This is a genomic window from Diaphorobacter caeni, from assembly GCF_015354245.1.
GTDB classification, from domain to species: domain Bacteria; phylum Pseudomonadota; class Gammaproteobacteria; order Burkholderiales; family Burkholderiaceae_C; genus Diaphorobacter_A; species Diaphorobacter_A caeni.
Genome location: NZ_JADKYZ010000001.1, coordinates 742,589 through 799,093 on the forward strand (window position 1 = coordinate 742,589; position 56,505 = coordinate 799,093).

Annotated in this window: 52 protein-coding genes (2 of these 52 only partly in view); 26 read left to right on the forward strand and 26 right to left on the reverse strand. The window is 63.8% G+C overall.

From position 1 onward, the window contains the following. The 13 genes from ISG32_RS03235 to ISG32_RS03295 all read left to right on the forward strand — a co-directional run. A protein-coding gene (locus tag ISG32_RS03235) for a MucB/RseB C-terminal domain-containing protein (protein WP_228529545.1) crosses the window boundary here: on the forward strand, positions 1-923 show its 3' portion. It extends 76 nt beyond the left edge of the window; only the last 923 of its 999 coding nucleotides appear in the window; its start codon lies off the left edge, out of view; it ends in the stop codon at positions 921-923. A gap of 165 nt (positions 924-1,088) precedes the next feature. Beyond that, entirely contained in the window at positions 1,089-2,570 is a 1,482-nt protein-coding gene (locus ISG32_RS03240; protein WP_194769550.1) for a DegQ family serine endoprotease, read from the forward strand. 510 nt (positions 2,571-3,080) lie between these two features. Continuing rightward, on the forward strand, positions 3,081-4,889 hold the full coding sequence (lepA, locus tag ISG32_RS03245) for a translation elongation factor 4 (protein WP_194769551.1): 1,809 nt from the start codon (positions 3,081-3,083) through the stop codon (positions 4,887-4,889). Between the two features lie 34 nt (positions 4,890-4,923). Beyond that, positions 4,924-5,892 carry a signal peptidase I gene (lepB, locus tag ISG32_RS03250; RefSeq protein WP_194769552.1) on the forward strand — a complete coding sequence of 323 codons (969 nt, stop codon included), beginning with the start codon at positions 4,924-4,926 and terminating at the stop codon, positions 5,890-5,892. A gap of 48 nt (positions 5,893-5,940) precedes the next feature. After that, positions 5,941-6,306, forward strand: coding sequence for a DUF4845 domain-containing protein (locus ISG32_RS03255; RefSeq protein WP_194769553.1), 366 nt, complete (start codon positions 5,941-5,943; stop codon positions 6,304-6,306). After that, a complete protein-coding gene (rnc, locus tag ISG32_RS03260) occupies positions 6,306-6,992 on the forward strand; it encodes a ribonuclease III (protein ID WP_194769554.1) in 687 nt (228 codons plus the stop codon). Before ISG32_RS03255 ends, rnc begins: the two co-directional genes overlap by 1 nt. Continuing rightward, the gene (gene era, locus ISG32_RS03265; protein WP_194769555.1) at positions 6,989-8,032 is read left to right on the forward strand and encodes a GTPase Era; all 1,044 of its coding nucleotides are present in this window, start codon (positions 6,989-6,991) and stop codon (positions 8,030-8,032) included. The genes rnc and era overlap by 4 nt, the downstream gene beginning before the upstream one ends. Positions 8,033-8,071: 39 nt before the next feature. Further along, complete coding sequence (gene recO / locus ISG32_RS03270; protein WP_194769556.1) at positions 8,072-8,842, forward strand: DNA repair protein RecO; 771 nt, start codon at positions 8,072-8,074, stop codon at positions 8,840-8,842. After that, a complete protein-coding gene (locus tag ISG32_RS03275) occupies positions 8,839-9,609 on the forward strand; it encodes a pyridoxine 5'-phosphate synthase (protein ID WP_194769557.1) in 771 nt (256 codons plus the stop codon). The genes recO and ISG32_RS03275 overlap by 4 nt, the downstream gene beginning before the upstream one ends. Continuing rightward, positions 9,606-10,010, forward strand: a complete 405-nt coding sequence (gene acpS / locus ISG32_RS03280; protein ID WP_194769558.1) for a holo-ACP synthase — start codon at positions 9,606-9,608, stop codon at positions 10,008-10,010. Before ISG32_RS03275 ends, acpS begins: the two co-directional genes overlap by 4 nt. 36 nt (positions 10,011-10,046) lie before the next feature. Then, positions 10,047-11,159 carry a beta-N-acetylhexosaminidase gene (gene nagZ / locus ISG32_RS03285; RefSeq protein ID WP_194769559.1) on the forward strand — a complete coding sequence of 371 codons (1,113 nt, stop codon included), beginning with the start codon at positions 10,047-10,049 and terminating at the stop codon, positions 11,157-11,159. Between the two features lie 163 nt (positions 11,160-11,322). Next, entirely contained in the window at positions 11,323-13,095 is a 1,773-nt protein-coding gene (locus tag ISG32_RS03290) for an ABC transporter ATP-binding protein/permease (RefSeq protein ID WP_194769560.1), read from the forward strand. Positions 13,096-13,143: 48 nt separating this feature from the next. After that, positions 13,144-14,196, forward strand: a complete 1,053-nt coding sequence (locus ISG32_RS03295) for a 6-phosphofructokinase (protein WP_194769561.1) — start codon at positions 13,144-13,146, stop codon at positions 14,194-14,196. A 30-nt stretch (positions 14,197-14,226) separates the two neighbouring features. Here the strand turns inward: ISG32_RS03295 and ISG32_RS03300 are convergent, their stop codons facing one another. From ISG32_RS03300 to lysS, 3 genes are all read right to left on the reverse strand, one after another. After that, a complete protein-coding gene (locus tag ISG32_RS03300) occupies positions 14,227-14,889 on the reverse strand; it encodes a mechanosensitive ion channel family protein (RefSeq protein ID WP_194769562.1) in 663 nt (220 codons plus the stop codon). Between the two features lie 484 nt (positions 14,890-15,373). After that, positions 15,374-16,411 carry a diguanylate cyclase domain-containing protein gene (locus ISG32_RS03305; protein ID WP_194769563.1) on the reverse strand — a complete coding sequence of 346 codons (1,038 nt, stop codon included), beginning with the start codon at positions 16,409-16,411 and terminating at the stop codon, positions 15,374-15,376. Between the two features lie 110 nt (positions 16,412-16,521). After that, positions 16,522-18,060 (reverse strand): lysine--tRNA ligase, encoded by a 1,539-nt coding sequence (lysS, locus tag ISG32_RS03310; RefSeq protein ID WP_194769564.1) that lies wholly within the window; start codon positions 18,058-18,060, stop codon positions 16,522-16,524. Positions 18,061-18,214: 154 nt separating this feature from the next. Between lysS and ISG32_RS03315 the strand changes: the two genes are divergently transcribed. Genes ISG32_RS03315 through ISG32_RS03350 form a run of 8 tightly spaced genes read left to right on the forward strand, consistent with a single transcriptional unit; the run spans position 18,215 to position 26,915 of the window. Next, on the forward strand, positions 18,215-19,582 hold the full coding sequence (locus tag ISG32_RS03315) for a UDP-glucose dehydrogenase family protein (RefSeq protein WP_194769565.1): 1,368 nt from the start codon (positions 18,215-18,217) through the stop codon (positions 19,580-19,582). A gap of 5 nt (positions 19,583-19,587) precedes the next feature. Next, on the forward strand, positions 19,588-20,844 hold the full coding sequence (locus ISG32_RS03320) for a hypothetical protein (protein WP_194769566.1): 1,257 nt from the start codon (positions 19,588-19,590) through the stop codon (positions 20,842-20,844). 22 nt (positions 20,845-20,866) lie between these two features. Beyond that, a complete protein-coding gene (locus tag ISG32_RS03325) occupies positions 20,867-21,529 on the forward strand; it encodes a class I SAM-dependent methyltransferase (RefSeq protein ID WP_194769567.1) in 663 nt (220 codons plus the stop codon). Then, positions 21,526-22,557, forward strand: coding sequence for a glycosyltransferase family 2 protein (locus ISG32_RS03330; protein ID WP_194769568.1), 1,032 nt, complete (start codon positions 21,526-21,528; stop codon positions 22,555-22,557). The genes ISG32_RS03325 and ISG32_RS03330 overlap by 4 nt, the downstream gene beginning before the upstream one ends. Continuing rightward, positions 22,554-23,282: a class I SAM-dependent methyltransferase gene (locus tag ISG32_RS03335; protein ID WP_194769569.1), complete on the forward strand. Its 729-nt coding sequence runs from the start codon at positions 22,554-22,556 to the stop codon at positions 23,280-23,282. The genes ISG32_RS03330 and ISG32_RS03335 overlap by 4 nt, the downstream gene beginning before the upstream one ends. Positions 23,283-23,293: 11 nt before the next feature. Beyond that, on the forward strand, positions 23,294-24,469 hold the full coding sequence (locus ISG32_RS03340) for a DegT/DnrJ/EryC1/StrS family aminotransferase (RefSeq protein ID WP_194769570.1): 1,176 nt from the start codon (positions 23,294-23,296) through the stop codon (positions 24,467-24,469). Continuing rightward, the gene (locus ISG32_RS03345; protein WP_323745886.1) at positions 24,466-25,077 is read left to right on the forward strand and encodes a sugar transferase; all 612 of its coding nucleotides are present in this window, start codon (positions 24,466-24,468) and stop codon (positions 25,075-25,077) included. The genes ISG32_RS03340 and ISG32_RS03345 overlap by 4 nt, the downstream gene beginning before the upstream one ends. Continuing rightward, positions 25,074-26,915: a polysaccharide biosynthesis protein gene (locus ISG32_RS03350; protein WP_194769571.1), complete on the forward strand. Its 1,842-nt coding sequence runs from the start codon at positions 25,074-25,076 to the stop codon at positions 26,913-26,915. Before ISG32_RS03345 ends, ISG32_RS03350 begins: the two co-directional genes overlap by 4 nt. Before the next feature lie 38 nt (positions 26,916-26,953). On the opposite strand, the gene ISG32_RS03355 is transcribed toward ISG32_RS03350, so the two are convergent. After that, a complete protein-coding gene (locus tag ISG32_RS03355) occupies positions 26,954-27,595 on the reverse strand; it encodes an LON peptidase substrate-binding domain-containing protein (RefSeq protein WP_194769572.1) in 642 nt (213 codons plus the stop codon). An 85-nt stretch (positions 27,596-27,680) separates the two neighbouring features. Between ISG32_RS03355 and ISG32_RS03360 the strand changes: the two genes are divergently transcribed. After that, the gene (locus tag ISG32_RS03360) at positions 27,681-28,241 is read left to right on the forward strand and encodes a YggT family protein (protein ID WP_194769573.1); all 561 of its coding nucleotides are present in this window, start codon (positions 27,681-27,683) and stop codon (positions 28,239-28,241) included. Positions 28,242-28,315: 74 nt separating this feature from the next. Here ISG32_RS03360 and accD read toward each other — a convergent pair whose 3' ends face one another. From accD to asd, 7 genes are all read right to left on the reverse strand, one after another. Beyond that, the gene (accD, locus tag ISG32_RS03365; RefSeq protein ID WP_194769574.1) at positions 28,316-29,188 is read right to left on the reverse strand and encodes an acetyl-CoA carboxylase, carboxyltransferase subunit beta; all 873 of its coding nucleotides are present in this window, start codon (positions 29,186-29,188) and stop codon (positions 28,316-28,318) included. A 75-nt stretch (positions 29,189-29,263) separates the two neighbouring features. Continuing rightward, positions 29,264-30,073 carry a tryptophan synthase subunit alpha gene (gene trpA / locus ISG32_RS03370; RefSeq protein WP_194769575.1) on the reverse strand — a complete coding sequence of 270 codons (810 nt, stop codon included), beginning with the start codon at positions 30,071-30,073 and terminating at the stop codon, positions 29,264-29,266. Continuing rightward, positions 30,070-31,338, reverse strand: coding sequence for a tryptophan synthase subunit beta (trpB, locus tag ISG32_RS03375; protein ID WP_194769576.1), 1,269 nt, complete (start codon positions 31,336-31,338; stop codon positions 30,070-30,072). Before trpB ends, trpA begins: the two co-directional genes overlap by 4 nt. A 14-nt stretch (positions 31,339-31,352) precedes the next feature. Then, the gene (locus ISG32_RS03380) at positions 31,353-32,096 is read right to left on the reverse strand and encodes a phosphoribosylanthranilate isomerase (RefSeq protein WP_194769577.1); all 744 of its coding nucleotides are present in this window, start codon (positions 32,094-32,096) and stop codon (positions 31,353-31,355) included. Positions 32,097-32,143: 47 nt separating this feature from the next. Next, the gene (truA, locus tag ISG32_RS03385) at positions 32,144-32,980 is read right to left on the reverse strand and encodes a tRNA pseudouridine(38-40) synthase TruA (protein ID WP_194769578.1); all 837 of its coding nucleotides are present in this window, start codon (positions 32,978-32,980) and stop codon (positions 32,144-32,146) included. A 64-nt stretch (positions 32,981-33,044) separates the two neighbouring features. Beyond that, the gene (locus ISG32_RS03390; RefSeq protein ID WP_194769579.1) at positions 33,045-35,726 is read right to left on the reverse strand and encodes a FimV/HubP family polar landmark protein; all 2,682 of its coding nucleotides are present in this window, start codon (positions 35,724-35,726) and stop codon (positions 33,045-33,047) included. A gap of 440 nt (positions 35,727-36,166) precedes the next feature. Then, complete coding sequence (gene asd, locus ISG32_RS03395; RefSeq protein WP_194769580.1) at positions 36,167-37,297, reverse strand: aspartate-semialdehyde dehydrogenase; 1,131 nt, start codon at positions 37,295-37,297, stop codon at positions 36,167-36,169. A gap of 387 nt (positions 37,298-37,684) precedes the next feature. Here asd and ISG32_RS03400 point away from each other — a divergent pair, with 387 nt between their 5' ends. Beyond that, positions 37,685-38,020: a YegP family protein gene (locus tag ISG32_RS03400; RefSeq protein WP_194769581.1), complete on the forward strand. Its 336-nt coding sequence runs from the start codon at positions 37,685-37,687 to the stop codon at positions 38,018-38,020. A gap of 117 nt (positions 38,021-38,137) precedes the next feature. On the opposite strand, the gene ISG32_RS03405 is transcribed toward ISG32_RS03400, so the two are convergent. Continuing rightward, a complete protein-coding gene (locus ISG32_RS03405) occupies positions 38,138-38,977 on the reverse strand; it encodes an IclR family transcriptional regulator (RefSeq protein WP_194769582.1) in 840 nt (279 codons plus the stop codon). Positions 38,978-39,138: 161 nt separating this feature from the next. Here ISG32_RS03405 and ISG32_RS03410 point away from each other — a divergent pair, with 161 nt between their 5' ends. From ISG32_RS03410 to ISG32_RS03420, 3 genes are read left to right on the forward strand one after another with little or no spacing between them, the layout of a single operon-like run. Then, the gene (locus ISG32_RS03410; protein WP_194769583.1) at positions 39,139-40,797 is read left to right on the forward strand and encodes an MFS transporter; all 1,659 of its coding nucleotides are present in this window, start codon (positions 39,139-39,141) and stop codon (positions 40,795-40,797) included. 26 nt (positions 40,798-40,823) lie between these two features. Further along, positions 40,824-41,777 (forward strand): carbon-nitrogen hydrolase family protein, encoded by a 954-nt coding sequence (locus tag ISG32_RS03415; RefSeq protein ID WP_194769584.1) that lies wholly within the window; start codon positions 40,824-40,826, stop codon positions 41,775-41,777. 3 nt (positions 41,778-41,780) lie between these two features. Next, positions 41,781-42,422 carry a flavin reductase family protein gene (locus ISG32_RS03420; RefSeq protein WP_194769585.1) on the forward strand — a complete coding sequence of 214 codons (642 nt, stop codon included), beginning with the start codon at positions 41,781-41,783 and terminating at the stop codon, positions 42,420-42,422. Positions 42,423-42,530: 108 nt separating this feature from the next. Here ISG32_RS03420 and leuB read toward each other — a convergent pair whose 3' ends face one another. From leuB to dnaK, 14 genes are all read right to left on the reverse strand, one after another. Then, positions 42,531-43,601, reverse strand: coding sequence for a 3-isopropylmalate dehydrogenase (gene leuB, locus ISG32_RS03425; protein WP_194769586.1), 1,071 nt, complete (start codon positions 43,599-43,601; stop codon positions 42,531-42,533). Between the two features lie 67 nt (positions 43,602-43,668). Continuing rightward, the gene (gene leuD, locus ISG32_RS03430; RefSeq protein WP_194769587.1) at positions 43,669-44,325 is read right to left on the reverse strand and encodes a 3-isopropylmalate dehydratase small subunit; all 657 of its coding nucleotides are present in this window, start codon (positions 44,323-44,325) and stop codon (positions 43,669-43,671) included. Between the two features lie 61 nt (positions 44,326-44,386). Further along, on the reverse strand, positions 44,387-44,515 hold the full coding sequence (locus tag ISG32_RS03435) for an entericidin A/B family lipoprotein (RefSeq protein ID WP_166300018.1): 129 nt from the start codon (positions 44,513-44,515) through the stop codon (positions 44,387-44,389). Between the two features lie 39 nt (positions 44,516-44,554). Beyond that, positions 44,555-45,976, reverse strand: a complete 1,422-nt coding sequence (leuC, locus tag ISG32_RS03440) for a 3-isopropylmalate dehydratase large subunit (RefSeq protein ID WP_194769588.1) — start codon at positions 45,974-45,976, stop codon at positions 44,555-44,557. Between the two features lie 70 nt (positions 45,977-46,046). Next, complete coding sequence (locus tag ISG32_RS03445; RefSeq protein WP_194769589.1) at positions 46,047-46,994, reverse strand: LysR family transcriptional regulator; 948 nt, start codon at positions 46,992-46,994, stop codon at positions 46,047-46,049. Positions 46,995-47,331: 337 nt separating this feature from the next. Then, positions 47,332-48,816, reverse strand: a complete 1,485-nt coding sequence (gene ubiD / locus ISG32_RS03450; RefSeq protein ID WP_194769590.1) for a 4-hydroxy-3-polyprenylbenzoate decarboxylase — start codon at positions 48,814-48,816, stop codon at positions 47,332-47,334. Then, the gene (locus ISG32_RS03455; protein WP_194769591.1) at positions 48,813-49,409 is read right to left on the reverse strand and encodes a UbiX family flavin prenyltransferase; all 597 of its coding nucleotides are present in this window, start codon (positions 49,407-49,409) and stop codon (positions 48,813-48,815) included. Before ISG32_RS03455 ends, ubiD begins: the two co-directional genes overlap by 4 nt. 7 nt (positions 49,410-49,416) lie before the next feature. Further along, positions 49,417-49,824, reverse strand: coding sequence for a putative zinc-binding protein (locus ISG32_RS03460; protein ID WP_194769592.1), 408 nt, complete (start codon positions 49,822-49,824; stop codon positions 49,417-49,419). Beyond that, positions 49,814-50,305: a ubiquinone anaerobic biosynthesis accessory factor UbiT gene (ubiT, locus tag ISG32_RS03465; protein ID WP_194769593.1), complete on the reverse strand. Its 492-nt coding sequence runs from the start codon at positions 50,303-50,305 to the stop codon at positions 49,814-49,816. Before ubiT ends, ISG32_RS03460 begins: the two co-directional genes overlap by 11 nt. 18 nt (positions 50,306-50,323) lie before the next feature. Continuing rightward, positions 50,324-51,220: a U32 family peptidase gene (locus ISG32_RS03470; protein ID WP_194769594.1), complete on the reverse strand. Its 897-nt coding sequence runs from the start codon at positions 51,218-51,220 to the stop codon at positions 50,324-50,326. 58 nt (positions 51,221-51,278) lie between these two features. Next, complete coding sequence (gene ubiU / locus ISG32_RS03475) at positions 51,279-52,319, reverse strand: ubiquinone anaerobic biosynthesis protein UbiU (RefSeq protein ID WP_194769734.1); 1,041 nt, start codon at positions 52,317-52,319, stop codon at positions 51,279-51,281. A 185-nt stretch (positions 52,320-52,504) separates the two neighbouring features. Continuing rightward, positions 52,505-54,505, reverse strand: coding sequence for an OPT family oligopeptide transporter (locus ISG32_RS03480; protein WP_194769595.1), 2,001 nt, complete (start codon positions 54,503-54,505; stop codon positions 52,505-52,507). Positions 54,506-54,656: 151 nt separating this feature from the next. After that, a complete protein-coding gene (dnaJ, locus tag ISG32_RS03485) occupies positions 54,657-55,799 on the reverse strand; it encodes a molecular chaperone DnaJ (protein WP_194769596.1) in 1,143 nt (380 codons plus the stop codon). Positions 55,800-55,889: 90 nt separating this feature from the next. Further along, positions 55,890-56,505: the 3' end of a molecular chaperone DnaK gene (dnaK, locus tag ISG32_RS03490; RefSeq protein ID WP_194769597.1), read on the reverse strand. 1,322 nt of this gene lie beyond the right edge of the window; only the last 616 of its 1,938 coding nucleotides appear in the window; its start codon lies off the right edge, out of view — the gene reads right to left on this strand; it ends in the stop codon at positions 55,890-55,892.

Sequence of the window (56,505 nt, forward strand, 5' to 3'; positions counted from 1 at the left end):
AACAACTGCAGCAGCTCGATGTACCCGGATGGCTCGAACGCATGCGCCAGGCCACCGACCTGAATACCTACAGTGGCAACTTCGTGGTCATGACCTCGTCGGGCGTGATGAGCAGCTCGCGCGTCTGGCACGTGTGCGACGGCCATCGCCAGATCGAGCGGCTGGAGGCATTGAGCGGCACGCCACGCATCGTCTATCGCCAGAACGCCGAGGTGCGGACCTTCTCTCCCAATGACCGCGTGGTGCGCATCGAGTCGCGCGAAATGCCGCGCAAGTTCGCACGCGCCAAGGGCATCAGCGGCGACGCGCTGGTGGCGCATTACGCTGCGCAGTTCGGTGGCCATGAACGCATCGCGGGCAAAGACGCCGATCTGCTGCAACTGCGTCCGCGCGACGCATGGCGATTCGGCTATCGCGTCTGGCTTGATCATGCGAGCGGGCTGGTGCTGAAATGGCAAACCATCACGCCCGGTGGCCGCGTGCTCGAGCAGGCGGTCTTTTCCGAACTTGAACTGACGGCGCCCGTGGGCGGTGCGCAGATCGAATCCATGATGAACGACGTCGTGGGTTACCGCATCATCGCCGGCGCGCGTGCGCCCACCACGATGGAGACGCACGGCTGGACGCTGCCAGTCCCCGTTGAGGGATTCATGCTGCTGAGCTGTGAGGAAAAGCGCAAGCTCGGGGATGTGGCGAAGGCCAGCGTGCAATGCGTCTATTCCGACGGTCTTGCCAGCATTTCCGTTTTTCTCGAGCCTTACAACGAAGAGCGCCACGCCTACAACGGGCAGGAGCTGCGCCTCGGGGCGACTCACACACTCTCGGGAAGAGTTGCGGGTGACGCCTGGGTCACCATGGTCGGCGAAGTGCCACTGGCTACGCTGCGCCTCTTTGCTTCGGCTATAAAGCAATTGCCGCATTGATGGGCGTGCGCCGCGTTCTTCTTTCTTGGCGCGGCGCGGCGCGGCGCGGCGACACCGTGCCGAATATGAACGATGAATGCGTGGCGGGAACCAAATGGCGCTGCATCCTTCACAGAAGAAGTGACTTTTTTTCCAACGCCCGAATGAATACCTTGAGAGGTTCAGATGTTGAGGATTGATCAGAAAACATTGCATGGATATGCGCTCGCAGTCGCCACGGCCCTGACGCTCGGAGTATCGATGGCGCCGATGCAGTCTGCCTTGGCGCAGCCAGCGGCCGCCGCGCGTGGCCTGCCGGACTTCACCGATCTGGTGGATCAGGTCGGCCCGGCCGTGGTGAACATCCGCACGACGGAGCGTGTGACGCCCGGCGAGAACGCTGCCGGCATGGACGAGGAGATGCGCGAGTTCTTCAAGCGTTTCGGCGTGCCGCTCCCCAACCTTCCCAGGCAGCAGTCTCCGCAGCGTCGCAACCAGCAGCCCGAAGAGCAGCCGCGCGGCGTCGGCTCGGGCTTCATTCTGAGCGGCGATGGCTACGTGATGACCAATGCGCACGTGGTCGAAGGCGCGGATGAGGTGATCGTCACGCTGACCGACAAGCGTGAATTCAAGGCCAAGATCGTTGGCGCGGACAAGCGTTCCGACGTGGCCGTGGTGAAGATCGACGCGACTGGCCTGCCCGCTGTGAAGGTCGGCGACGTGAATCGTTTGAAGGTCGGCGAATGGGTGATCGCCATCGGTTCGCCTTTTGGCCTCGACAACACGGTGACCGCAGGCATCGTGAGCGCCAAGCAGCGCGACACGGGTGACTACCTGCCGCTGATCCAGACCGATGTGGCGGTGAACCCCGGCAACTCTGGCGGTCCGCTGATCAACATGCGCGGCGAAGTGGTTGGCATCAACAGCCAGATCTATTCGCGCTCGGGCGGCTTCATGGGCATCTCGTTCGCGATTCCGATCGACGAGGCGATCCGCGTGAGCGATCAGCTGCGCGCGAGCGGGCGCGTCACGCGCGGGCGCATCGGCGTGCAGATCGAACAGGTCTCCAAGGACGTCGCCGAGTCCCTCGGACTGCCGAAGGCGCAGGGCGCGCTGGTGCGTGGCGTCGAGGTCGGCTCGCCCGCCGAAAAGGCCGGCATCGAAGCGGGAGACGTGATCACCAAGTTCGATGGCAAGGCGGTCGAGAAGACGGTCGACCTGCCGCGTCTGGTCGGCAACACCAAGCCCGGCACCAAGTCGAGCGTCACGGTGTACCGTCGCGGACAGGCTCGCGATCTGGCAATCACCATCGCTGAAGTCGAGCCCGATGAAAAGACGGCTGCGGCAGGCAAGGGCGGATCGAACAACGCCAAGCCCAAGGCATCCGCGGCCGCTGAGCAGTTGGGCCTGATGGTGGCTGAGCTCAGCGATGCGCAGCGCAAGGAACTCAAGCTCAAAGGCGGCGTGCGCGTGACCGAGGTGGCCGATGCCGCCGCGCGCGCGGGCCTGCGTGAAGGCGACGTGATTCTGAGCGTCGCCAACACCGAGGTGCACAGCGTGAAGGACTTCGACGCGGTTCTGGCCAAGGCCGACAAGAGCAAGCCCATCAATGTGCTGTATCGCCGTGGCGAATGGGCTCAATATGCGCTGATCCGCCCCTCGCGCTGACTGGCGCAGGACGGTTTCCCCGCTGTGACAACCCGTCTTCAAGCCCCCTTCCTGATCTCGGGAGTGGGGCTTTTTGGAGAGAATTGACGGATCAGGTTGTCAGGTTTCCGGGTTTTTTGCGGTTTCCGCCACGCAAGCCAATAACTTTCTTTCTGCGGATTTCTATAGAATAGGGGCGACTCTACAATCAATTTGTGTATAAAAAATTCTCATCCCCTCATGATGTGGGATGAGAGCGTTTGATGCACAAGCAGTCCACAGATCACACACAAGTTGTTCAAGAAGATCGTGGTAGAATTGTTGATAACCTGTGAATAAACACTCCGTTGCAATGCGGCAACGGCCCTCCACTGCGGTCGGATGGGCTTCCCGAACAGGCCTTTTTGCCTACAATGAAGCTCCAACTATCGCAGTTGCCAAAGATTGTTGGTTTAGGGCGCGTCGCTTGTTTGACGCGCCCTTTTTTCTTGTGCGCGTCTTTGCAATTCAAATACTTGTCGTTTCCCGTTGATGAACCACATCAGAAATTTTTCGATCATTGCCCACATCGACCACGGCAAATCCACGCTCGCTGACCGATTGATCCAGCGTTGCGGAGGCCTTGCAGAACGCGAGATGGAAGCTCAGGTGCTGGACTCGATGGACATCGAGAAAGAGCGTGGGATAACCATCAAGGCGCAGACCGCTGCGCTTCAGTACAAGGCCAAGGACGGCAAGACGTACAACCTCAACCTGATCGACACGCCCGGTCACGTCGACTTCTCGTATGAGGTGTCGCGTTCGCTGTCGGCATGCGAAGGTGCGCTGCTCGTCGTCGATGCCTCGCAGGGTGTCGAGGCGCAGACCGTCGCCAACTGCTACACCGCGCTCGACCTCGGCGTGGAAGTGCTGCCCGTGCTCAACAAGATGGATCTGCCGAACGCCGATCCGGACAACGCCAAGGCGGAAGTCGAAGACGTGATCGGCATCGACGCGACCGATGCGATTCCCTGCTCGGCCAAGACCGGCATGGGCATCGACGAGATTCTCGAAGCCGTGGTCGCCAAGATCCCGCCCCCGAAAGGCGAGCCCGACGCACCGCTGCGCGCGATGATCATTGACAGCTGGTTCGACCCGTATGTCGGCGTCGTGATGCTGGTGCGTGTGGTCGATGGTGAGCTGAAGAAGGGCGAGCGCTTCAAGATGATGGCGACCAATGCCGCCTATGAAGCCAACAACCTCGGCGTCTTCACCCCCGCCACGCTGCCGCGCGATTCGCTCAAGGCGGGCGAGGTGGGCTACATCATTGCCGGCATCAAGGAACTGAAGGCCGCGAAGGTGGGTGACACCATCACGCTGGAAAAGAAGTTGCCCAACAACGCCGGGCCGGCATCGGCGCCACTGCCGGGCTTCAAGGAAATCCAGCCGCAGGTGTTTGCCGGTCTGTACCCGACCGAAGCCAATCAGTACGACGCGTTGCGTGACGCGCTCGAGAAGCTGCAGCTCAACGATTCGTCGCTGCGCTTCGAGCCCGAAGTGTCGCAGGCGCTGGGCTTCGGTTTCCGCTGCGGCTTCCTCGGTCTGCTGCACATGGAGATCGTGCAGGAGCGCCTTGAGCGCGAGTTCGATCAGGATCTGATCACGACGGCACCGAGCGTGGTGTATGAAGTGGTCAAGGGTGACGGCGAAGTCATTCAGGTGGAGAACCCGTCGAAGATGCCCGAGCAGGGCCGCATCGAGGAAATCCGCGAGCCGATCGTCACGGTGCATCTCTACATGCCCCAGGAGTACGTCGGCCCGGTGATGACGCTCGCGAACCAGAAGCGCGGCGTGCAGATGAACATGGCCTACCACGGCCGCCAGGTGATGCTCACCTATGAGCTGCCGCTCGGTGAAATCGTGCTGGACTTCTTCGACAAGCTCAAGTCGGTCTCGCGCGGCTATGCCTCGATGGACTACGAGTTCAAGGAGTACCGTGCGTCCGACGTGGTGAAGGTCGACATCCTGCTCAACGGCGAGAAGGTCGACGCGCTGTCGATCATCGTCCACCGCACGCAGGCCACCTATCGTGGCCGAGCCGTTGCGGCCAAGATGCGCGAGATCATCAGCCGCCAGATGTTCGACGTGGCCATTCAGGCCGCGATCGGCGCCAACATCATCGCCCGTGAAACCATCAAGGCGTTGCGCAAGAACGTGCTGGCAAAATGCTACGGCGGCGACATCACCCGCAAGCGCAAGCTGCTCGAAAAGCAGAAGGCGGGCAAGAAGCGCATGAAGCAGATCGGCTCGGTCGAAGTGCCGCAGGAAGCGTTCCTCGCGATTCTGCAGGTGGAAGATTGAAGAAGACGATTCAGGAAGAAGAAGGCATCAGCCCATGCAAGTTTTGACATCTTTGATCCTCGCGGCCTTCGTGGGCTACATCGGCGCCTGGTACGTGGGCGCGATCGAGGGCAATTTCGCGCTGCTGCTGCTGCTCGCCACCGTGGTGACGGGCGTCTACTGGCTGGCCGAGCGCTTTTACTTCCTGCCACGTCGCAAGAAGGCCGCCGAACTGTTCGCGGCCTCCACGTCGCAGCGCCGCGAAGAACTCGAGCGCATGGGCATCCGCCCCGATGGCGCGGAAGACCTGCAGGCCGCGCAGCAGAAGCTGATCATGCAGCCTTGGTGGCTGGACTGGACCGCCGGTCTGTTCCCCGTCATCCTCGTGGTGTTCCTGCTGCGCTCGTTCCTCTTCGAGCCGTTCAAGATTCCGTCGGGCTCGATGTACCCGACTCTCTGGGTCGGCGACCTGATTCTCGTGAACAAGTTCACCTACGGCCTGCGCCTGCCGGTGGCCAACACCCGCGTCACCGAGGGCAGCAAGCCCAAGCCCGGCGACGTGATCGTGTTCCGCTACCCGCCACAGCCGAGCGTCGACTACATCAAGCGCATCGTCGGCACTCCCGGTGACACGGTGGCCTATCTGAACAAGCGCCTGACCATCAACGGCAAGCCGGTGCCCACGACGACGCAGCCTGACTTCTTTGAAGAAGATGCCATGCGCTACTTCAGCCAGTTCCAGGAAAAGATCGGCGAGAAGACGCACAACGTGCTGAATAACAAGGATGTGCCGGCCTTCGTGCAGGGCGCGAGCAACTTCGCGCACCGCGACCAGTGCAACTACAGTGTCGAGGGCGTGACCTGCAAGGTGCCCGAGGGCCAGTATTTCGTGATGGGCGACAACCGCGACAATTCGCTGGACTCGCGCTACTGGGGTTTTGTGCCTGAAGCCAACATCGTTGGCCGGGCCTTCTTCATCTGGATGAATTTCGGCAACTTCAAGCGCATCGGCTCATTCAACTGATTTTCTGGATCAAGCTTTCACATTTCAATTCAAGAGGGAAACACAGATATGGCAATGCATCGCATCTCCGCTCCACGCTCGCGCCAGCGCGGCCTGTCGTTTGTCAGTCTGGTGTTCATTCTTGTGGTGTTCGTGTCCATTGGCTATGTGGCGACGAAGTCGTTCCCGATGCTGATGGAGTGGCAGGCGGTCAACAAGGCGGTTAACAAGGCTGCGGCGGAAACCACCGTTGCCGGTGTGCGCGCCGCGTTTGACCGCGCTGCGGCGATTGACGATATCCGTTCCATTTCCGGCAAGGATCTGGAGGTGACCAAGCAGAATGAAAAGGTCCTCGTCACGTACGAGTACACCCAGGAAATTCCGTTGTACGGGCCGGCGTTTCTGCTCTACCGGTTCCAAGGTTCTTCAAAGTAGTGTTATCAACTGAACTTCAAGCCCTGCAGGATCGCCTGCAGCATTCCTTCAAGACCCCCGCGCTGCTGCAGCGCGCGGTCACCCATCGCAGTTTTTCCGCGGATCACAACGAGCGTCTCGAGTTTCTCGGCGATTCGGTGCTGAGTCTGGCGGTCTCCACCATGCTGTACCAGCGTCTTCGGGATCTTCCCGAAGGGGATCTTTCGCGCATGCGTGCGAATCTGGTCAAGCAGGATTCCCTTCACCGCATCGCCATGCGACTGAAGCTCTCGGACGTGTTGCGTCTGGGAGAGGGGGAGTCCAAATCCGGCGGCAAACTGCGCCCCTCGATTCTGGCTGACGCTGTCGAAGCGTTGATCGGTGCCGTCTACCTCGACGCCGACTTCGAGACTGCGCAGGCGCTGGTGCATCGCTTCTTCGAAGGCGTCGACTTGAGCCCCGAAAAGCAGGCCGCTGCCAAGGATTCCAAGACCGCCTTGCAGGAGTGGCTGCAGGGTCGCAAAATGCATCTGCCTCAGTACCGCGTAGTGGGAACGGCGGGGGCTGCACACAATCAGACTTTCGATGTCGAAGGTCAGATTGTGGAGCTCGGTCTGATCGAACACGGAAAGGGCGGATCACGCCGCGCGGCCGAACAGGCTGCGGCGGGTGCTCTGCTTGCCAAACTGAAAGCAAAACACGCATGACAAATGCATCGAAACCTCCGGCGCCCAAGGGCTCGGAATCTCCCGCCGACGCGCTGAACCCCGATCTGGACGCCATGCTGGCGGGCGCCAAGCCGGGCGCTGTCTCCGCCATTCCCGCAGTTGCCGCCGCACCTGTGGACACCACGGGTCAGCGCTGTGGCCTGATCGCCATCGTCGGCAAGCCCAACGTGGGCAAGTCCACGCTGATGAACGCGCTGGTCGGCCAGAAGGTGTCGATCACGTCGCGCAAGGCGCAGACCACGCGTCACCGCATCACCGGCATCCGCACCAAGGACAACACGCAGTTCGTGTTCGTCGACACGCCGGGTTTTCAGACCCGCCACAGCACCGCGCTCAACAAGTCGCTCAACAAGACCGTGATGGGTGCCATCGGCGACGTGGACCTGATTCTGTTCGTGGTTGAGGCCGGGAGCTTCACGCTGGCCGACGCCAAGGTGCTGAGCCTGTTCAAGCCCGGCATTCCCACGCTGCTCGTCGCCAACAAGCTCGACACCGTGCACCGCCGCGCCGAAATCGCGCCCTGGCTGCGCGACATGCAGGAACGTCACCCGTTCGCGGAATTCGTGCCCATGTCGGCCAAGAACAAGGGCGACATCGAGCGCCTGTTCGGCATCGTCGGCAAGTACCTGCCCGAGCAGCCCTGGTGGTATGCCGAGGACGAGCTTACCGATCGCAGCGAGAAGTTTCTTGCCTCCGAGACCGTGCGCGAGAAGCTGTTCCGCTTCACCGGCGACGAGCTGCCCTATACCTCGACCGTCGTCATCGACAAGTTCGAGGAAGAAAAGAGCAAGCAGCACAAGCGCTTCATGAAGATCGCCGTGACCATCGTGGTCGAACGCGACGGTCACAAGGCCATGGTGATCGGCGAGGGCGGCGAGCGCTTGAAGCGCATCAGCACCGAAGCGCGCCAGGAGCTGGAAAAGCTCATGGACGCCAAGGTCTTCCTCGAAGTCTGGGTGAAGGTGCGTTCCGGCTGGGCCGACGACGAGGCGCGCGTGCGCTCGTTCGGCTACGAGTAAAGCCAGGGCTCGGGTTCACGCAATCATTCCGAAGGGGTCATGGCGACCAAGCGCATCAGTGATGAACCGGCGTTCATCCTTCATCAGTACGACTGGAGCGAATCCAGCCTGATTCTGGAGACCTTCACGCGCCACTATGGGCGCGTGGCGCTGGTGGCCAAGGGCGCGAAGAAGCCGACCTCCAACTTCCGCCCCGTGCTCCTGCCGCTGCAACCGCTTCGGGTGAGCTACGGCATCGCGGGCGAGGGCCATGGCGACATCCATGCGCTCAAATCCGCCGAGTGGGTCGGCGGCCACATCATGCCTTCGGGCGATGCGCTGCTCTCGGGCCTTTATCTCAACGAACTGCTGATGCGGCTGCTGGCGCGCGAGGACACGCATGCGCCGCTGTTCGACATCTATGCGGGCGTGGTGCGCGTGCTGGCCAGCGAGCATGGCGACGCGCTGGAGCCCGTGCTGCGCAGTTTCGAGCTGGTGCTGCTGCGCGAGATTGGTCTGTTGCCCGATCTGCATGTGGAGACCGCCACGCTCGCTCCGCTGGAGCCGGATGCCCGCTATGCGTTGGTCGCAGAGGGCGGACTGCGGCGGGCCGCATCGGGCGAACGCTTTGCACTGTCCGGCGCGCACTGGTGCGCACTGCACGATGCACTCGCCGACAACACCACGAGCTTCACCACCACACTGCGCGTGATGATCGGTACGGGACTCGCCGGCGAACTCAAATCCCAATTGCGCGCGCTTCTGCAATACCATTGCGGCAGCCAGTTGCTGCGCACTCGCCAGCTCATGATGGATCTGCAATCGCTATGACGACATCACATTCTTCCCGCACCGCTCTGTCGGTCAACGTCAACAAGGTCGCGCTGGTGCGCAACACGCGGCATCTGGGCATCCCCAGCGTGACGCGAGCGTCACAGCTGTGTCTCGAAGCGGGCGCGCAGGGCATTACGATCCACCCGCGTCCCGACGAGCGGCACATCCGCGCGAGCGATGTTTACGAACTGGCAGAGCTCATGAAGCAATGGCCGGAAGCGGAGTTCAACATCGAGGGCAACCCCACGCAGAACCTGATGGCGTTCATCCGCCAGACGCGCCCGCATCAGGCGACTTTCGTGCCGGACAGCGAGGATCAGTTCACCAGCGACCATGGCTGGACCTTTCCGCAGGATGCCGAGCGCCTGAAGCCGCTGATCGCCGAATGCCGCACGCTTGGCGTGCGCGTGAGTCTGTTCATGGACCCGGTGCCCGAACAGATGGCCGCTGCCAAGGCGGTGGGAGCCGACCGTGTCGAGCTTTATACGGAGCCCTATGCCGCCGCTTGGGCTACATCGGACAAGGAACAGCAGCTGCAGACCTACGCCGCAGCCGCTCAAGCCGCGCTCGATGCGGGTCTCGGCATCAACGCCGGACACGACCTGAACCGCGACAACCTGCCCGAGTTCGTCGCGCGCGTTCCGGGACTGCTGGAGGTCTCCATCGGCCACGCGCTGATCGCCGATGCGCTCGAACTCGGATATGCCGAAACGGTGCGCGCCTATCAGCGCAGCATTGACGCCGGCATGGCGGCCAGAAAATGATCTACGGAATCGGCACCGACATCTGCGACGTGCGCCGCATCCGTGCCAGCCTCGAGCGCAATGGCGACCGCTTCGCCGAAAAGGTGCTGTCGCAGGCCGAGCTGGCCACCTGGCGTGCGCGCTCCGAACGCTGGCCCGAGCGCGGCATCCGCTATCTCGCCACGCGTTTTTCCGCCAAGGAAGCTTTCAGCAAGGCCATCGGCCTCGGCATGCGCATGCCGATGACGTGGCGCAACTGCGAAATCTCCAAGCTTCCGAGCGGCCAGCCGGTGATCGTGCTGCACGGCGAACTCAAGACCTGGTTTGAAGCCAAGGGCCTCACCGCTCACATCACGGTGACCGACGAAACCGACTATGCGGCGAGCTTCTGCGTCGTAGAGCATCTGCCGCCATCTACCTGACCTGAATCGCACACCTTCTTTCTTGAGAAACACGCCATGAGCCGAAGCCAGACCACCCCCGCCATCCACGCGCCACTGATCATCGACGTCGCGGGCAAGCAGCTCACCGATGTGGATCGCCAGCGTCTCGCGCATCCGCTGGTCGGCGGCATGATTCTCTTCACCCGCAACTGGGACAGCCGTGACCAACTGCTGCAACTGTGCGCCGACATCAAGGCAGTGCGGCCCGATCTGCTGATCTCGGTGGACCACGAAGGAGGCCGCGTGCAGCGCTTCAGGACCGACGGCTTCACGCACATCCCCCCGATGCGGGCGTTCGGCGAGATGTGGATGGACGACGGCAAGGGCAGCAAGCACCGCGAAGGCTCGGGCGCCATGCGCGCGATGAACGCCGCCACGGCGGCGGGCTACGTGCTGGGCAGCGAGCTGCGATCCTGCGGCGTGGATTTCAGCTTCACGCCGGTGCTCGACCTCGACTGGGGCGAGAGCGGCGTGATCGGCGACCGCAGCTTTCATCGCGATCCGCGCGTGGTGGCGGCGCTGGCGCGCAGCCTCATGTACGGCCTGCTGCAATCGGGCATGGCCAACTGCGGCAAGCACTTTCCCGGACATGGTTTCGTCAAGGCCGATTCGCACGTGGACATCCCCGTCGATGCCCGCACGCTCAAAGCGATTCTGGCGGACGATGCGGCGCCGTATCCATGGCTCTCCAGCGTGCTCACGGCAGTGATGCCCGCGCACGTCATCTACTCCAAGGTGGATGCGCGACCGGCCGGCTTCTCCACCAAATGGTTGCAGGACATCCTGCGCGGCCAGTTGCGCTATGACGGCGCGATCTTCAGCGACGATCTGAGCATGGAGGCCGCGCGGCGCATCAACGGCCGCGTGCTGAGCTATGCGGAGGCCGCGTGCGCCGCACTCAACGCCGGTTGCGACATGGTGCTGCTGTGCAACCAGAGCGTCGGTGACGGCAAGCTGGTGGATGAATTCCTGAACGACATGGACCAGGCGCTTGCGTCGGGTCTGTGGAAGTCCGACGAAAACAGCGAGGCGCGCCGCGTCGCGCTGCTGCCCGAGACGCTGCCCCAGCCATGGGATGAACTCATGATCCAGCCCGCCTACATGCACGCGCTGGATCTGCTTCCCTGAGTCGCGGGCACCTGAGGCGATCCGTCGGTGACCTGACGGATCGGGACCCGCCGCGCCAGTGCGGCACTGTGCAGAAAGCGCGCAAAGGCAAGGCGGCTTAAGCTTGGTCTCAGACTGCCGCGCCATGATGCGCGGACAGGAATCCACACCACACAAGGTCGCCATGAGTCTGCAACAGAAGCTGCGCAATGCCGCACACGTCACGCGCCAGGCCATCGGGCTGGCGCGCCCCTATTTCGTGTCGGAGGAAAAGGGCAGGGCATGGGGGCTGCTCATCGCCATCATCGCGTTGAACCTCGGCACGGTCTACATGCTGGTGCTGCTCAATGAGTGGAATCGGGTGTTCTACGATGCGCTGGAGAACAAGCAGGCCGACGTGTTCTGGCAGCAGCTCTGGAAGTTCTGCTGGCTGGCTGCGATCTACATCGTGATTGCAGTCTACAAGTTCTATCTCACCCAGTTGCTGCAGCTCAGCTGGCGGCGCTGGCTTACCCGGCGCATGCTCTCGCGCTGGCTGGACGCCAAGGCCTTCTACCGACTGGAACTCGCGCGCTTCGGCGATGGCAACGGACCGGACAATCCTGACCAGCGCATTCAGGAAGATCTGAGCCTGTTCACCACGTTCACCGTGTCGCTGTCGATGGGGCTGCTCAACGCGCTGGTCACCTTCGTGAGCTTCGTGGGCATTCTCTGGGGCTTGAGCGGCGTGATGGATGTGACCGCGCCACAGGCGCTGGGCGGCGGCACCTGGCAGGTGTCGGGCTTCATGGTGTGGATGGCGGTGCTGTATTGCCTGGTGGGCACGCTCATCACCTTATGGGTGGGGGCGCCGCAGGTGCTGCTCAACAACCGTCAGCAGCAGTTCGAGGCCAATTTTCGCCATTACATGATCCGCGTGCGCGAGCATGCCGAGGCGATTGCGCTGGACGGCGGCGAGCGCGTGGAAGGCGAGCGTCTGAACCTGCGCTTCGGTGACGTGCTGGGCAACTATCTGGCACTCATCCGCAAGCAAAAGAGCCTCATCTGGTTCACCACCTTCTTTGGACAGGCGGCGGTGGTATTCCCGTTCATCATCGCCGCGCCTCGCTTTTTCAGTGGCGCGATCCAGCTGGGGCAGCTCATGCAGATCTCGTCGGCGTTCGGTCAGGTGTCCGACTCGCTGAGCTGGATCGTGAACAACTACCAGGACATCGCCGCATGGCGCGCGACCACGCAACGCCTCGCGGGGTTTGATGAAAGTCTGAAGCAGCAGAGCGAGCATGCCCGTGACGGTGCCGAGCTGACGAAGGGCGACCATGTCGAGACCGCTTCGCTTGAGGTCGCCTTGCCGCAGGGCGAGGTGATTCTCGCGAATGCGGCGTTGCGCGCGCTGCCAGGGGAGCATGTGCTGATCAGCGGGCCATCGGGCAGCGGAAAGTCCACGTTGATGCGGGTGTTTGCGGGCATCTGGCCGTTCGCACAGGGCCATGTGGAGCGGCCGCAGGATGCGATGTTCATTCCCCAGCGCCCCTATTTTCCTGAAGGTACGCTGCGCGACGCGCTGGCTTATCCGGAACCCGCGTCGCGGTACTCGGATGCGCAATTCTCGGCAGCGCTGGATAACGCCAGGTTGCCCAAGCTGCAGTCACGCCTTGCCGAGAGCAACGTGTGGAACGCGGTGCTCTCCGGTGGCGAGCAGCAGCGGCTCGCGATTGCGCGTGTGCTGCTCAAGCGCCCCGCGTGGGTGTTCGCGGATGAGGCCACGAGCGCCATGGACAATCCAACCGAGGCGAACGTCTATCGGCAATTGGTGCAGTTGGTCGATGAAAAGCAGGGTGGACTCGTGTCGATCGCGCATCGCGACAGCGTGCATGCCTTTCACAACCGGCGCTGGACGCTGGAGCCCGAGCGTCAGCGGATCGAGGCGACCTCCCTTGCCGGCAGCGCATCGCCGTGAGTCATGGGATGATGCACGCAGATTGAATTTTTCGAGGAGAACATCGCGATGCGCGTTGGAGTGTTGACGGGTGGTGGAGATTGTCCGGGGCTCAATGCGGTGATCCGCGCTGTGACCAAGTCGCTGATCGGTCAGGGGCAGTGCGAGGTCATGGGCATCGAAGATGGATTTCAGGGCCTGATGGAAGCATCGCCGCGCGTGCGCGAGCTCACGTGGGATCAGGTCTCGGGCATCCTGCATCGCGGTGGCACGATCTTGGGCACCAGCAACAGCGCCAATCCGTTGCGCGACGACGCAACCAAGGCGCTGGTGTCGCGCAATGCGAAGGCGCTGGGGCTCGACGTGCTGGTGGTGATCGGCGGCGACGGCACCATGTCGCTTGCGCACGGGCTCGCGGACGTGGGACTGCATTGCGTGGGCGTGCCCAAGACCATCGACAACGACATCGCGCACTGCGAGCGCAGCTTTGGTTTTGATACGGCGGTGGCTACGGTGACCGATGCGCTGCACCGCATCGAGAGCACCGCCAACAGCCACCACCGCGTGATGATCGTCGAGACCATGGGCCGACACGCGGGTTGGATCGCGCTCGAAGCGGGCCTTGCGGGCGGGGCCGACATCATTGTGCTGCCCGAGATCGACTACGACATCGCGGCCATCGCCCTGCGTTGCCGCGAACGCGAGCTGCGCCAGCGCTACACCATCATCTGCATCGGAGAGGGGGCCAAGGAAAGCGGCGCCAGCCTCACCGTGCGCGAGCGCGTGGAGGGCAGCCCGGACCCCGTGCGCCTTGGCGGCGTAGCCCATGTGCTGCGGGAGCGCCTGCAGCCGCATCTGAAGAGCGAGGTGCGCGCTACGGTGCTTGGACATCTGCAGCGCGGCGGCGATCCGACACCGTTCGACCGCGTGCTGGCCACGCGCTTCGGACATCGTGCCGCGCAGCTCGTGCTCGCGCGCGAATGGGGCCGCATGGTCACTTTGCAGCATGGCGAGATCGGCAGCGTCGCGCTGGGGGATGTGGCCAACGCGCAGCGCACGGTGCCGCTGGATCACGAGCTGATCACGACGGCACTCGACATCGGAATCTCGCTGGGCCGCTGAGGTCGGCGCCAGGTCGCAAACGAAGGGTGGTCAGGGAAAGCTGGCCGCCTTGGGGGCGGGTGTCGGCTCGTTGCTGGCATGGGCCGCCGTCGGTGCTGCGGGCGGCTGGTGCAGCTTGTTCTGCGGCAGCGGCTTGCCCTCGGGCCAGCGGCGCACCACGCGCTGGAAGATCAGCGCATTGGGAATCTGCAGCAGCGTGCCGGGCTCGGGTGCGGTGGAATCTTCCAGCGTGGTGTAGAGCAGGTTGATGTCGACCACCTTGCCTACCGCGCCGAGCTTCTCGGCAGTGTCCAGCACCTCGATGTGGTCGCCCACGCGGAACGGACCGACCACGAAGATCAGAAACGCGCAGAACAGATTCGACAGCACGCTCCACGCGGCAAAGAACGCGACAGCGCCGACGGTGGCGAAGCCGGTGAAGGCAGTCCAGAGAACGGATGCGGACACGCCCAGCCGCTCCAGCACGAGCAGCAGCGCGCTCAGGATGATGAGCCAGCGCACGACGACCGTGACCGGCGTGGTCAGTTCATGCGGAAACTGGTAGTGCTCGCCCGCGCGGGACATGATGCGCTTGAACATGCTGTGCAGCAGCACGGCGACGGCGATGATCAGCACGATCTGGAAGCCGGGGACGATCAGGTCCAACGAGTCCTGTGTCCAATCCGGCAAGTAAGTTCTCCAACGGAAGGCCATGTCTTTTCTAATGTTCGAATACCAAATGAATTAAGGACCTTAACATTTTTGGTCATTGTGCTTGTTGGTACGAAGCCTGACGGCTTCGATGGGCGCTTCCTTTGGAGACGCCGATATGGCCCCTCATGCGTCGTTGCGAAGGCTTGCCGTACCGAAGTACTGTCTGTGCCTTCGCGTCTAGCCTGAGGGGCCATCTCGGCGTTAGGGTGGGAGAGTGGGCCGTGGCTGGTGTGACGAAGGCCCGCTGTTTGAAGCCCGGATTCAAACCATTGGTTTTTGAAGCGCAGCGGGCGTTCGAACCTTCGACACCAATGCCGAGATGGGCTCTCAGGCGCGACGCAAAGCCGCAGACAGTATGTTCATACGGCAAGGCTTTGCAACAAAGCCTGAGGGCCCATCTCGGCACCCCAAAACGAAGACTGCCCAACAACGCACGGCCCCATAGTTCGTCATGCAGTACAAGGCGCAATGAAAAACCAGAAAATCAACGCTTGCGTTGCTCGATCGTATCCATCTGCATTTCGAAGCTGAAGAAGCGGTCGCGTCCTTGGGCTTTGGCGGCGTAGAGGGCTTCGTCGGCGCGCATCACCATGGTGATCGCGCTCGTGCTGTCATCCGGCACGCATGTGGTGATGCCGCCGGACAGGGTGAGCACCGGACCGATGGGCGAGTCGGGGTGGGCAATGTCGCGGGTCTTGAGCAGGCCGCCGAGAGCGCGGGCGAATGTCATGGCGCCGGCGCGGGGGGTGTTGGGCAGGATCAGCGCGAATTCTTCGCCGCCGTAGCGCGCTGCCACGTCGCGTGGGCGCATGCAGACTTCGCGCAGCACGCGGGCGACATCGCGCAGCGCGGCGTCGCCTTGCACGTGGCCGGCGGTGTCGTTGAAGCGTTTGAAGTGGTCCAGGTCGCACAGCATCAGCGTGAGCGGTGCGTGGTCGCGGCGGGCGGCCATGATTTCGGTGTGCAGGATGCGGTCGAATCCGCGCCGGTTGACCAGACCCGTGAGCGGGTCCATCTCCACCATTTCGTTGAGGCGCTGGTTCGCCACATGCAGCTCGTCGGTCAGGGTGACCAGACGGCGTCGCATTTCGTGCAGGCGGCGCATGGCGCGCAGCTTCGCGGCCAGAACGATGGGTTTGACGGGCTTGACCAGATAGTCGTCGCCACCGGCCTCGATGCCGCGCCAGACGTCGAGGTCGCCGTCAAGGCCCGAGAGAAAGATGATCGGTGTCCAGCCGCCGGGTTCAAGCTCGCGCATGCGCTGGGCAACCCAGTAGCCGTCATGCACGCCGTGCAGGCGGATGTCCAGCAGCACCATGTCCGGGCGACGCATCTCGAAGAGCCGCAGCGCGGGCTCGGCGTCGGACGCTTCGAGTACCTCGGAGACGCCCGCGCGGCGCAGCTCGCTTCCCAGTTGTGCCCGAACGGACGCGAGATCATCCACCAACAGCACCGAGAACGGGCGGTCGGAAGAGGATGACTGGGCTGTGCTCAAACTGGATTCGTTGAGTAGCGGGCTCATGGGTTCTCAAGGATTCGCGTTGGCACGCCGCCGATGGCCGGATGGACAATCGGCGAGGTGAATGTTTGCGAACGTCGGAGAACCAGTGTAACCCGCCCCGCCCAAAATTGTTACTGTTCGCGACGAAGGGCAGGGAACAGAATGATGTCGCGGATGCTGGGGCTGTCGGTCAGCAGCATCATCAGGCGGTCGATGCCAATGCCGCAGCCGCCTGTGGGAGGCATGCCGTACTCGAGCGCACGCACGAAATCGTGGTCGAAATACATCGCTTCGTCGTCGCCGCTGTCCTTGGCGTCCACCTGCGCGTTGAAGCGCGCGGCCTGATCTTCGGCGTCGTTGAGCTCCGAGAAACCGTTGCCGAACTCGCGGCCGGTGATGTAGAGCTCAAAGCGCTCGGTCACTTCGGGGCGGTCATCGTTGGCGCGGGCCAGCGGCGAGATTTCGGTCGGGTGCTCCATGATGAAGGTCGGCTGCCAGAGCTTTTCTTCGACCACCTCCTCGAAATACAGCACCTGCAGACCGGCGAGTGTGCGCGTGGACAGTTTGTCCTTTTCCTCGTTCATGCCCAGCTTCTTGAGGGCATTGATCAGCCAGTCGCGGTTGCCCACGTTGTCGCCCGCGTCGGTGAACTTGACGATGGATTCGGGAATCGTCAGGCGCTCGAACGGCTTGGAGAGATCGACTTCCTTGCCACCGTATTCGAACACCAGCGAGCCGCGCGCGTTCTTGGCGGCGTCGCGCACGATGGCTTCGGTGTAGTCCATGATGTCCTGGTAGTTCCAGTACGCCGCATAGAACTCCATCATCGTGAATTCGGGGTTGTGGCGGACCGAGATGCCTTCATTGCGGAAGTTGCGGTTGATCTCGAACACGCGTTCGAAGCCGCCGACGATCAGGCGCTTGAGGTACAGCTCGGGCGCAATGCGCAGGTACATTTCCTGGTCCAGCGCGTTGTGGTGCGTGACGAAGGGCTTGGCGTTCGCGCCGCCGGGGATCGGATGCAGCATCGGCGTCTCGACTTCGAGGAACCCGTTCTGCACCATGAAGTTGCGCAGGCCCGACACCGCATTGCTGCGCGCGATGAAGCGCTTGCGCGCGTCCTCGTCGGTCATCAGGTCGACGTAGCGCTGGCGGTACTTCACTTCCTGATCCGCCACGCCGTGGAACTTGTCGGGCATGGGGCGCAGGCTCTTGGTGAGCATGCGGATCTTCGTGACCTTCACGGACAGCTCGCCCGCCTTGGTCTTCATGAGCGTGCCTTCGGCGCCGATGATGTCGCCCAGATCCCACTTCTTGAAGTCGGCATAGAGCTCCTCGCCGATCGCGTCGCGCGTCACGTACAGCTGGATGCGGCCGGTGGCGTCCTGCACGGTGGCGAAACTGGCCTTGCCCATCACGCGCTTGAGCATCATGCGGCCGCCCACGCTGACGGTGAGGTTCTGCGCTTCGAGCGCTTCGGTCTCGGTCGCGCCGTAGGTGGCGGCCAGAGCGCCTGCGCGGTTGGCGGGCTTGAAGTCGTTGGGGAATGCCACGCCTTTGCCTGCCGCCTGCGCTTCACGCAGCACCTTGAGTTTTTCGCGGCGCTCTGCGACGAGCTTGTTCTCGTCAACGGTGACTGCTGGAGTGTTCGTAGGCTGATCGGATGACATAAAGAATTCGGTGGTTGCCCGGAAGGGTGACAATAGCGGCGGTCAAAGCTCCGTTGCCGGGGCCGCGCGCGCTGGAAAACCCTCAATTTTAAGTCCATGCGCGCAAATCGGGCTCACAAGGGCTTTCGACTGCCATTGTTGCGAGCGGAAATTTATGAAAATCACCATTGTGGGCGCGGGTTACGTGGGTCTCGTGTCGGCCGCGTGCTTTGCTGAATTGGGCAATCAGGTGCTCTGCGTGGAGCGGGATGCGGGCCGGGTGGAGCGCCTGAAAAAGGCCGAGGTGCCGATCTTCGAGCCGGGGCTCTCGGAGCTGATCGCCAAGAACCTGACCGCAGGTCGCCTCGTCTTCACCACCGAAATGAAGGCTGGAGTCCGCCATGCGGACGTTCTTTTCATTGCCGTTGGCACGCCGCCCAAGGGGGATTCGAGCGCCGATACCAGCCAGGTGCTGGCGGTGGCCGAGCAGATCGGCGAGCATCTCTCGCGATTTCTCGTGGTGGTGGACAAGTCCACAGTGCCGGTGGGCACGGCCGACAAGGTGCGGGGCGCGATCCAGCGCGCGCTGAAGAAGCGTGCCGATCCCGCGAAGAAGCTGCCGGATTTCGCCGTGGTCTCCAACCCCGAGTTCCTCAAGGAAGGGGCGGCGGTCGAGGATTTCATGCGCCCGGACCGCGTGGTGATCGGCGTGAGCGACGACGCTGCGGGCCGCAAGGCCGAGACGCTGCTGCGTCAGGCCTATGCGCCGTTCAACCGCAACCGCGAGCGGCTGATCGTCATGGACGTGAAGAGCGCCGAGCTCACCAAGTACGCGGCCAATGCGCTGCTGGCCACCAAGATCAGCTTCATGAACGACATGGCGAACCTGGCCGACGCGCTGGGGGCCGACATCGAGCAAGTGCGCAAGGGCATCGGTTCGGATCGCCGCATCGGCTACGACTTCATCTACGCGGGGCTGGGTTACGGTGGATCGTGCTTTCCCAAGGATGTGGCGGCCATCTGCCACACGGCGCGCGAGGCGGGCGAGCGCATGCGCGTGGTCGAGGCGGTGCGGGCCGTCAACGACGGGCAGAAGGAGCGCTTTGTTGACCGCGTGATCGCGCATTTCGGGGGCTCGCTCAAAGGGCTGACGATCGCGGTCTGGGGCCTGACTTTCAAACCCGCGACCGACGACGTGCGCGAGGCGCCGAGCCGCCACATCGTGCGCAGGCTGATCGCCGCAGGTGCCAAGGTGCGCGCTCATGACCCACAGGTGCAGTCGCTTGAGCAGCTCATGCCAGGCGACAACGTGGCGCGTCTGAAGGCGTTCATCGAATTTGCCGCAGACCCCATGGAGGCCGCGAAGGGCGCGGACGCGCTGCTGATCGCGACCGAGTGGAAGGTCTACCGCAGCCCGGATTTCCCCGCGCTGCGCAAGCTGCTCAAGAAGCCGGTGATCTTTGATGGTCGCAACCTGTTCGAGCCGGCCGACATGAAGCGCCTCGGCTTTCAATACCAGGGCGTGGGCCGCCGCACGGCCTGAACGTCATGTCGAGCGCACAAGCCGACTCCGCGAAACACGCCGCCGGCCCGCACTGGGCACGCAGCGTGGGCGCAGCCGCGCTCTGGACGCTTGCGCAGCATGGTGCTTTTTTCGCGTGCGCCTGGTGGGTGTCGTGGTGGGCCGGGGCCGAGCGCTTTGGCGCGTTCGGTCAGGGCCTGGCGCTGTCGGCCATGTTGTCGGCGGCGATCACCTTCCGGCTGGAATACGCGGGCCAGCTTGAGCGTCGGCAGCGCCGCGCAGCATCGCTGTTCTCATTGGCGCAGCGCAGCGCTTGGCTGATCTGCGCGCTGTTGCTGGCGGCGCTGGCGGTGGTTCATCATCAATGGGTCCGCGTGCCGCTCTGGCTTTGGGCGAGCACGCTCGCGCTTGCGCCGCAGGCCGCCACGCTGGTCCTCGCATCCCGATGCGCACGCGGCGGCGACGTGGTGCGCGCCGCAGCCCTGCGCAGCGGCCCTGCGATCATCATGGTGTTGATCCTGCTGCCGGCCTGGGCGGTGGGCTGGCAGGAGGGCATCGAGTGGTCGATTCCGCTCTCGGCATGGATGGGCTGGATGGTGGCGCGGCTTTTGAGTTTGGCGAACAATCCGGGTGGCGATGACCGCCGCAGAGTCGATGCCAGACGCGTCGCGGCCTTTCATCTGCCGTTTGTGCGTGCCGAGCTGCCGGGTTTTCTGCTCAACGTGAGCGCCAATCATGGACAGGTGCTGCTGATCGGCGCGATGGGCGGCGATGCGGCGGCCGGAACCGCGGCGCTGGCGCTGCGCATCGCCATGCTGCCGACCAGCCTGTTCGGGTTGGCGCTCGCGGATCGACTGCGTTCGCGGGTGGTGGCGCAGGGCATCGGCTCGGGATTGACGGCTTTGCTGCGTCAGGCGGTCCAGCGGATGATGGCGCTGTCGCTGGGCGCGCATGTGATCGCTGCGCTGCTGGTGCCGCTGCTGCTGCCGCTGGTGTTTCCGCAGCAGGGCGAGGTGCTGGTGAGCATGGTGATGTGGCTGCTGCCGTTGGGCATGGTCCGTCTGGTGGCGAGCCCGCTGGCCTTCATGCTGCCGTGGCGCGGCTGGCTGGGGCTGAGTCTGCTTGGCCAGTGCCTGCTGTTCGCCTGCGCGCTGCTGTCGGTTGTGTTGGTTTTTCCCATCAGCGGATTGAATGGTGTGGCCGTTGCCTACGCCATCAGCGCCGTTGGTGTGTATTTGGGCTACATCGCCACGGCCTGGGCCGCTGCGCGGACAGATACTTGAGGTTTGTTGAAAACGGGAATCTATGAGCAGACAAGGCAAGGTGGGCGCAGAACGTGAAGCGTCGCTTTCGCGTTCGCACTACACGGACGACAGCAACTTCACGCCCGAGCATCTGTACTCCATGTCGTACCAGATCCGGCAGATCCGCAGTTTCCGGCCGCGGCGCGTGCTGGAGATCGGCATCGGCAACGGCTTTGTCTCGACCTTTCTGCGCCAGGCCGGCATCGAGGTGGTGACCGCCGACATCAATCCTGCGCTCAAGCCTGACGTGTGCGCACCGCTCCATGAGCTGCCAAAGATTCTGGCTGGCGAGCAGTTCGACGTGGTCTCGTGCTGCGAGGTGCTCGAGCACATGCCGTTCGATCAGTTCGGCGCCAACCTCGACGCGATTCGCGGCCTTGCGCCCGAGGCCTTCATTTCGCTGCCGGGACATTTCCCGTGGGCCGGCTTCATGGGGCGCTTCGGCATCCACAACCGCTTCATCGACCTGTCGATCGGCGTGCGCATTCCCTGCCGCCGCCGTCTGACGGACGGGCATTTCTGGGAGATCGCTTCCGAGTGGCAGACCCGCCGCTCGGCGCTGGTCGGCCACATGCGCGAGCGCTTCGCCAAGGTGGACAGCGGCGTGTTTCCCATGCATCGCTACCACTATTATTTCCGCTGCTCCGACAAGGAGGGCGCGTGAATTTGCAGCCCGGCATTCCGCAACTGCTGTCGGTGATCGCGCCATGCCGCAACGAGCGCGATCACATCGTCGCCTTCTGCGCCAATGTGGCGGCCATGCAGCTGCCGCAGGGCTGGCGGATCGAGGTGCTGATCGCCGATGGGGCCAGCGATGACGGCACGCGTGAGCTGCTCGGCGACTGGTGCGCGAAGGACGCCCGATATCTGATGATCGACAACCCGCAGCGCATCGTCTCGCCGGGTCTCAACCACTGCATCGCGCAGTCGCGCGGCGAGATCATCGTGCGGCTCGACATCCACAGCGAATACGCGAGCGACTATTTCGTGCAGTGCGTGAACACCCTTGCTCGCACCGGCGCGGACAACGTCGGCGGCGCATGGCATGCGGAAGGCCGCACGGCCATGCAGAAGGCGGTGGCGGCCGCCTTTCAGTCGCCCTGGGTGGCGGGGGGCGCGCTGTCGCGCAACCTGGATTACGAAGGCGAGGTGGACACCGTCTATCTCGGCTGCTGGCCGCGTGCCACCTTCGCGAAGGTGGGCGGTTTTGACGAGCAACTGGTGCGCAATCAGGACGACGAGCACAACCTGCGGCTCAAGAAAAACGGCTGCCGCATCTGGCAGAGCAAGACCATCCGCTCGACCTACTTTCCGCGCGGCAAGCTCGCGCAGGTGTTCAAGCAGTATTCGCAATACGGGTACTGGAAGCCGTTCGTCATGAAAAAGCACGGGCAGGCGGCGGCGCTACGGCATCTGGTGCCTGCTGCGTTTGTTATCGCGCTCGTGGTGGCGCTGGTGTTGGCGTTCACGGTGTCTGCATCGCCACTCGCGCTGCTGGTGGCGGCCTACGCGGGCCTGTTGATGCTCGCGCTGTGGGGCATGCGAACCCAACTTGAGCCCGGCATGGCGACGCGCGTCATCGGCGTCATCGCCGCCTATCACTTCGGCTACGGCTGGGGATCGCTTTGTGGCTGGCGCGACGTGCTGCTCGGGCGCGGTCCGCAGCCGCAGTGGGGAGCGCTCACGCGATGAACGACGAACAGGCGACACCCACCACGTCAGCGCGCGAAGCCGAGAGCGTGCGCGACCGCTACGCGCGCCGCGACGGCGCACGCGACGCGAGCCGCTACAGCCTGAGCGATCCTTATGCACTGGCCGCCTGGCAGGAGCGCCAACGCACGATGCTGCGCATGCTCGCCGCAGCGGGACTGAGCGACTGGGGTGCGCTCGATGTGCTGGATGTGGGCTGCGGCAGCGGTGGCAATCTGCTGGATCTGCTGCGTCTGGGCGTTGCGCCGGAACGCCTGCAGGGCATAGAGCTGCTCGCGGAACGCGCCGAGGCGGCGCGCGCGGTGTTGCCCGCAAGCTGCCGCGTCTGGAACGCCGATGCGCTGACGCTTTCCATTCCCGCGCAGAGCCAGGATGTGATCGTGCTGTTCACGGTGTTCTCGTCGATTCTTTCCGATGCGGTGCAGCAGCAGATCGCCGATCAAGTGTGGCGCTGGCTCAAGCCCGGTGGGGCGGTGCTCTGGCACGATTTTGTCTACGACAATCCACGCAATCCGGATGTGCGCGCGGTGCCGCTCCAGCGCGTGCGCGCATTGTTTCCCGAAGCGCGCATGCGCAGCGAACGCGTCACGCTGGCGCCGCCGCTTGGCCGTGCCGCCTGCCGGGTGAGCCCTGCGCTGTATCCCTTGTTGAACACCATTGCGTTGCTGCGCACGCATGTGCTGTGCACGCTCGCCAAACCTTTGTGATGAAGACTCCGATGACCGAACCTCAAACCCTGCTGCCGTTTGCCCTGCCCGACGTGGGCGAGGAGGAGATCGCCGAGGTCGTGGACACGCTGCGTTCCGGCTGGCTCACCACGGGGCCCAAGACCAGACGCTTCGAGCAGGCGTTCGCTGAGTTTCTCGGCGACGCGTCGCTGGAGACCGTGGCGGTGAACTCCGCGACGGCGGGCCTGCATCTGGCGCTCGAGGCTGCAGGCGTCGGTCCCGGCGACGAGGTGATCACGACCACCCACACCTTCACCGCCAGCGCCGAGGTGATCCGCTATCTCGGGGCCGATCCGGTGCTGGTGGACATCGAGGAGCACAGCCTTTGCATCGATCCGCGCGAGATCGAGAAGCACATCACCGCGCGCACCAAGGCCATCATCCCGGTGCACTTCGGCGGGCGCAGCGCCGACATGACGGCGATTCTTGACATCGCCGGGCGCCATGGGCTCAAGGTGATCGAGGACGCCGCCCACGCGCTGCCGTGCACGCATCGCGGCGCGATGATCGGCACACTCGCGAGCGACGCGACGGTGTTCAGCTTCTACGCGAACAAGACCATGACGACCGGCGAGGGCGGCATGCTGGTCACCCGTGATGCGGCGCTGGCCAAGCGCGCGCGCACCATGCGTCTGCACGGCATCGACCGCGACGCGTTCGCGCGCTTCAACTCCACGGTGCCCGCATGGCGCTACGACATCGTCGCCCCGGGCTTCAAATACAACATGACGGACATTGCGGCCGCCATCGGCCTCGTGCAGCTCAGGCGGGTGCGTGACATGCAGCAGCGCCGCGCGGAAATCGCGCGCCAGTTCGATGCCGCATTCGCATCGATGAACGTCGTGCGGCCACCGCAGGCGGAAAGCGGTGACGTGCATTCGTGGCATCTCTATCCGATCCTCGTGCCCGAGGGCGTGGACCGCGACGCCTTCATCGAGCGCATGTTCGAGCAGGGCATCGGCATGAGCGTGCATTACATACCGCTGCACCAACAGAGCTACTGGCGCGAGTCGTGCAAGCTCGACGCGAAGGACTTTCCGGTGAGCCAGGCGGTCTATGAACGCACGGCGTCGCTGCCGATCTACACGCGCATGACGGACGCCGATGTGCAGCGGGTGATCGCGGCTGTGCAGGTCGCATTGCGCTTTGCGCTGGAGACGCGGTGAGCGCCAAGCGGGTCATGGATGTGCTGGGCGCGTCGCTCGGATTGCTGGTGTTCTCGCCGTTGCTCGTGGGCTGCGCCATCGCCGTCAAGCTGGACTCGCCCGGGCCGCTGCTGTTCCGGCAGGAGCGCGTGGGGCGGCATGGAGTGCCGTTTCGCATCCGCAAGTTCCGAACCATGCGGGTGACCGATGGTTCGGGGCCGCAGGTCACGGCGGCGGGCGATGCGCGCATCACCGCGGTAGGACGGCTGCTCCGGCGCAGCAAGCTGGACGAGCTGCCGCAGCTCATCGACGTGCTTGTGGGTAACATGAGCCTCGTGGGGCCGAGGCCGGAGGTGCCGCGCTACATGGCGCAGTATCCGCAGGCCGCGCGCGAGCGGATTCTGTCGGTGCGCCCCGGCATCACCGACAACGCGGCGATCGCGTTTCGGGATGAGGAGCGCATGCTGGCGGCCAGCGGCGATGTCGAGCGCACTTACGTCGAGGAGATCATGCCGATCAAGCAGCGCTTCTATCTTGAGTATGTGACGCATCAGAGCGTGGCGGGTGATCTGGCGATCCTCGCGCGCACGGTTTGGGCCATTGTGGGACCGCAAAGGCGGCAATCATGAGTGTGAATGGAATTCATTGGAGTCGCGACAAGGTCTTGTTCGCGCTGGCGGACATCGTCATGGTGGCGCTCGCCTGGGGCATCGCGTTCTGGCTGCGCTTCAATTTCGAGCTGCCGGCCGAGTACCGCACGATGGCGTTTGACACCATGCCATGGGCCGTCGGCTGCATGGTGGCGGGCCTGGCCGTGGCGCGCGTGCAGCGGCAGGCGTGGCGCTACGTGGGGCTCGCGGATCTGCGCCAGCTCGCATGGGGCGTGCTGCTCGGCGTGCTCGCGACGGTGGCCTGCGTGATGGTGCTGCGCTACCCGGGCTTTGCGCGTTCGGTGTTTCCGATCTTCGGGCTGCTGGTGCTCGCGATGCTGGCTGGCGCGCGCGCGACCTGGCGCTCCATCGCCGAGCAGCGGCATGCGCGCGGCGGTGCCGGCGGGCAGTCTTCGCTGATCATCGCGGGCACGCTGGAGGAGGCGGATCAGGCGCTGCGTACGCTCAAGGGATCGCAGGCCTGGCAGGTCGTCGGCATCGTCTCGCCGCGCGATCAGGATGTGAGCCAGAGCCTGCAGAACGTGAGCGTGCTCGGCACGATCAGTCAGCTCGGCAACATCGCTGAGGCGCATGGCGTGCATTCCGTGCTGCTGGCGAGCGCGCCCGGCTCGGCGCTGCGGCGCGAGGTGCTGCTGCGCTGGTCGGGCTCGCAGATCAATCTGCTGACCATGCCGACGGCCGACCATTGGCTCAATACGCCCGCGACCGATCTCCGGCAGGTCGATCTGGAAGACCTGCTCGGACGCACGCCCGTGGCGCTGGATGCGGGCGATCTGGCCGAGTGGCTCTCGGGCCAGACGGTGATGATCACCGGCGCGGGCGGCTCCATCGGCTCGGAGCTTTGCAGACAGGTGGCACGCTTCGGGGTATCGCGCCTCGTGTGCGTGGACGTGTCGGAGGCGGCCATCTACACGCTCGAGCAGGAGCTGCGCATCGCGCATCCCGAGATGCTTGGCAACTATTACACGGCCAATGTGCGCGAGCATGAGCGCATTCTGGCGATTGCCCAGAAGCACCATCCGGTGGTGATCTTCCACGCGGCGGCCTACAAGCACGTGCCTCTCATGGAAGAGAGCAACGAGGTCGAGGCGCTGCGCACCAATGTGCTGGGTACGCTCAACGTGGCGCGCGTGGCGGGCGAGTGCGGGGCGCAGCGCTTCGTGCTGGTCTCCACCGACAAGGCCGTGAATCCCACGAGCATCATGGGCGCGAGCAAGCGGCTTGCGGAGCGCGTGGTGCAGGCGATGGCGGGTCGTTATCCGACCACCGAATACGTCGCGGTGCGCTTTGGCAATGTGCTGGGCTCCAGCGGATCGGTCGTGCCGCTGTTCACCTCGCAGATCGCGCGTGGCGGGCCGGTGACGGTGACGCACCCGGACATCGTGCGCTACTTCATGACCATTCCCGAGGCCGCGCAGCTCGTGGTGCAGGCCGGTCGTCTGGGGCAGTCGGGGCAGATCTATGTGCTCGACATGGGCGAGCCGGTGAAGATCGTCGAGCTCGCGCGTCTGCTGATCCGTCTTTCGGGTCGCACCGAGACCGAGGTTCCCATCGTGTTCACCGGTCTGCGACCTGGCGAGAAGCTGTTCGAGGAGTGGCTCGCCAACGACGAGACTACCTCGGCCACCAGCCATCCGCAATTGCGCGTGGTGCATCAGACGGCGGTCGTGCTGTCTCTCGGCGAGCTTGAGCGACTGCACGCATGGATCGAAGAGTTGGGCCCGGCACCAGCACCCAACGTGCTGCGCAGCGGCCTGCACGGCTATGTGCAGGAGTACCGGGTGCGCGGAGCCTGAGCGACGGCCAAGCGGAGGCAGGGCCGTGCGGAAGAGCGTCAGCGCGAGATGCCGGTCTTCTCGAGCACGTCGCTCACGAGCTCGAGTCGTGCGAGCGGATTGTCCAGCGACATCATGCGCTGCTTGAGTTCGAGCGGCATCGGCAGCAGCTCGCACCAGCGGTTGGAGACCCATGCGCAGTCGTCGAGCTGTGCGGCAGTCGGCGTGGCCAGCGGCACGGACACCGCTTCCGGTGAGCGCTCGCGCAGCGACTGCAGGGCGTTGGCGAGCAGGTCGGCGCAGCTTTTCAGTTCATCGGGCACGGCCACGATCTGATCGGCCGGAATCATCGTCACATCCGCCACCCAGAGACCATGGCCGAGCAGGCGCTGGTTGTCGATGTGAAAGCGCTCGCTTCCCTTGCAGCGCACCGCGAGCAGTCCCGCCTGCGGAGTCAGCAGCTCCTCGATGTTGGCGAGCGTGCCGACGCTGTAGAGCTGCTCCTGCGGCGCGCCCGCGCGGCGGACTTCAGTGCCGCTTTCCAGGGCCACCACGCCGAAGGGCGCACCCGCCTGATGGCACTTGCGCACCATGTCGAGGTAGCGCACCTCGAACACGCGCAGCGACAGTTCGCCATCGGGGAACAGCACGGTGCCAAGCGGAAACAAGGGCAGGGAAGACAGTGTCAATTGTTGGGGCATGAGACGTAGGTGGCGATCTGCATCGCTATCATCCCACGTTGCGTGCGTTCATTCGGAGGCGCATGCGGAATTAGTTTTGATCACCATGATTTTTCAGATCGTCTCCCTGTTGCTGGACATCGCCTGCGGGCTGTTCACCGCTGCCTGTCTGCTGCGCCTGTACATGCAGATGCAGCGCATTTCCTTCGCCAATCCGGTGGGGCAGCTCGTGTTCGCGTTGACGGACTGGCTGGTGATTCCGCTGCGCAAGTTAGTTCCATCGGCCGGGCGCTGGGATCTGTCGTGCCTGATCGGGGCGTTTCTCGGTCAGCTGGCGCAGTACCTGATCCTGTCGCTGTTCGTGGGGGCGGGGGCCGCCTTTGCGTTCGCTCCGCTGATGGCGGTGTTCGGCGTGGCGCGGGCCGCCGTGTCGGGAATGATGGGGCTGGTCATCATCAACGCGATCCTGTCGTGGGTGCAGTCGCGTTCGCCGATCACGACCGTCCTCGAACGACTGTGCGAGCCGGTGCTCAGGCCGATTCGCCGCGTCGTGCCGCTCTTGGGAGGCATCGACTTTTCACCGCTCGTCGCGCTGGTCGTGCTTCAGGTCCTGATGATCGTGCTTCAGCATCTGCAGGCCAGCGTCCTGAGCATCGCTGCGGCCTGATTCTGGGGCAATGAAAAACCGCCAGCTCCCTGTGGAAGCTGGCGGTTTCTTTTTTGGAAACTCGCTGTGCGGGGTCAGGCCACGGAGTCGGCAGGCAGGCGCTGCAGCATCGCGAGGGACTGGGCGATGGTCTGGCGCAGTTCGCGGCGGTCGCAGATGAAGTCGACGGCGCCCTTGGTCTGCAGGAATTCTGCGCGCTGGAAGCCTTCCGGCAGTTTCACGCGCACCGTGGATTCGATCACGCGCGGGCCGGCAAAGCCGATCAGGGCCTTGGGTTCGGCGATCACGATGTCGCCCACGAAGGCGAAACCTGCGGAGACGCCGCCCATGGTCGGGTCGGTCAGCACGCTGATGTAGGGCAGGCCCTTCTTGGCCAGACGGGTGAGCGAGGCATTGGTCTTGGCCATCTGCATGAGCGAAAGCAGGCCTTCCTGCATGCGCGCGCCGCCGGTGGCGGTGAAGCAGATGAAGGGGACCTTCTGTTCGATGGCGGTTTCGACGCCGCGCACGAAGCGCTCGCCGACCACGGAGCCCATCGAGCCCCCCATGAATTCGAATTCGAAGCAGGCCGCGACGACGTTGATGCTCTTGACCGCGCCGCCCATGACGACGAGCGCATCGGTCTCGCCGGTGTGCTCAAGGGCCTCTTTCAGGCGCTCGGGGTATTTGCGGCTGTCCTTGAACTTGAGCGGATCGACCGGCAGCACTTCCTGGCCGAGTTCATAGCGGCCTTCCGGATCGAGGAAGGCGTCCAGGCGGGCGCGCGCACTGATGCGGTGGTGGTGACCGCAGGTGGGGCAGACCATCTGGTTGTGCTCCAGATCGTTTTTGTAGAGCACGGATTCGCAGCTGGGGCACTTGATCCAGAGGCCTTCGGGCATCTGGCGGCGTTCAGCGGGATCCGTCTGCTGAATCTTGGAAGGCAGCAGTTTTTCGAGCCAGGACATAGGTTTCCTTTCCAATACGCAAGCGCCTCAGTCCATTTCATTTTGTGAAATGTGGAGCGAGGCGCAATTGCGGGATTATGCGTCCATTGCCTTGCGCACGCCGCGCAGGAAATCGACCGTCAGGGGAATGATCTTCTCGTGGGGCTGGTCTTCGAGCAGCTGGATGATCTTGCTGCCGATGATGACCGCGTCGGAGAACTTGGCGATGGTCGCCGCCGTCTGCGCGTCGCGGATACCGAAGCCCACGCCCACGGGGACCTTCACGTGTTCGCGGATCTTGGGCAGCATCGCCTCGACGGCCGAGGTGTCGAGCGCGCCCGAGCCCGTCACGCCCTTGAGCGACACGTAGTACACATAGCCGGTCGCGATGTCCGCGACCTGCTGCATGCGCTGGGGCGTGCTGGTGGGGGCGAGCAGGAAGATCAGATCCATGTTCTTCGCGCGCAGCTTGGCGGCGAAATCGGTGGCTTCCTCCGGCGGATAGTCGACGATCAGCACGCCGTCGACACCGGCCTCTGCCGCGTCGTTCACGAAGGCATCGGCGCCGTGGCTCTGGTCGTAGCGTTCCACCGGATTGGCGTAGCCCATCAGCACCACGGGCGTGGTCTGGTTCTTCTGGCGGAACTCGCGCACATGGGCGAGCACCTGCTTGAGGTTCACGCCGTTGGCGATGGCGCGGTCACCGGCCTTCTGGATCACCGGGCCATCGGCCATGGGATCGGAGAACGGCACGCCGAGCTCGATCACGTCGGCACCGCCTTCGACCATGCCGTGCATCAGCGAGGGCGTGATCTGGGCGAATGGATAGCCGGCGGTGACGTAGGGAATCAGGGCCGAGCGGCCTTCGGATTTGAGTTTCTTGAATGTGTCGTCAATGCGGCTCATGCTGCAGGACCTCCCTTGACTGTGTGGCCGCGCATGCTGGGGCGGTCGTAGTATTCGCCGCCGCTCAGATCCGCCACGGTGCCGATGTCCTTGTCGCCGCGGCCCGACAGGCACACGAGGATGGACTGGTCCTTGCGCATTTCCTTGGCGAGCTTCATCGCATAGGCGAAGGCGTGGCTCGATTCGAGCGCGGGAATGATGCCTTCGGTACGGCACAGGTAGTGGAAGGCGTCGAGCGCTTCCTTGTCGGTGATGCCGACGTACTGCGCGCGCTTGATTTCCTGGAGCCAGGCGTGTTCGGGGCCGACGCCGGGGTAGTCCAGACCCGCGCTGATGCTGTGGGTCTCGGTGATCTGGCCGTTCTGGTCCTGCAGGATGAAGGTGCGGTTGCCATGCAGCACGCCCGACGAGCCTCGCTGCAGCGAGGCGGAATGCTTGCCACTGTCGAGGCCTTCGCCGGCCGCCTCAACGCCGATCAGGCGCGTCTTCTCGTGCGGAATGTAGGGGTAGAAGATGCCCATGGCGTTGCTGCCGCCGCCCACGCAGGCGACGACGGCGTCAGGCTGCTCGGCCGCGATCTTCTGGTCCCTGAGCATCTCGGGCATCTGCGTGAGGCATTCGTTGCCGATCACGCTCTGGAAGTCGCGCACCATCATCGGATAGGGGTGCGGACCGGCCACGGTGCCGATGATGTAGAAGGTGTTGTCGACGTTGGCGACCCAGTCGCGCATGGCCTCGTTGAGCGCGTCCTTGAGCGTCTTGCTGCCCGATTCGACCGGGATGACGGTCGCGCCCAGCAGCTTCATGCGGTAGACGTTGGGGCTCTGGCGCTTCACGTCTTCGGCACCCATGTAGACCACGCATTCGAGGCCGTAGCGCGCGCAGATGGTGGCCGTGGCCACGCCGTGCTGGCCCGCGCCGGTCTCGGCGATGATGCGCGGCTTGCCCATGCGCTTGGCGAGCATGGCTTGGCCGATCACGTTGTTGATCTTGTGCGCGCCGGTGTGGTTCAGGTCTTCGCGCTTCAGATAGATCTGCGCGCCGCCCATTTCCTCGCTGGTGCGGGCCGCGTGGTAGACGGGCGAGGGGCGGCCGACGAAGTGCGCCAGTTCATAGCGGAATTCCCTCAGGAACTCCGGGTCGTTCTGGTACTTGGCGTAGGCGTCGCGCAACTCGTTGATCGCGTGGGTCAGCGTTTCGCTGGCGAATGTGCCGCCATAGGGCCCGAAGTGGCCCAGTGCATCTGGGAAGTTGTATTGGGACATGGTCTGAGAATTCTTCAATCAGGCTTTGCTGCATCGGCCGCTCGGACGGCGGCGATGAAGCGATGGATTTTGTCGGCGTCCTTGATGCCCTTGAGCGTTCCGCCGCCGGGGGCATCGGCTTCGACGCCGGAGCTCACATCAACGGCCAGCGTCAGGCAACGCGGCCGCACCTGCAAGATGCCATCGGTCACGTTTGCAGGCGTGAGTCCACCAGACAAAACGAGATGAGAGGCTACGCTTGGTGGAAGGAGTGACCAATTGAATGTTTTGCCGCCGCCACCGAATCCGTCGACATGCGCGTCAAGGAGGATGGCCCGGGCTTGAGAGTGATCTTCCGCGTATTTTACGAGGTTGAACGAAGCCGCACCAGAGTCCAATGGAATTCGGGCCGCCCGCAGGTAGGGGCGACGGCCCTGGCCACTCGCGAGCCAGCAGTCCTGCGGCGTCTCGTCGCCGTGAAACTGCAGCATGGAGCCGGGAACCCGATCGGCGGCGGCGATGACTTCGTCGGCCGACGCGTTCACGAACAGCAGCACCGGCGTGACGAAAGGGGGTAGGCGGCGGGCCAGTTCGGCGGCGCGTTCCACCGAAACGGCGCGTGGACTCTTGGCATAGAGCACGAAGCCGATGGCGTCGGCGCCAGCCGCCACGGCGGCGTCGACGTCCTGCTCGCGCGTGAGACCGCAGATCTTGATGCGGGTGCGCGCGGCGGGGCTGGCGGAAACGGAGGGGTTCGAACCCTCGATGAGCTTGTCCATGGCAATGAGGCCGTCAGTGCGGGTGACGGGCTGGGGAGGGCTGGATTTCAGGGAAGCCAATCATACGCAGGAGCGTGCGTGGGCAATCCCCATTTTTCGTCGTAGACGGGGCCGAGAAAGTACAGGCCGTCGGGTGAGAACGTGGGGGCGGCGGCGTCGCGCGAGCGGGCGGCCAGCACGTCGATCATCCACTCAGGCTCCTTGTCCCCTCGGCCGACGGCGATCAGGCAGCCCATGATGTTTCGGATCATGTGGTGCAGGAACGCGTTGGCCTCGAACTCGAAGCGCCAGTAGCAGGGCGTGAAATGGTGCGGGGTGTTGCGCTCGTCCTCGATGCGGCCCGGCGTGGCGCCGCGTCGCGAGATGGTGATGCGCTGCATCGTCTTCACCGGCGACTTGGCCTGGCATGCCGACGCGCGCAGCGAGGTGAAATCATGCTCGCCAAGTAGATGGGATGCGGCGCGCTCCATGGCCTCGCCGTTCAAGGGGTGGAACACCCAGCCGACGCGGCCCGCCTCGACGCTGGGGCGCACGGGCGACTGCAGCAGCACATAGGCATAGCGCCGCGCCACGGCGCTTGCGCGCGCGTGGAATTCGTCGGGTACGGGCTGGGCCCATTGCACGGCGATGTCGGGTGGAAGAAAGGTGTTGGTGCCGCGCACCCACGAGAAAGGCGCGCGCTGCAGATCAGTGTCGAAATGGACGACCTGCATGACGCCGTGGACTCCCGTGTCGGTGCGACCCGCACAGAGAGTGGATATCTCATGAGTAGCAAAGCGGCCCAAGGCCGCTTCGAGGTGATCCTGTACGGTGTTGCCGGAGAGCTGGCTTTGCCAGCCGCTGTAGGCCTGCCCGTTGTAACTTACGCCCAATGCGATCCGCATCGAAACCTCCTTGTGAGGAGCGATTGGATCACACAGGGCGACCTTGCTCGCGCAGGAGTCAAAATCAACCCAGCTTGGAGAGCAGTTGCTGCGCGCGCAGCTTCAGCTCGCCGGAGGCTTCGGCGATCACTTCTTCCACGAGGGTGCGGGCACCTTCGCTGTCGCCGATGGCGTTGAACTCTTCGGCCAGGGCCAGCTTGGTGTTCAGCGGATCGTCGGGCAGCGAGCCACCGGACATCGTGCCCATCGGCGCGGGTGCGGTCGTCGGGTGCTGGGTACCGGTTGCACTGTTCAGGTCGAGCGAGATGCCGCCCAGATCGAACTCCAGCGGCTGGCGTGCCGTGGTCTCGACGTAGTTGGCGGATTCCGCGGCGGCTGCGGCTGCGCTGGCGGCGGGCTTGTTGAACGACAGGTCGTCCAGTTGGAAGTCCAGACCGTTCGACGCGGCTTCGGGAGCTGCAGCCGGGGGCGTGAAGACGGCCGGCGCGGTCGGTGTGTCGAGCGACAGCGATGGCAGCTCGAAATCAGGCAGCTTGGGCGCGGCGGTTGGTTCGAGCGGAGCCTGGGCCGAGGAGATCGGAGGGGTCCACTCGTGGTTCTGCGGCGCGGGGCTCGGGGTCGGGGAGCCGAGGTTCAGGTCGAGATCGAGGTCGTCCAGATTCGGTGCGGCCACAGGCGCGGGAGCGGGTGTGTGGAACTGCACGGGCAGGGTGCTTGGAGCGTCGAGCTCCGGCTCGGCCTTGGAGGCCGCAGCCATCGCTGCAGCGCCTGCTGCGGCCACGCCGGCGGCACCCGCCGCGCGAGCGACGGACTGCTGGTAGAACGGGTTTTCTGGATCCTGGGCACGGCCGAGTTCGGCGACGCGGGACCAGTCCACGCCCTGACCCTGGGTCAGAGCGAACAATTCACGGGCCTGGGCTTCCAGCGCCTTGCGGTCCTGGCGCTTGGCGTAGATTTCGGCCAGCTTCACATGCACGGAGGTGCGCTCAGGATTGACACGAGCGGCTTCGCGCAGGATTTCCTCGGCCTGCAGATCGCGGCCATAGGCGAGATACACGTCGGCTTCGGCGACGGGATCGACTTCACCCGCGTCCAGCTGACTGGGCGAGTAGGCGAGCGAGGAGGAGCCGGTGGACAGGCCGCTGTTGGCGGTGTCCACGCGCTGACCACCGCTGGCTCCGAAGAACGAGTCGGGCGCGAGGCTGCTGTCCATCATCGAGCTGTCGGATGGAGCAAGCGACGCGGCCTTGCGGCGTTGTGCGATCTTGTAGCCACCGAGACCCAGCAGGGCGAGCAGGGCGACGCCGAGGCCACCCAGCATGAGCGGGTCTTCGGTGAGGTTCTCGAAGAAGGTGGGCTCTGGCGGCGGAGGTGGTGGTGGCACGATGACGCGCTTCTTGGGCGCGGGTGCCGAGGCTGCCGAAGCGGCATCGGAGGCGGCTGCGACGGCGTCGCTGGCTGCCGTGACGGCCGAGCTCGCGGCGGTGACGGCTGCGGAGGCGGCGGAAGACGCTGCGTCGGCCGCTGCGGCGGGAGCCGCGGAGGTGCCTGCGCCGGGAACGGTTGCGGGCACGGTGGCCACGGCTGGCAGATCGGCAGGCTTGCTTGCGGTCGCTGCGGTCGTTCCCGCGGCTGCGCCGACCTTGTTCAGCTCCGAGATGTTCTTGGACAGCTCGGCCATGCGTTCGGCGTTCTGGCTCGACTGGCGATCCTGGGCGAGCTTCTCGTCCTTCTTCGCGGCCTGCACGCCACCCTTGGACAGCGTGAGCTTGTCGGACGAAGCCGTTGCGGGTTTCTGGTCGTCCACCTGAGTCTGCACCGAGCCCTTGGCGGCGCGTTGCGGCGACGCCACTTCGACGGACGGGGCGGCGGTCGCGAGGCGGCGACGGAATTCGTTGAAGTCGCGGCTCTGGGCGGCGATGATCTTCTTGGCTTCGCCAGCAGTCACGGCCTGAGCCTGCGACTCGGTCGGCATCTGCAGCACGGCGCCTGCGCGCAGGCGGTTCACGTTGCCGTTGATGAAGGCGTTCGGGTTGGCGCGCATCATCGCGACCAACATCTGGTCGAGCGACACGCCCGCAGGACGATGGGCTCCGGCGATGCGGCCAGCGGTCTCGCCGCTGCGCACGCGCACTTCTTCACCGCCGCCGGACGATTCGGCAGCCGGTGCGGGGGCAGGCGTCACGCGCTGCGTAGGCGCCTGGGCGCGGCGTTCCTGCACCTGTGGCAGGTTGCGCTGTGGAGGAACTGCGATGGGAGCGGATTCACTGCGGTCGGAGAAGCGCGAATCCTGCGAGTTGATCTGAGGTGCCGTGGTCTGCGGCGCGGCCGGGCGGCGCAGCTCCGGCGGGTCGAGCAGCATGGTGTAGCTGCGCACGATGTGGCCCGAAGCCCATGTCGCGTCGATCACGAGATCGACGAACGGATCGTTGATCGCCTTGGAGCTGCTCAGGCGCAGCACGCCCGTGCCGTCCGGGCGGCGTTGAAACTGGACGCGGATGTCGTTGACGGATGGCGTGTACTCGAGTCCCTGGGCTCGATAGACGTCAGGCGCGGCCGTGGAGGCCTTCAGCGACTCGGCTTCTGCCGCAGAGACCTGTGGCAGGTCGATTTCCGCTCGCAATGGCTCCCCCAGAGCGGACCGCACATGGATCTGGCCCAGTGCCAAGGCGTGAACATCGGCTGTGAACAGGCCGGTGGATACGATGGCAGCAGCCGCCAAAACAGAAAATTTCCAGCGATGCATGTGTGCAACTTATTGATGATTTATTGGGCTTTGAGATGACGCAATAGGTTTTCTTTTGGTGTCATCCACTACGGGTCGTGAAAATATGTAAAAGCACCATAGCATCAATGTTTTGCACTGACAAGCTGATGCGACACTCCAACTTAACTCTCCCCTCGTTTGGTAGAGAAGCTCTATTTCATATGTTGGTATTGGACAACGGCCTGTCGCAAATTGTATCTGCACCTCCCGCCGATCTCCAAATGCAGACCTTCGGGAGGTGATTGTCATCAAGACTCAAGAGCGTGTTTGCGATCTCCACACGGTTTTTGCAGGCGCGGTCTCGGGCGGTCTGCTGCGTTGCAAATCCTCGCAATGGCCGAGCCATTGCTGCGGTTTGCGCCTTGCAGCCCATCCCGATCCGCATCCTGCAAACCTCGCGCTGAGATCGTAAATACGCTCTACGCATCAAGCAGGATGCGCAGCATGCGGCGCAGCGGCTCTGCGGCGCCCCACAGCAGCTGGTCACCGATGGTGAACGCGCCGACGTATTCGGGGCCCATGGCGAGTTTGCGGACGCGGCCCACGGGGATGGTCATCGTGCCGGTCACGGCCACGGGAGTCAGGTCCTTGATGGTGGCTTCCTTGTTGTTGGGAACCACCTTCACCCACTCGTTGTCGGCGGCGATCATGGCCTCGATGTCGGCCACGGGCACATCCTTCTTGAGCTTGAAGGTCAGTGCCTGGCTGTGGCAGCGCATTGCGCCCACGCGCACGCAGAAGCCATCGACCGGGATCGCTGGCGTGCCGAAGCCGTCGCCCAGACCCATGATCTTGTTGGTCTCGGCCATGCCCTTCCATTCTTCCTTGGACATGCCGTTGCCCAGATCCTTGTCAATCCAGGGAATCAGGCTGCCGCCCAGGGGCACCAGGAAGTTGGCGGTTTCATCGGTAGAGAGGGCGCGTTGCTTTGCCACCACCATGCGGTCGATTTCGAGGATCGCGCTCTTGGGGTCGTCGAGCAGGGCCTTCACTTCGGCGTTCAGCGTGCCGTACTGCGTGAGCAGTTCGCGCATGTGCTGGGCGCCACCGCCGGACGCGGCCTGGTAGGTCTGCGTGCTCATCCACTCGACCAGACCGGCCTTGTAGAGTGCGCCCACGCCCATCAGCATGCAGGAGACGGTGCAGTTGCCGCCCACCCAGTTGTTACCGCCCTTGGCGAGCGCATTCTTGATCACGGGCATGTTCACCGGATCCAGAATGATGACCGCGTCGTCCTTCATGCGCAGCGTGGAGGCGGCATCGATCCAGTGGCCGTTCCAGCCTGCAGCACGCAGCTTGGGGAAGACTTCAGTGGTGTAGTCGCCGCCCTGGGCGGTGATGATGATCTCGCAGCGCTTGAGGGCGTCGATGTCGTACGCGTCCTGCAGCGTGGTTTCGTTCTTGGCCATCGCCGGGGCCTTGCCGCCTGCGTTGGATGTGGAGAAGAACAGGGGCTCGATCAGATCGAAGTCCTTTTCCTGTTGCATGCGGTCCATGAGAACCGAGCCGACCATGCCGCGCCAGCCGACCAAACCTACCAACTTGCTCATTTTCAACGCCCTTTTCAAAGTAAAACAGTGACCCCGACCGGGACTGCTCGCCTGGCTCGTCAGGCCAGAAAGGGCGCACGACGAACCAGGCTGGGTCAGCCCTTAATCGTCGTGATTTTGGTGATGATGGTTGCGCGCGCAGCCAAACCAGCCAGGTTGGCGGGAGCGGTGTTCAGGGCGAACGGGCGAGCGGCAAACATAGCCGCACATTGTAGCGGAGATGCCGGTTTCATGGTGTTTTTGTGGAACAACATTTTTTGCAATTGAACCGGTAGTTCAGCATATGCTGTTGTGGCGATTGTGTGGACTACAACCGTTTCTCACAGTCCGACCATGTGTTTCGAATCCTTTTCTCCTTTTTCACTCACTCATTTCCGGAGGTGATCCATGGCAGGTTGGTTTGAACTCAGCAAGAGCAGCGACGGGCAGTTCCGCTTTGTTCTCAAGGCGGGCAACGCGGAGACCATTCTCACGAGCGAGCTCTACAAGACCAAGGCATCGGCCGAGAACGGCATCGCGTCCGTGCAGGCCAATGCGGGGCTCGAGGAGCGCTACGAGCGCAAGGAAAGCACGAACGGCAAGTCGTACTTCAACCTGAAGGCAGCCAACCACCAGGTCATCGGCAGCAGCCAGATGTACGGCACGGCGAAGTCCCGCGACGATGGCATCGCGTCGGTGAAGACCAATGGCTCAAGCAAGACGGTGAAGGATCAGACCGTATAGGCGGATCTGATGAGGGAAGGGGCGTATGAATTTGACTTTCGATACGCCCTGGTTCTCGCGGCGCACAACATGCAGGCGTTTGCCGGGGAGGCTGCGCATTGTTGAGCGACGACTGGCCTATACCGGAGCCACCCATCCCGCTGTTTCGGAAATGGAGCGCGCTTTTTCCGAAAGAACGCGGGCCGTTGGGGAGTTCAGATCGTCATCGAAGGAGCCCACTGGCCCCATCAGCGTGATCGCTGCCTTCATTTCTCCCAGCATGTCAAAAATGGGCGCCGACATCGAGATGAAATTCGGAAGCAAAGCGTCTTTGCAGCGGCTGATGTGATGATCAAGCACGTCCTTGCGCATCATTTCGACATCTTTTTCCGAGTACTTCCGCTGACCATCGGGTCGCAGGACGCTGGCCATTTCCTGCTCCAGCAATTCACGGGTGTTGGCGGGTGGGAGGTGTGCCAGAAAGTTGCGTCCCAAGGCGGACGACAGTAGCGGCAACACGCTACCCACGCGCAATTCGAGCAGTGGTCGGCTGCGGGTGCCTTCAACCCGGTAGACGATCGTCGGCCCCTTGTTGCCCCAGACACCCAGAAACACCGTCTGCCCAGTGGACGCAGCCAGCTCTGCCATGGCGGGGCGCGCCGTGGTGAAGACGTCGAATTGTTCCAGTGCGGCCAAACCCAGACGCAGGGCATAGGGACCGAGCCCATAAAAACCCGTGTCCGGCTGCTGCATGACGAGCCCGACGTTCTGAAAGCTCACCATGTAGTAGTGCACGTTGGGCACGGTGAGTTGGCACGTTTCCGCAAGCTCTTTCAGTGGCAGGGGCCTGCCGCTTTGGCGGATGGTGTCCAGGATGCGAAAGCCTACTTCGATGGATTGAATCCCTCTTCGCGACGATGCGGGCTTTGCAGGCGTTTGTGGGGTTTCGTTGTCAGTGCTGCCTGCGCGTCTAGCCATGTTGTGCTCTGTTTGCCATCTTTCATTGAGTGTAGCAGCGCCACTTTTTGCTTCGGCAGGATCGAATGGGTTGCGGGTAATCCCTAGTGTCAAGTTGTATCAAGTTAATTTGATAATAGTTAATCGGTACAGCAATATCAATTTTTAAAGGTCAAAGTCACATGGCAGCTGCAATAGCGCAACAGCAAACAGACCACGCTCCTACGCTCAGCCGCAAGGAAGAGCGGCAGGTGGTGGTGGCATCTACGCTGGGTACCCTTTTTGAGTGGTACGACTTCTTCATTTACGGCTCGCTGGCCGTGTTCATGAGTCAGGTGCTGTTCCCGCAGGACAACCCGACGGTGTCGCTGCTTGCTGCGCTGGGTGCGCTGGCCGTGGGGTTCATCATTCGCCCGTTGGGCGCCATCATGTTCGGGTATCTGGGCGACAAGCTAGGGCGCAAGTACACCTTTCTCGTCACTGTGGTGATGATGGGCGGCGCTACGGTGCTGATAGGCTGCCTGCCCACGTATGAGTCGGTGGGCCACCTGTCGTGGATCCTGCTGCTGACGTTGCGTGTGATTCAAGGCCTGGCGGTTGGCGGTGAGTACGGCGGCGCAGTCATCTACGTGGCCGAACACTGCGAGCCCAAGCGACGCGGTTTGTTGACCGGCTGGATCCAGATCACCTCTTCGGCGGGCCTGATCCTGTCTCTCATCGTGATTCTTTGCACGCAAGCCGCCATGAGCGCGGAAGACTTCCGTCAATGGGGCTGGCGTCTGCCGTTCATCCTCTCGATCGTGATGCTGGCGATTTCGGTCTATGTGCGTGCCAAGCTGCATGAGTCGCCTGTTTTCACGCGCATGAAGCAACAGAATCGCCTGTCCAAGAACCCTGTGAAGGAAACGTTTGGTCAGTGGTCGAGTTTGAAGCTGGTCATCCTGGCTCTTGTCGGTGTGACCGCAGGGCAGGGTGCCACGTATTTCACGGGCCAGTTCTATGTGATGATCTTTTTGCAGCAGGCGGTGCAGCTGGATCAGACAACGGTCTACACGCTGTTGGCGATCGGTTTCATCATCGGCGCTCCCACTTTTGTGCTGTTCGCCTGGCTTTCCGACAAGATCGGACGCAAGTGGATCATGATGGCCGGTCTGTTCGTTGCAGCCCTTGGTTACCACTCGATGTTCGGTGCCTTGCTCAAGGCAGGCAACCCAGAATTGGCTCAGGTCATGCAGAGCACACCTGTGCGGATCCACGCGGACACATCCAACGGAGCATGTGACTTCGGCCTTCAGGCGGCTTTGGTGGGCGCGCATCCTGACCACAAGAAATTGTGCGTACAAGCGAAGAAGCTGCTGGTATCCAAGGGCATCAACTTTGAATACGCGGCTCCGATTGCAGGCCAAGAGATCGCCATGACGGTTGGAGACGCAACGGTGAATGGCTTCGATGCGAAGGCCTACTCACGGGCGCTGACCGAGGCGGGCTATCCACAGAAGGCGGACCCCGCTCGAGTTGACCGTGTGAGCATCGTGCTGATCCTGATTTTGATGACCGCTGTCGTCGCCATGGTGTATGGCCCGGTGGCCGCTTATCTGGTGGAACTCTTTCCGGCACGCATTCGCTACACAGCGCTGTCCTTCCCGTATCACATCGGTGCAGGCATCTTTGGCGGCATCGTTCCATTCACAGCCACGTATCTGGCGCAGGCCAGCGGCAACATTTTTGGTGGATTGATGTATCCGGTGATCGTGACTGCAGTGGTGGGCGTGATCGGCTCTCTGTTCCTGCCGAACACCAAAGCCAGCGCGATTGACGAAGAAGACGGCCTCGTCCGTTGATTGTTGAATTCAAGGAGAACCAGGATATGAACAAGCCATTCAAAGTAGCCGTAGTTCAGGCCGCATCGATTCCCGATGACAGCATGGCGACAGCCAACAAGGCGGTTGCCCTGATCAAGGAGGCTGCCGCCCAAGGTGCCAAGATCATGGTGTTCCCCGAGGCCTACCTTGGGGGCTATCCCAAAGGCAACTCGTTTGGTGCGCCCATCGGTATGCGCAAGCCTGAAGGACGTGACGCATTCGCGGCCTATCACCGCCAGGCCATTCGGCTGGATGGCGAGGAGGTCGCGCTGATCGCTCAAGCTGCGATGGACACCAACACGGTGGTGGTCGTGGGATGCATCGAAGCGGATGGCGGCACGCTGTATTGCACCGTGCTGTATTTCAATGGCCGTGAAGGCTATGTCGGCAAGCACCGCAAGCTCATGCCGACGGCTGGCGAACGCTTGATCTGGGGCTTTGGTGATGGCTCGACCATGCCGGTCATTGATACCGAGTTCGGTCGCGTCGGTGCCGTGATCTGCTGGGAAAACTACATGCCCATGCTGCGCATGTACATGTACAGCCAAGGCGTTGCGATTTACTGCGCACCCACCGCAGATGACCGTGACACCTGGGTTCCGTCGATGCGTCACATCGCGTTGGAAGGGCGCTGCTATGTGCTGACTTCGTGTCAGCATCTGCGGCGCAATGCCTATCCTGACGACTTCGAATGCGCGTTGGGGGATGATCCTGACACGGTGCTGATGCGTGGCGGCAGCGCCATCATCGGCCCGCTTGGAGAAGTGCTGGCAGGCCCGGACTTCTCTGGGGAAACCATTCTGTATGCCGACATCGACTCGAATGAAGTCCTGCGCGGCAAGTTCGATTTCGATGCCTCCGGGCACTATGCCCGTCCCGATATTTTTCAATTGCATGTGGACACCCGTCCCAAGCAGGCGGTGGTGCCCAACGCACAGACCCCGTCTCCGGAGAACTGATTCATGTATTTCGATTTCTCTGCGTTGCCAGCGCAGACTCAGTACAACCTGTTGACTGCCACCGTCACCCCGCGTCCGATTGCGTGGGTGACGACGCGGTCAGCGGATGGGGTGGTGAATGCGGCCCCGTACAGCTTTTTCAATGTGATGGGACATCAGCCGCCGACGGTCGCTCTGGGCATGATGCGGCATGCGCGAGGTTCGCTCAAGGATACGGCGGCGAACATTCTGGAGAACGGCGAGTTTGTGGTGAATCTGGTTCCGGAGAGTCTGGTCACGCAGATGAACCAGACCTGTGCGGATTACCCTTCTGCGGTGAACGAGTTGGAGCAGGCGGGCCTCAAGTCATTGCCTGCGCGCCATGTGCGTCCGCCGCTTATTCAGGGATGCCCTGTTTCGCTGGAGTGCGTGAGCATTGCGTCGGTGATCACGGGTCCTCATCAGACGGTGGTGATTGGGCGTGTTCTCGCGGCACATATCGATGACGCGGTCGTGCTCGACCCCTCTCAGGGATTTGTCGATGCTCCCAAGCTCGGTCTGATCAGTCGCATGCATGGTGGCGGCTGGTATGCGCGCAGCACGGATCTCTTCCAGCTGGCAAGACCGCTGGACGCAGCGCTCAAACCCGAAATGACTACCGAGTAATGCAACGGCGGCCACCCGGCTGATCCGAGATGAAAAAAAGGCTGCTCATGATGAGCAGCCTTTTTCTTTTGTCGCGGTGAGTGCTGACTGGATTTATCGATCAGCCGATCAGCCCAGCGCCTTGACCACGGCGTCGCCCATTTCGCGGGTGCTGACCTTGGTGGTGCCTTCGCTGAAGATGTCCGGCGTGCGCAGGCCTTGCGCGAGCACCTTTTTCACGGCGGTTTCGATGCGGTTGGCGGCTTCTTCCTGGTTCAGCGAGAAGCGCAGCATCATCGCGGCAGACAGGATGGTGGCGAGCGGGTTGGCAACGCCCTTGCCGGCGATGTCGGGCGCGCTGCCGTGGCTGGGTTCGTACAGGCCTTGCTTCTTGTCGTTCAGGCTGGCCGATGGCAGCATGCCGATGGAGCCGGTCAGCATCGAGGCTTCATCAGACAGGATGTCGCCGAACATGTTGCCGGTGACGATCACGTCGAACGACTTGGGCGCCTTCACCAGTTGCATGGCGGCGTTGTCGACGTACATGTGCTGCAGTTCGACGTCTGGATAGTCCTTGTGCACTTCGGTGACCACGTCCTTCCAGAACTGGAAGGTTTCGAGCACGTTGGCCTTGTCCACGCTGGTGACCTTCTTGTTGCGCTTGCGGGCGGCTTCGAAGGCGACGCGGGCGATGCGCTCGATTTCGGGCTTGGAGTAGCGCATGGTGTCGAAGGCTTCTTCCGCGCCGGGGAAGTGGCCGTCAACGGCCGTGCGCTTGCCGCGCGGCTGGCCGAAGTAGATGTCGCCGGTCAGCTCGCGGATGATGAGGATGTCGAGGCCAGCGACCAGCTCGGGCTTCAGGCTCGATGCGTTCACCAGTTGCTCGTAGCAGATGGCGGGGCGGAAATTGGCGAACAGTCCGAGTGCCTTGCGCAGACCCAGAATGGCTTGCTCGGGGCGCAGCGGACGGTCGAGCTTGTCGTACTTCCAGTCGCCCACGGCGCCGAACAGGATGGCGTCGGACTCCTTGGCGAGCTTGAGCGTGGATTCGGGCAGCGGATGGCCGTGCGCGTCGAACGCCGCGCCGCCGACCAGTGCCGATTCCATCTCGAGGTTCAGGTCGAGCGCGTCGAGCACCTTCACTGCTTCAGCGACGATTTCGGTTCCGATGCCGTCTCCGGGCAAAACTGCGATTTTCATGATTGATGGTTCAAGTTGGTTGTTCTGTTTTCTTCCCTCTTCCGAACGTGGAGGAGGGTGAGATAAATCACGCCGAAGCGGGCATCGTGTGCGCGAGCCATGGCTTGGAGGCCAGGCGCGCCGCTTCAAAGGTCTTGATCTTGTCGGCGTGGCGCAGGGTCAGGCCGATGTCGTCGAAGCCGTTGAGCAGGCAGTACTTGCGGAAGGGAATCACGTCGAACGGTGTCTCTTCGCCCTGGCCGCGCACGATGACCTGGCGGTCCAGATCGATGGTGAGCTCATAGCCGGGGAAGGCCTGCACTTCGGTGAACAGCTGGTCGATCACGGACTCGGGCAGCACGATGGGCAGCAGACCGTTCTTGAAGCAGTTGTTGAAGAAGATGTCGGCAAAGCTGGGCGCGAGGATGGCGCGGAAGCCGTACTGGTCGAGCGCCCACGGGGCGTGCTCGCGGCTCGATCCGCAGCCGAAGTTCCTGCGGGCGATGAGAATCGATGCGCCCTTGTAGCGGGGCTGGTTGAGCACGAAGTCGGGGTTGGGCTTGCGCTGGGATTCGGGCACGCCGGGCTCGCCGTGGTCGAGGTAGCGCCACTCGTCGAACAGGTTCACGCCGAAGCCGGTCTTCTTGATCGACTTGAGAAACTGCTTGGGGATGATGGCGTCGGTGTCGACGTTCTCGCGGTCCATGGGAGCCACGAGGCCCTTGTGCACGGTGAATTTTTGCATCTGAACGGTCCTGAAAATCTGGCGACGCGCCAGCCTGTCCGGCGCGTCGCTTGGCTTGGCCTTACTTGTCGGCTGCGCGCTCGAGCGCGCCGCCGGCACGCTGAACATCCTGACCCACGCCCTTGACGGTGTTGCAACCGGCGAGGACGAAAGTGCTGATCAGGGCGATGGCAATGGCGAACTTGGTCATGTGAAATTTCTCCAGAAAATGGGTTGAGACTTCATATCATCACGCAAATTTGCGGACATCGACAAAATGTCCGTGGATCGCTGCTGCGGCGGCCATCGCGGGGCTCACGAGGTGGGTGCGGCCACCCGCGCCCTGACGGCCTTCGAAGTTGCGGTTGCTGGTGGAGGCGCAGCGCTCGCCGGGCTCGAGGCGGTCGGCGTTCATCGCCAGGCACATCGAGCAGCCCGGTTCGCGCCACTCGAAGCCGGCGGCCTTGAAGATCTGGTCCAGACCTTCGCGCTCCGCCTGTTCCTTCACGAGTCCGGAGCCGGGAACGACCATCGCGAGCTTGATGTTCTTGGCGACCTTCTGGCCGAGCTTCTTGACCACGGCGGCGGCTTCGCGCATGTCCTCGATGCGGCTGTTGGTGCAGGAGCCGATGAACACCTTGTCCACGAACACGTCGTTCAGCGGCTTGCCGGGTTCGAGGTTCATGTAGGTCAGCGCGCGCTCGATGGCGCCGCGCTTGCTCGGGTCCTTTTCCTTGTCGGGATCGGGCACGATGGCGTCCACGCCAAGCACCATCTCGGGCGAGGTGCCCCAGGTGACCTGCGGCACGATCTCGCGTGCGTCGAGCTCGACCACGTGGTCGAACTTGGCGTCGGCGTCGGAGTGCAGCGACTTCCAGTAGGCCACGGCCTGATCCCACTCCACGCCGGTGGGCGAGAGCGGCAGACCCTTCACGTAGGCGATCGTCTTGTCGTCCACGGCCACCATGCCGGCGCGCGCACCGGCTTCGATCGCCATGTTGCAGACCGTCATGCGGCCTTCCATCGACAGGTCACGGATCGCTTCGCCCGCGAATTCAATGGTGTAGCCCGTGCCACCTGCCGTGCCGATCTTGCCGATGATGGCCAGCACGATGTCCTTGCCTGTGATGCCCGGTGCGGCGTGGCCATTGACCTTCACCAGCATGTTCTTGGCCTTCTTGGCGAGCAGCGTCTGCGTGGCCATCACGTGCTCGACTTCCGAGGTGCCGATGCCGTGCGCCAGCGCGCCGAACGCGCCGTGCGTGGAGGTGTGGCTGTCGCCGCAGACCACGGTCATGCCGGGCAGGGTGGCGCCGTTCTCGGGGCCAATCACGTGCACGATGCCCTGACGCTTGGACATGAACGGGAAGAACGCGGCCGCGCCGACCGAGGCGATGTTCTTGTCGAGCGTGGTGATCTGCTCTTTGCTGATCGGATCGGTGATGCCGTCATAGCCCTGATCCCAGTTGGTGGTGGGCGTGTTGTGGTCGGCGGTGGCGACGATGGAGCTCACGCGCCAGACCTTGCGGCCGGCCTCGCGCAGGCCTTCGAACGCCTGCGGGCTGGTCACCTCGTGCACCAGATGGCGGTCGATGTAGAGGACTGCGGTGCCGTCCTCTTCGGTGTGGACCACGTGTTCATCGAAGACTTTGTCGTAGAGAGTGCGTCCCATGATGTGCTCGTTTCTTTCGTAGGGTTCTGAAGGTGGGGATTCGAATGCTTTTTGGTGGCGGCGAGTGGTCTCAGGCGACCAGCTGCCGGGGTTCCGTCGCCAATGGCCGCGTCAGGTGCTCGACCAATAGTCGCGCGGTGACCGGCAGGGCGTTGAAATCGCGGGCCACGACGCGCAGTTCGCGCTCGGCCCAAGGCTCGTTGAGCGCGATCGCCGCGAGGTGGCCCATGCCGTGCATCAGCGCGAAGGCGCGGTCGGGAATCAGGCCGATGCCGAGACCGTTGTCGATCATGCGGCACATGGCGTCGAGGCTGGTGACCTGCATGCGCTGACGCAGCGGCTTGGCGGTCTGGCCTGCGGCCTGGCGCATCGCAAGGCTGATGCTGCTGCCCGCCTGCAGGCCGACGATGTCCCACTCCATGGCTTCGGTGAACGTGATGGACTCGCGCTTGGCGAGCACGTGCGACTGCGGCATGACGACCACCAGCCGGTCGTTGCGATAGGCGCGGCTCTGCAGGCCTTCCGGATCCTCGGACGAGCCGGTGTGGCAGACGCCGAGATCGGTCGCGCCGTCGCGCACTGCGTTCATCACTTCCTGGCTCAGGTGCTCCTGCAGATCGATCTTGACCTGCGTGTGCTCGCTCGCGAAGGCGCCGAGGTCCTCGGGCAGAAACTGCACGATCGCCGAGATGTTGGCGTGCATGCGCACATGGCCGCGCACGCCGTCGGCATATTCGGAGAGCTCGCCCTGCATGCGCTCGAGGCCGAACAGCACGGTGCGCGCATGGTGCAGCAGGCTTTCGCCCGCGGGCGTGAGCGTCACGCCGCGGCTGTGGCGATAGAGCAGGGCCGTGTCGACGGCGGTCTCCAGATCGGACAGCCGCTTGCTCACCGCTGACGCCGCGATGAACTCACGCTCCGCCGCACGGCCGATGCTGCCCAGCTCGCAGACTGCGACGAACAGCTGCAGAGAGGTCAGATCGATGCGGCGCGCAAAGCTGCGCTCGGAGCTTTTCATGGCGTGGGTGTTGTAATCGTGAAAACAGAATGCAAACGCCATTTTATGGCGAATTTCTGAATTGGACATCGCGATTCACGATGGATTGCAGCCCCAAAGGTGATGGGCGTCCGCTGAATTGGCGATGGCTTGGGAGCCTCTGCACGCGTCGATCCCATTCGTGCAGAGGTTCCCTAAGATCGTGTTTACGATCTCATCGCGAGGCTTGCAGGATGCGGATCGGGATGGGCTGCAAGGCGCAAACCGCAGCAATAGCTCGTGCTATTGCGAGGATTTGCAACGCGGCAGACCGCCTGAGGCCGCGCCTGCAAGACCGTGTGGAGATCGTAAACACGCTCTAAAGACCGATTGCGTCCGCCAGGGCGTTCATGCGCGTGGAGACGTCTGCCGCCATCGTGATGGGCGTGCCCCACTCGCGGGAGGTCTCGCCCGGCCATTTGTGGGTGGCGTCCAGGCCCATCTTGCTGCCCAGACCGGCAACCGGCGAGGCGAAGTCGAGGTAGTCGATGGGCGTGTGCTCGATCGTCATCGTGTCGCGCGCCGGGTCCATGCGGGTGGTGATCGCCCAGATGACCTCCCTCCAGTCGCGCACGTCGATGTCGTCGTCCACCACCACGATGAACTTGGTGTAGAGGAACTGGCGCAGGTGGCTCCAGATGCCCATCATCACGCGGCGGGCGTGGCCGGCGTAGGCCTTGCGGATGCTGACCACGGCCATGCGGTAGCTGCAGCCTTCGGGCGGCAGATGGAAGTCCGTGATCTCGGGAAACGCACGCTGCAGCAGCGGCACGAAGAGTTCGTTGAGCACCTGACCAAGCACTGCCGGTTCGTCGGGCGGTTTGCCGGTGTAGGTGCTGTGGTAGATCGCGTGCTCGCGGCGCGTGATGCGCTCGACGGTGAACACGGGAAACTCCGCGCGTTCGTTGTAGTAGCCGGTATGGTCGCCGTATGGCCCCTCCATGGCGTGCCGCCAGCCGCTGGCGTGCGCGGGGTCGGGGTGGATGTGGCCTTCCAGAATGATCTCGGCAGTCGCGGGCACGTCGAGCGGGACGGTCTGCGCGGCCACGACCTCGGTGCGCGAGCCGCGCAGCAGGCCGGCGAACTGGTATTCGGACAGGCTGTCGGGCACGGGCGTGACCGCGCCGAGCAGCGTGGCCGGATCGGCCCCGATGGCCACCGCCACCGGGTAGGGCGTGCCGGGGTGCTGTCGGCAGTGGTCCGCGAAATCGAGCGCGCCGCCGCGGTGCGAGAGCCAGCGCATGATGAGCTGGTTTTTCGACAGCAGTTGCTGGCGGTAGATACCCAGGTTCTGGCGCGACTTGCGCGGGCCGCGCGTGATCGTCAGCCCCCAGGTGACGAGCGGGGCGACGTCGCCGGGCCAGCAGTGCTGGATCGGCAGCTGCGTGAGGTCGACGTCCGGGCCTTCGATGCTGATCTGCTGGCAGGGGGCGCGGCTCACGCGTGCGGGCGTCATGTTCCAGAGGCTCTTGAGCAGGCTGCGCTGCCGCCAGAGTTCCTTGGCGCCACGCGGCGGCTCGGGCTCCTTGAGCGACGCGAGGGTCTCGCCGAGCTGGCGCACACCGGGCAGATCGCTCACGCCCAGGGCGCGCATCACGCGCTGCGGCGTGCCGAACAGGTTGGCGAGCACCGGCATGCTGTGGCCTTGGGGGCGCTCAAACAGCAGGGCGGGCCCGCCCGCGCGCAGCACGCGTTCGGAAAGCGCCGTCATTTCGAGATAGGGCGAGACGCTTTGCTCAATGCGCCTGAGCTCGTGGTCCGCTTCCAGCTGGTTCAGGAAATCTCTCAGGTCGAGGTAGCTCATGGTGCGGGAATGTCGGCGTCAAAATGAGCAAGCCCTGGCCAGGCGGTGGTGAGGGCGTGTTCCAGACCCAGCAGGTCGAGCACGCGCGCCACGCTGTGTCGAACGATGTCATCGACGGTCTGCGGGCGCTGATAGAACGCGGGAACGGGCGGGCAGATGATGCCGCCCATTTCCGTCACGGTCGTCATGTTGCGCAGGTGCACGAGGTGCAAAGGCGTCTCGCGCGCCATCAGGATCAGGCGGCGGCGTTCCTTGAGCATCACGTCGGCCGTGCGCGTCAACAGGTTGTCGGCCAGACCGTGCGCGATGGCCGCGAGCGAGCGCATTGAGCATGGCGCGATCACCATGCCGTGCGCGGCGAACGAGCCGCTGGCGATGCTCGCGCCGATGTCGTCGTTGTCGTGCACCACGTCGGCGAGGCGCTGCACGTCAGCGGGCGTCATGTCGAGTTCGTGGCGCAGCGTGCGCCAGCCCGCGTTGGAGACCACCAGATGGCTCTGCACGCCAGGAATGTCGGCGAGTGCCTGCAGCAGCCGCACGCCGTATGCCGCGCCGCTGGCGCCGGAGATGCCGATCACGATGCGTTGTGGCATAGGCGGCTCACGCGTTGGATTCGAGGCATACAAGCGGCTGTGCGCGCAGATCCGCCTCGATGTGCGCGAGCACCTGCCGGGTCTGTTCGGGATCGAAGTCCTGATGCGCGCGTTTTTTCACGCCATGCTCGTGCAGCTGGTAATGGCGGGTCGCCTGAATGCCGTGCTGCGCGAGGCAGTTGGCGGTGCAGTTGAGCGGGCAACCGTCGAGCGCGATGATGGGACGCCCCGACAGGGCCAGCCGCACGAGCTTGGGCACGTGACCGCCGACGCCCGCGATGCAGGACATTTCCGCCGTGCCGCGCCTGTCCAGCTGCAGCGCGACATGGTTGGCGAGCTGTGCGGCGCTGGAACAGCCGGAGCAGGAATAGACCAGGGGCAACGTCGCGACCGGCTGCATTTCTTCACTCGCCATGTTGTCGCTTCCCCGCAGACCAGCGCGCGAGCACGGCGCGCGGCGTCCAGTGCATGGGATCGAGCACCGGCAGCTCCAGCGCGTCAAGCGCGTTTTTCACGACGAGGCCCAGCTCGGTGTCTCCCTGCATGACGAGTCTGCGGCTGAAGAACAGCGTGTCGGGGTCCTGCTTGCGCTGTGCGAGCTGCACGAAATCCCAGGCCGATGCGCTCACGACCAGATCGGGGTCCGGCTTCGGCGCGCTCGCGGTGAAACGCTCGCCGTCGCAGACGAAGTCGAATGCGACGCGTGCGTCGGTCACGCGGATCGAGAGCTGGCGCCCCTTGAGCAGGGCCTTCACGTCGTCCGGCAACTGCCTGGCCAGCATGAAGTTGATGGCGGTGACCAGCAGCAGCGAGCCGGGATAGGCGGGCAGGCGAGAGAGCAGCGAGCCGAGCGGCGCGGGCACGGCAAGCGGGGAGGAGGAGGCGGTGATGTTCATGTCGCGGAGCTTCAAAAATTACGGAGTCGGCGTCTGCAGGTCCATGCCCGGTCTGGCGTGCCAGTAGCCGTTGCAGGCGCTGTCGTGCATGGCAGTTGCGAGAAGCTCGCTCGCGGCATCGGATGCGTGAACATCGTTGCGCGCGATGTCGAAGGCCTCGATGACGTGCTCCATGTTCCGCGACTGCGGACTCAGGCGCAGCACTTCGATGCCCAGCGTGCTGAGTTCGGGCACCTCGGCGATCAGGTTGTGGATGCGCGCCGATTGCGTCTGCGTGCCGTTGAGCACGAGAAAATGCTGCGATTCGCGTGTGGTCAGCAGCTGGCCGTCCGGGTGCTCCAGGCACGCAAAGCCGCAGTCGTCCTTGGGCCGGTTGCAGTGTCTTGCCGTGAAGCAGCGCGCGGAATGCGCGAGCGGCATGCGGCCGTAGGCGAACACCTCGGTCTGCAGCGGCGCGGCCACTCGGGCGAGCATGGAGACGAGTTCATCGCTTGGCATCTCGAGCGGCATGACCCAGCGGAACGCGCCGAGCTGGAGCATCCAGTTGAGCGAGTCGGCGTTGTAGAGATTGAGGTGGGGGCCGGCGACGAAGGGCTGCGAACTGGCGAGCGCGCTCACCGCACCCATGTCGTTGGCCTCGACCAGAAACTCTCCGTTGGCGACGAGCTTGTGCATCTGGCCGACCTCGGCGGTGGACTCGAGCAGCACCTGCGTGCTGAACACCACTTCCTTGCCCTTGTCGCGCAGCAGGTAGCCGATGTCGAGCCAGTCCTTGAGGCGCAGTTCATGCCGCCTGGAACACACGGTCTCGCCGAGGTAGACGATGTCCACGGCGGTTCTGGCCATGGATTGATAGAACGCGAACACGTCTTCGCGGGACCAGTAGTAGAGCAGGGGGCCGAGTGAGAGCTGCATGGTGCGTCGTCCTTCGTGCGTGGCGGGTGAGGGGCTGCGTCGGATGGAGGGCGGTGCTTCACTTCCAGGGCCGGTGGTAGGCGCCCAGCGTGTGCTGCTGGCCTTCGGCGAGCTGGTCGAGCACAGTCATCCAGATGGTCTTGGGCGAGTAGCGGTGGCCTTGATCGACGCAATGGTCGATGGCATCGCGCCACACCTGCGTGACCTGCTCGACATAGGCGGGGCTGCGCTGGCGACCCTCGATCTTGAAGGCGCGCACGCCCAGCTTCACGAGCTGGGGCAGCAGCTCCAGCGTGTTGAGGCTGGTGGGCTCTTCGAGCGCGTAGTAGTTGCTCTCGTCACCCACGTTGAAGCGGCCCTTGCAGAGCGTCGGGTAGCCTGCCTTCTCGCCGGGATCGTAGCGGTCGATCAGCACGCCGTTCAGGCGCGATTCCATGCCCTGGGGCGTGTCCTGCCAGCGCACGAACTTGGCGGGCGAGCACACGCCATGGGTGTTGGGCGACTCGCCGGTCGCATAGGACGAGAGCAGGCAGCGCCCTTCGACCATCACGCACAGGCTGCCGAACGCGAACACCTCGATTTCCACCGAGGTGCGCTCGATCACCTGCCTGACCTGCTCCATCGACAGCACGCGCGGCAGCACAGCGCGCTGGATGTTGAACTGCTTCTGATAGAAGTTGATCGCGGCATGGTTGGTCGCGGAGCCCTGCACCGAGAGGTGCAGCCGCAGGTCCGGATGGCGGTTGCAGGCGTAGCGCATGAGGCCGGGGTCGGCGAGGATGACGGCGTCCACGCCCCACAGCGCGGCGCGGTCGAGCGCGGCGTGCCATGGCTCGGGAGCGCTGGCGCGTGGATAGGTATTGAGCGCGAGCAGCACCTTGCAGCCGCGCGCGTGGGCGTAGGCGATGCCCTTGAGAATGGCGGGTTCGTCGAAATTGAGCCCCGCGAAATTGCGCGCGTTCGTGGCGTCGCGCAAACCAAGGTAGACGCAGTTGGCCCCCGCGTCCACGGCCGCTTTGAGGGCCGGAAGACTGCCCGCCGGGCAGACCAGCTCGGGGGCGGGGCGATGGGCGCCAATGAGCGCGTCGTTGGCCGAAATGGGTGCGCCTTGATGGGGCGTCGCTTCAGTATGTGGGGTAGACACCGTGAGGACCTCACTATGTAGGAGGTGCACACATTAGGCGGCGTCGCAAAACCACAATCTGATTTTTATCATTACTTGAGCATGAACTGCTGGCCCTTGCCGCTTCTGTGGCGTTCGAGGGGGCAAGGGCTTGCCTGACATCAACGCGTCACGACGCGCCGGTAGAAGATGGCCGTGAGCGCAATGAAGTAGATCAGGCCCAGCCAAGGCGCTGCTCCGAAGCCGTCGCCGACCAGCGCGAGCGGGGCGTTCTGGCCGCTGAAGCCGATCACGGCGGCAATCGCAAGTCCCATCAGACTCTCTCCGACGATGAGCCCCGATGCGAGCAGCAGGCCGCGCTCTTCGGCTGAGGCGATCCATGCCGCGCCCTTGCGTTCGCCAAACTTCTTGAGCGCTTTCTGAATGCAGAAGGCGAGCAACGCGCCGATGGTCAGCGTCACGCCGATGGTGGGCGGCAGGTAGATGCCGAGCCCCACGGCCAGCGGCGGCAGCGCGCCACGGCCGGATTTGCGCAGCAGCCAGTCGAGCGCGATGACGACGAGGCCGAGCACCACGCCGGTGCCGAGCATGGACCAGTCCAGCGAGCCGGTGAAGATGCCGCTCGAAATCTGCTTCATGAGATTGGCCTGCGGTGCCTCGAGCGCGAGCTTGGGGTCCATGTCCGCGCGTGGCAGCGCTCCCGCGAAGCCGTAGGCGTTGTAGAGCAGGTCCAGCACCGGCGGAATGACCAGCGCGCCCACGAGGCAGCCGATGATCAGCACCACCTGCTGGCGCCACGGAGTCGCTCCGACGATGTAGCCGGTCTTCAGGTCCTGCAGGTTGTCGTTGGAGATGGCCGCCATGGCCAGGATCACCGACACCATGAACAGCACGAGCACCACGCCCAGATCGCCGCTGAGACCTTCATGAAACGACGGCACCAGCGTGCTCAGGGCCAGCAGCGTGAGCCCCATCAGCACCGTGGCGATGATGCCGATTCCGGAGATGGGGCTGGCCGAGGAACCGACGAGGCCGGCCATGTAGCCGCAGGCCGCCGCCACGAGAAAACCGAAGAGCGCGGCGAACATGACGCAGAGCGCGGCGAGGCCGTAGCGTGATCCGACCGACAGCGCCGTCATGTGCGCGCCGATGAAGTGATTGACCACGAGGAACAGCACTGCGAGAGCGGCGAGGCCGATCATCAGCATCCAGCTGCGGGGCATGTCGACGTCGGTCTCGTCGCGTTTGCCGGAGCTTGCCGTTTGCGTGCGAGCCGGTTGGGCGCGGATGGCCGCGACGATGGGGCCGGCGAGCGTGATCAGCGCCCAGAGCGCGGCGATGGCGATCACGCCCGCACCGACGAACTTGGCTTTCTGCGACCAGACCTGGGAGGCCAGCGCGACGAGCGTCTGCCCGTCGGTGGGCGTGATTCCCGCCGTGAGCCACGGCACGATCACGAACCAGCAGAGCACCACGCCAAGCAGCACGGCCATGCCTGCGGCCATTCCCATCAGATAGCCTGCGGCAAGCAGCGCCGGAGAGAATCCCGCAGCGACGCGAAATACGGTGGAGCCCGCGGGAATCCAGAAATTCACCGCGTCGCCGAGCAGGCGGAAGCCGCCGCTGAACAGTCCGAACACGGCCGCCATGCCCGTGCCCCAGCCCAGTTCGCGCATCGCGCCCGAGCGCTGGGCGGAGTCGGCCGTCTCGGCGTGCCGCTGTGCGTCGCCCACGCGCAGCACCTCGGCTGCCGCGACGCCTTCGGGGTAGGGCAGAGCGGACTGCACCACCATCACGCGGCGCAGCGGAATCGTGTAGAGCACGCCCAGCGTGCCGCCCGCCGCGCAGATCAGCGCGGTCTGCCAGAACGGAAAGCCGGTCCACAGGCCCATCATCACGAGTCCGGGAATCACGAAGATCACGGCCGACAGCGTGCCTGCGGCCGAGGCCTGGGTCTGCACGAGGTTGTTCTCGAGGATGTTGGAATCCTTGAACTTGTAGAGCAGGGCCATGGAGATGACCGCCGCTGGAATCGCCGACGCGAAGGTCAGGCCGACCTTGAGGCCCAGATAGACATTGGCGGCGGTGAACGCGAGCGTGATGAGCGCGCCAAGCAGTACGCCGCGCAGAGTGAACTCGCGCTGGGGCACGGGATGTTGCATGTGTTTTTCCTGTTGTTGTTCTCAAGAATCCGGAGCTGCTCGAACCATACGGCAAGCCAGCGGGCGTGGATGTCGGACGGCGCCCCCATGAAAAAAGGCCGTGCCCTGCATCAACAGAGCACGGCCCTTGTGGCCGAGAGCGGTGTCGAGATCAGCTGAAGAGATTTTTCAGCTTGTCCGTCCACGTTTCGGTGGAGGGCGAGTGCTTGCTGCCGCCCTTTTTCAGTGATTCGTCGAAGTCCTTGAGCAGCTTGCGCTGGAACTCTGTGAGCTTGACGGGCGTCTCCACGACGATGTGGCAGTACAGGTCGCCGGGGTAGCTGGCGCGCACGCCCTTGATGCCCTTGCCGCGCAGGCGGAACTGCTTGCCGGCCTGAGTGCCTTCGGGAATGTCGATGGCGGCCTTGCCGGCCAGCGTCGGCACTTCGATCTCGCCGCCGAGCGCCGCGGTCGCGAAGCTCACGGGGACCTCGCAGTGCAGATCGTCACCGTCGCGCTCGAAGATGTCGTGCTTCTTCACGCGGATCTCGATGTACAGATCGCCCGGAGGGCCGCCGTTCGAGCCGGGCTCGCCGTTGCCGGTCGAGCGGATGCGCATGCCGTCGTCGATGCCGGCGGGGATCTTCACTTCCAGCGTCTTCTGCGACTTGATCTTGCCTTGGCCGTGGCACGAGGTGCAGGGCTCGGGGATGATCTTGCCGGTGCCGCGGCAGTGCGGGCACGCCTGCTGCACGGCAAAGAAGCCCTGGCGCATCTGCACCACGCCGGAGCCCTGGCAGGTGCCGCAGGTCTTGGGCTGGGTGCCGGGCTTGGCGCCGTTGCCGTGGCAGGTCTCGCACTCGTCCCAGGATGGGATGCGGATCTGCGCGTCCTTGCCGTTGGCGGCCTCTTCGAGCGTGATCTCCATCGCGTACGACAGGTCGTTGCCGCGATAGACCTGGCGGCCGCCGCGACCACCGCGCGCGCCGCCGCCACCACCGCCGAACATGTCGCCGAAGATGTCGCCGAAGGCTTCGGCAAATCCGCCAAAGCCTTCCGCTCCGGGGCCGCCGCGCATGTTGGGGTCGACCCCGGCGTGGCCGTACTGGTCGTAGGCGGCCCGTTTTTCTGAGACGCAGAGAATCTCGTAAGCCTCTTTGACTTCCTTGAACTTCTCTTCGGCGGCCTTGGCGGCATCACCCTGATTGCGGTCAGGGTGGTACTTCATCGCGAGCTTGCGATACGCCTTTTTGATTTCGTCGTCCGAGGCGTTCTTGGGAACGCCGAGGACCTCGTAGTAATCTCGTTTGGACATTTCGTCAGCAGGTAGTTGGAACACAAACGCCGCGCTGGCTCCTTGGGGGAACCGAGCGCGGCGGCTTGGCGGTCAGCGCGCTCTCGCGGCTTAACCCTTCTTGACTTCCTTGACCTCGGCGTCGACCACGTCGTCGTCCGCGGCTGCGGCACCGGCGGATGCACCACCGGCGGCGCCTGCTGCACCCGCAGCGCCAGCGGCAGCCGCTTGCTCGGCATACATCTTCTCGCCAAGCTTCTGGCTGGCTTCCATCAGGGCCGTGGTCTTGGCGTCGATCTCGGCCTTGTCTTCACCCTTGAGGGCTTCTTCCAGGGCCTTCACGGCGGCTTCGATCGCTTCCTTCTCGCCGGCATCCAGCTTGTCGCCGTGCTCGGACAGGCTCTTGGTCACGGAGTGCACTGCGGCTTCACCCTGATTGCGGGCCTGGACCAGTTCCAGCTTCTTCTTGTCGTCGGCCGCGTTCAGCTCGGCGTCCTTCACCATCTTCTGGATTTCCTCTTCGGAGATGCCCGAGTTGGCCTTGATGGTGATCTTGTTTTCCTTGCCGGTGGCCTTGTCCTTGGCGCCCACGTGCAGAATGCCGTTGGCGTCGATGTCGAAGCTCACCTCGATCTGTGGCGTGCCACGCGATGCTGGCGGAATGCCTTCGAGGTTGAATTCGCCCAGTGCCTTGTTGGCGCTGGCGATTTCACGCTCGCCCTGGAAC

What these genes read in the sequence shown, in the direction of transcription:
- ISG32_RS03335 (WP_194769569.1), top strand. Translation starts at nt 22,554, where the DNA reads ATGAACGACGAACAGGCGACACCCACCACGTCAGCGCGCGAAGCCGAG.
- ISG32_RS03480 (WP_194769595.1), bottom strand. Translation starts at nt 54,505, where the DNA reads ATGCAACATCCCGTGCCCCAGCGCGAGTTCACTCTGCGCGGCGTACTG.
- ISG32_RS03350 (WP_194769571.1), top strand. Translation starts at nt 25,074, where the DNA reads ATGAGTGTGAATGGAATTCATTGGAGTCGCGACAAGGTCTTGTTCGCG.
- ISG32_RS03405 (WP_194769582.1), bottom strand. Translation starts at nt 38,977, where the DNA reads ATGGCTAGACGCGCAGGCAGCACTGACAACGAAACCCCACAAACGCCT.
- ISG32_RS03455 (WP_194769591.1), bottom strand. Translation starts at nt 49,409, where the DNA reads ATGCCACAACGCATCGTGATCGGCATCTCCGGCGCCAGCGGCGCGGCA.
- ISG32_RS03300 (WP_194769562.1), bottom strand. Translation starts at nt 14,889, where the DNA reads ATGGCCTTCCGTTGGAGAACTTACTTGCCGGATTGGACACAGGACTCG.
- leuD (WP_194769587.1), bottom strand. Translation starts at nt 44,325, where the DNA reads ATGCAAAAATTCACCGTGCACAAGGGCCTCGTGGCTCCCATGGACCGC.
- ISG32_RS03390 (WP_194769579.1), bottom strand. Translation starts at nt 35,726, where the DNA reads ATGCATCGCTGGAAATTTTCTGTTTTGGCGGCTGCTGCCATCGTATCC.
- nagZ (WP_194769559.1), top strand. Translation starts at nt 10,047, where the DNA reads ATGAGCCGAAGCCAGACCACCCCCGCCATCCACGCGCCACTGATCATC.
- ISG32_RS03460 (WP_194769592.1), bottom strand. Translation starts at nt 49,824, where the DNA reads ATGGCGAGTGAAGAAATGCAGCCGGTCGCGACGTTGCCCCTGGTCTAT.
- ISG32_RS03435 (WP_166300018.1), bottom strand. Translation starts at nt 44,515, where the DNA reads ATGACCAAGTTCGCCATTGCCATCGCCCTGATCAGCACTTTCGTCCTC.
- ISG32_RS03240 (WP_194769550.1), top strand. Translation starts at nt 1,089, where the DNA reads ATGTTGAGGATTGATCAGAAAACATTGCATGGATATGCGCTCGCAGTC.
- acpS (WP_194769558.1), top strand. Translation starts at nt 9,606, where the DNA reads ATGATCTACGGAATCGGCACCGACATCTGCGACGTGCGCCGCATCCGT.
- lepB (WP_194769552.1), top strand. Translation starts at nt 4,924, where the DNA reads ATGCAAGTTTTGACATCTTTGATCCTCGCGGCCTTCGTGGGCTACATC.
- leuC (WP_194769588.1), bottom strand. Translation starts at nt 45,976, where the DNA reads ATGGGACGCACTCTCTACGACAAAGTCTTCGATGAACACGTGGTCCAC.
- trpA (WP_194769575.1), bottom strand. Translation starts at nt 30,073, where the DNA reads ATGAGCCGCATTGACGACACATTCAAGAAACTCAAATCCGAAGGCCGC.
- ISG32_RS03290 (WP_194769560.1), top strand. Translation starts at nt 11,323, where the DNA reads ATGAGTCTGCAACAGAAGCTGCGCAATGCCGCACACGTCACGCGCCAG.
- ubiD (WP_194769590.1), bottom strand. Translation starts at nt 48,816, where the DNA reads ATGAGCTACCTCGACCTGAGAGATTTCCTGAACCAGCTGGAAGCGGAC.
- ISG32_RS03410 (WP_194769583.1), top strand. Translation starts at nt 39,139, where the DNA reads ATGGCAGCTGCAATAGCGCAACAGCAAACAGACCACGCTCCTACGCTC.
- ISG32_RS03315 (WP_194769565.1), top strand. Translation starts at nt 18,215, where the DNA reads ATGAAAATCACCATTGTGGGCGCGGGTTACGTGGGTCTCGTGTCGGCC.
- era (WP_194769555.1), top strand. Translation starts at nt 6,989, where the DNA reads ATGACAAATGCATCGAAACCTCCGGCGCCCAAGGGCTCGGAATCTCCC.
- dnaJ (WP_194769596.1), bottom strand. Translation starts at nt 55,799, where the DNA reads ATGTCCAAACGAGATTACTACGAGGTCCTCGGCGTTCCCAAGAACGCC.
- ISG32_RS03470 (WP_194769594.1), bottom strand. Translation starts at nt 51,220, where the DNA reads ATGCAGCTCTCACTCGGCCCCCTGCTCTACTACTGGTCCCGCGAAGAC.
- ISG32_RS03325 (WP_194769567.1), top strand. Translation starts at nt 20,867, where the DNA reads ATGAGCAGACAAGGCAAGGTGGGCGCAGAACGTGAAGCGTCGCTTTCG.
- ISG32_RS03420 (WP_194769585.1), top strand. Translation starts at nt 41,781, where the DNA reads ATGTATTTCGATTTCTCTGCGTTGCCAGCGCAGACTCAGTACAACCTG.
- accD (WP_194769574.1), bottom strand. Translation starts at nt 29,188, where the DNA reads ATGTCCTGGCTCGAAAAACTGCTGCCTTCCAAGATTCAGCAGACGGAT.
- ISG32_RS03255 (WP_194769553.1), top strand. Translation starts at nt 5,941, where the DNA reads ATGGCAATGCATCGCATCTCCGCTCCACGCTCGCGCCAGCGCGGCCTG.
- ISG32_RS03355 (WP_194769572.1), bottom strand. Translation starts at nt 27,595, where the DNA reads ATGCCCCAACAATTGACACTGTCTTCCCTGCCCTTGTTTCCGCTTGGC.
- ISG32_RS03320 (WP_194769566.1), top strand. Translation starts at nt 19,588, where the DNA reads ATGTCGAGCGCACAAGCCGACTCCGCGAAACACGCCGCCGGCCCGCAC.
- ISG32_RS03415 (WP_194769584.1), top strand. Translation starts at nt 40,824, where the DNA reads ATGAACAAGCCATTCAAAGTAGCCGTAGTTCAGGCCGCATCGATTCCC.
- ISG32_RS03400 (WP_194769581.1), top strand. Translation starts at nt 37,685, where the DNA reads ATGGCAGGTTGGTTTGAACTCAGCAAGAGCAGCGACGGGCAGTTCCGC.
- leuB (WP_194769586.1), bottom strand. Translation starts at nt 43,601, where the DNA reads ATGAAAATCGCAGTTTTGCCCGGAGACGGCATCGGAACCGAAATCGTC.
- ISG32_RS03445 (WP_194769589.1), bottom strand. Translation starts at nt 46,994, where the DNA reads ATGAAAAGCTCCGAGCGCAGCTTTGCGCGCCGCATCGATCTGACCTCT.
- recO (WP_194769556.1), top strand. Translation starts at nt 8,072, where the DNA reads ATGGCGACCAAGCGCATCAGTGATGAACCGGCGTTCATCCTTCATCAG.
- trpB (WP_194769576.1), bottom strand. Translation starts at nt 31,338, where the DNA reads ATGTCCCAATACAACTTCCCAGATGCACTGGGCCACTTCGGGCCCTAT.
- ISG32_RS03275 (WP_194769557.1), top strand. Translation starts at nt 8,839, where the DNA reads ATGACGACATCACATTCTTCCCGCACCGCTCTGTCGGTCAACGTCAAC.
- lysS (WP_194769564.1), bottom strand. Translation starts at nt 18,060, where the DNA reads ATGTCATCCGATCAGCCTACGAACACTCCAGCAGTCACCGTTGACGAG.
- ISG32_RS03360 (WP_194769573.1), top strand. Translation starts at nt 27,681, where the DNA reads ATGATTTTTCAGATCGTCTCCCTGTTGCTGGACATCGCCTGCGGGCTG.
- asd (WP_194769580.1), bottom strand. Translation starts at nt 37,297, where the DNA reads ATGAGCAAGTTGGTAGGTTTGGTCGGCTGGCGCGGCATGGTCGGCTCG.
- ISG32_RS03305 (WP_194769563.1), bottom strand. Translation starts at nt 16,411, where the DNA reads ATGAGCCCGCTACTCAACGAATCCAGTTTGAGCACAGCCCAGTCATCC.
- truA (WP_194769578.1), bottom strand. Translation starts at nt 32,980, where the DNA reads ATGCGGATCGCATTGGGCGTAAGTTACAACGGGCAGGCCTACAGCGGC.
- ISG32_RS03295 (WP_194769561.1), top strand. Translation starts at nt 13,144, where the DNA reads ATGCGCGTTGGAGTGTTGACGGGTGGTGGAGATTGTCCGGGGCTCAAT.
- ISG32_RS03340 (WP_194769570.1), top strand. Translation starts at nt 23,294, where the DNA reads ATGACCGAACCTCAAACCCTGCTGCCGTTTGCCCTGCCCGACGTGGGC.
- lepA (WP_194769551.1), top strand. Translation starts at nt 3,081, where the DNA reads ATGAACCACATCAGAAATTTTTCGATCATTGCCCACATCGACCACGGC.
- ubiT (WP_194769593.1), bottom strand. Translation starts at nt 50,305, where the DNA reads ATGAACATCACCGCCTCCTCCTCCCCGCTTGCCGTGCCCGCGCCGCTC.
- ISG32_RS03380 (WP_194769577.1), bottom strand. Translation starts at nt 32,096, where the DNA reads ATGGACAAGCTCATCGAGGGTTCGAACCCCTCCGTTTCCGCCAGCCCC.